Source organism: Bifidobacterium amazonense (assembly GCF_018555435.2).
GTDB classification, from domain to species: Bacteria; Actinomycetota; Actinomycetes; order Actinomycetales; family Bifidobacteriaceae; genus Bifidobacterium; species Bifidobacterium amazonense.
This window is the reverse complement of sequence record NZ_JAFEJT020000019.1, coordinates 1-50,056: the sequence shown is the minus strand read 5'-3', so window position 1 is coordinate 50,056 and position 50,056 is coordinate 1. Positions and strand designations below refer to the sequence as shown.

The following is a 50,056-nucleotide window of genomic DNA, read 5'->3' as shown; positions in this document are numbered from 1 at the left end:
TGTTCATCAGGCGCTTTTTGGTTGTTGTTTTTCTTGGTCGTTAAACATCCTACCCAGAAAGCGCTTTTCTCTTACTCCCTCAACGACTCAACAACGAACCCACACCCACGAAAACAGCAATAGCGCCTGATATAGTCGTTCGGTTTGCAAACGGCACAGCACGGCACAACACGGCACGCGAAGGACGCGGAAAGGAAAGGGCGCGAACACGATGGCGAACCCGGTCTTCGACGAATCCTCCGCCAACCGCGAGGCATCACGCGGCTACGCCTGGTGGTTCTCCGGCGACACGTTCGAAAAGGCCGCCGCCGAGGAACGCCGCGGCCACCGGCACACGTTCCGCCAGCACATGACCGCCCATCCGGGGCGCCTGACCATCATCTACTTCATGGCGCTCGTCGTCCTGTCCGCGGGCGCGCTCATGCTCCCCCAGTCCACGCCGCCCGGCGAGACGACCACGTTCTCCACCGCCATGTTCACCGCCGTCTCGGCACTGTCGACCTGCGGCATCTCCATCGTCAACTCGACGACCCACTGGACCACGTTCGGCCAGGCCGTGCTGCTGGTGTCCGTGCAGATGGGCGGCCTCGGCGTGATGACGTTCGCATCGATGATCGCGCTTGCGGTGAACCACCACATGAAGGCCACGCAGCGCCTGCTGACCGCGAGCGAACTGGGCACGACGAAACTGTCGGAGATCAAGGGCGTGCTCACCGTGGTCATCACCACCACGTTCGTCATCGAGATCATCACGTTCCTCGCGCTGTTCCCCGGCCTGTGGTCGGTCAACGAGGGCGACGCGGGCAAGACCGCGTGGGAGGCGCTGTTCTTCGCGGTCATGTCGTACAACAACGCGGGCTTCACGCCGGACGGCGCGGGCCTGCACGTCAACAACTGGGCCGTGGGCATGCCGATCATGGCGTCCGCGTTCTGCGGCACGCTCGGCTTCCCGGTCCTGCTCAACCTCATGCGCTGCGCACGCAAGCACGTGCCGCCGAAGCGTTGGAGCCTGCACACCAAGATCACGCTGACGATGACGTTCCTGATCGTCGCCGCCTCGCTCGCATGGTTCCTCGCGGTCGAATGGGACAACCCGTACCTGTTCAAGAACGCGGACGTGGAGACGCGCCTGAGGCATGCGGTGGTGGCCGCCGTGATGCCCCGCTCCTCCGGGTTCGACCTGTCGTGGATGCCGCAGGTGAGCGAGGCGACCAAGGTGTTCATGAGCTGCGTCATGTTCATCGGCGGCGGCAGCACGTCCACCGCCGGAGGCATCCGCGTGACCACGTTCGCGGTGATCCTGCTCGTATGCCGCGCCTCGTTCACCGGACACAAGGACATCAACGCGTTCCGCCGGCGCATCCACACGAACGTGGCCATGACCGCGGTGAGCATCACCACGACGTGCCTGATGCTCGTGCTGGCCGCCTCGATGGCGCTGATGCTCGTGGCCGACACGACGCTGACGAACGCGCTGTTCGATGCCTGCTCGGCGTTCGGACTGGGCGGCTATTCGGTGGGCGTGGCGCGCGAGGACAATCCGGCCGCGCTCACGATCCTCGCGATCACGATGATCGTGGGCCGGCTCGGCCCGATGACGATCGCGTATTCGATCAGCCGGCCGCGCGCGCTCGAGGCGGTGCGCTACCCGACCGAACCGCTGGTCGTCGGCTGACGGCGGAATCATACGAATCGCACGAATCACACGACAAGACAGGAGCACAGCATGGCAAACAACGGCAGAAGCATTCTGGTCGTCGGCTTGGGCCGCTTCGGCAGCGCGGTGGCGACCACGCTGGACGCGATGGGCCAGGACGTGCTCGCCGTCGACCGCGACGCCGAACTCGTCAACCGCTGGTCGTCGCAGATTCCGACCGTGCAGGCCGACATGACGGACGTGCTCGCGCTCGAACAGCTCAACGCGTCCGACTTCAACACGGCGATCGTGGCGATCGGCGACAGCGTCGAGGCGTCGGTCATCACCACCGGCAACCTGCTGGACGCCGGCATTTCGGACATCTGGGCGAAGTCGGTGTCGAAGGAGCACGCGCGCATCCTGCAGCGCATCGGCGCGCGGCACATCATCAACGCGGAGACGGACGCGGGCAAGCGCGTCGGTCATCTCGTGTCCGGCAACTATCTCGACTACATCGAGATCGAGGGCGCGCACACGGTCGTCAAGATCCACACTCCCCCGCACGTCGTCGGCTACAGCATCGAGGACGCGAAGGTGCACGAGCGCTACGGCATCACCGTGGTCGGCATCAAATCGCCGGGCAAGGAGTTCCAGTACGGCTCCAAGGAGCTCGTCATGCACCGCAACGACGAGCTCATCATCATGGGCAAAGAAGACCAGATCGACAAGTTCATCCAGGGCTGAGCAAGCCTATGCCGACCCGGCCGATAGTGCGGTGACCGGGACTGCCTGCCGTGCATGATGTCCGACACGCTCCGGGCCGCTCGGCCAAGTCATACGGTCGGACATCATGCACGGCAGGCAGTCCCTCGACGGTCCGTATCGTTACGAAACGTCGGGTCGATGGTATTGCACGGGCATCCGCGCGTACAGCAGGTACTCCGCGTTGCCGTGCGTGCCCTCGATCGGCGAGTCGGCTGTCGCGATGACGTGCAGGCCGTGCCGTTCCGCACATTCGACGATGTCATGCAGCGCACGTTCGCGCAATGCGGGATCCTCGACGATGCCGTTTTTGCCGAGTCCCGCGCGCCCGACCTCGAACTGCGGCTTGACGAGCAGCACGATGTGCGCGCCGGGCGCGGCCAGCGTCGCGATGACGGGGATCACGTACGTCAGCGAGATGAACGACACGTCGGAGACGATCATCTCTGGCCGGTACGGCAGGCCGTCGGCGGTCACGTCGCGGATGTTGACGCCATCCATGCGGATGACGCGCGAGTCGTCGGCGACGCGCGCGTCGAGCTGATCGTGGCCGACGTCGAGCGCGATGACCTGCGCGGCGCCGCGTCGCAGCAGTACCTGCGTGAAGCCGCCGGTCGAGGCTCCGATGTCGAGACAGCGCATGCCTTCGGGCGACGGCAGGCCGACGCGCGGATCGTCGCCGTCCACGCCGGGCGCCAGTTCGGCCAGTTCGCCGATGACGCCGGTGCGGAACAGGTCGAACGCGCCGACGAGCTTGTATGCGCCGCGCGAGACGTAGTCGTCGCCTTTGTCGACGCTGATCGCGGATGCGTCGGACACGTTCATGGCCGGTTTCGTCGCCGGTTTGCCGTCGACGACGACGCGGCCGGCCTTGATGAGCCGCTGGGCTTTGGAACGGCTGTCGACGAGGCCGAGATCGACGAGCAGTGAGTCGAGTCGCTGCATGTCAGCGGACCTCGTCGAGTTCGTGCGTGAGTTGGTCGAGCACGTCGCGGAATGCGGCGATGCGCCGATCGTCGTCCATGTGTTCGAAACCGGACAGCTGGGGGAAGCGCTGCGTGAACTGTGGCGACGGCTGCGCCGGCTCCGGCCGAGACGGCTCAGTTGATGCGATCGATTCGGTCATGGCAGAAAAACTCCTTGTAAGATGACGCGAGCCCCCTTGCGTTCAGGGGGCTCGTCGGTCAGTTGCGTTGCAGGCTCCGCGTTACAGCGCGAATTCCGGCAGTGCGATCGCCTCCGGGTCGCCGCCGTTGTCGGCGAAGTCCCACATGGCGTCACATGCCGCGCGCAGGGCGTCGAGGCTTGTCGCGTCGCTGACGGTCAGTGTGCCGGCCGTCTTGTCGAGCGTGGCCTTGGCGTTGCCGCAGGTCCACACGCCGTCGCCGTTGCGCGTCACCGCGGGCTGCACCTCGAGCAGTCCGCGCAGGTCCTTGACGATGTACGTCGGGCGCAGGTGCGCGGGCGCGAGCATGAGCTCGCGCGGGTTGGTGACGCCGGTCAGGACGGCCAGCGCATCGTAGCCTCCGCGCGTGCCCGCTTCGATGTCGGTGTCGAGCCGGTCGCCGATCGCCAGGCACAGCTCCTTGGCGACGGGCTCGTTGCCGTCTCCGGCGGCGAGCAGTCGCGCCTCGTCGTACATGGCGGATTCGGGCTTGCCGGCCGAGGCGACCGGTTCGACGCCGGTCGCGTTGATGACGGCCTGGATCATCGACCCGCAGCCGGGCGCGATGCCGAGCTCTCGCGGGATCGTCAGGTCGCGGTTGGTGACCAGGTACATCGCCCCGCGTTCCACCGCGAACGACACGTTGGCCATCTCCTGCCAGGTCATCTGCGGATACCAGCCCTGGATGACGGCGACCGGATCGTCCTCCGGCCCGTCGGCGAGCGTCAGTCCCTGCGAGACGACCTCTTCGCGCAGATGCTCGGCGCCCAGCACGAGCACTTTGGCGCCGGCCGGCACGTGGCGGGCGACCATGCGCGCGGCCACCACCGAAGAGGTGATGACCTGATGCGGTTCGACGTCGAGGTCGAAGCCGCGCAGCTGGTCGGCGACCACGCGCTGGAAGCGCGAGGAGTTGTTGGTCGTGTATTCGATCGTCATGCCGAGCCGTTCCGCCGCGCGGATCGATGCGGCGGCGTGTTCGACCGGGTTCTTGCCCCGGTAGACCACGCCGTCAAGGTCGAGCAGCGCGAGCCGGTAGGCTTCGGCGATCGGCTTGTCCGTGGACTTGAGCATGGCCCGTGTCACTCCGCGTCGGCGGACGCATCGTCCGCTTCGGCCGTATCGTCGATGCCCGTCTCGGGCTCGACGGTCGCGTCGGAGCCGGCCTCGGCCTCCTCGGCCGGCAGCACGGATTCGTCGTCCGCCGCCGCGGCGGCCGGATCGGACTTGCCGGATTCGTCGTCGGACTCGACGGCGGTCTCGTCCATGCCGGCGACCTCCTTCACGGCCTCCGCGTCGTCGGCATCCGCGGCCGCATCCGCGGACTCGTCGCCGTTCTCGTCGGATTCGGCGTCGTCGGCATCATCCTCGTCGGCATCGTCCTCGTCATCGTCGGCCGGCGCGTACTGCGCGTCGTCCTCGCTGATGCCGAGCATGTCGAGCTCGTCGTCGCTGAAGCGTTCGAGATCATGGTCGATCACGATGTCGTCCGGATCGACGTCCTCGTCGGCGTACTGGAGTTCCAGCTTGTCGAGCAGCGGATCGAGATCGGCCGCCTCCTCGCCGCGGCCGGCCTCCTCGAGGAAGTACTGTTCGGCCTGGATGGCGCGCATGCGGTACTCGCCCGGCAGGCCCTTGGAACGGCCGATCGTGTGCACGATCTCAATGGCCTTGTCCATCTGGTTCAGATCCGCGAGTGCGCCCGCGTACACGAGGAACATCTCGACCTTCGCCTCGCCGCGCAGCTGGCGGCCCTCGTCGGACGTGGCCAGTTCGACGGCCTTCTTCGGGTTGCCGGTGCCGCGCTCGCAGTCGGCGATGAACGGCAGGTAGTCGAGGAAGCCGTTCATGCGGTAGGCGGTGCGGAACTCCTTGAGGGCGAGCTTGTAGTCGCCCTGACGGTAGGCCACGAACGCGAGGGTCTCGCGCGCGAAGTCGATGCGGGAGGCCTGACGGGCCACCCACTTGGCGTGCTCGAGCGCGTTCTTCGGATCGGACTCCTCGAGCGCGTAGGCGGCGAGGATGTGCAGGCCGATGTTCTCGGCGTGCTCCTTGGACAGGCCGCGCAGACGTTCGCGCTCGTCGGTCGAGAGCATCGACCACTCCATGCCCTTCGGCATCTTCGGCTCGTCGGGGCGGCGCGCGGTGTACGGGTTCTGCGACGGGAAGCTCATCGTGCCGTCGGAGTTGCGGCGGGGGCCGCGCTCCATGTACTCGCGGCGCTTGGTCTCGCGGTACTCGCGCTTCTCCTCGGTGGTGAACTCGCGCTGCTGCTCGCCCTCGCCCTGCGGACGGGACTGCTCGCCGCGGAAGTCGCGGCGATCGTTGCGATCGCCGTCACGATGGAAATCGCGGCGATCGTCACGACGGAAGTCCCTGCGATCGTTGCGATCGCCGTCACGACGATCATCACGACGGAAACCGCCACGCTCGCCATCGTTGCGCTTGAAATCACGACGATCACCGTCGCGACGGAAACCGCCGCGGCGATCGCCTTCCTTATGGAAGTCCTTGTGGAAGTCGCGGCGGTCCTCGCCGTCACGGCGGAACGGACGACGCTCGCCGTCACGCTGGTAGCGCGGATTGTCGCCGTCCTGACGCCGGTCGTCACGACGGAAGCCACGACGGTCGCCGTTGCGGCGGAAGTCGCGACGGTCGCCGTCACGACGATCATCACGACGGAAACCGCCACGCTCGCCATCGTTGCGCTTGAAATCACGACGATCACCGTCGCGGCGCTCCCCGTCACGACGGAAGTCCTTGCGGTCGTCATCGCGACGGAAGCCGCCGTTGCCGCGGTAGCCGCCGCGCTCGCCGTCCTTGCGGAAACCGCCCTTGTGGAAGCCGCCCGACTTGCCGCCGCGGAACCCGCCGCGCTCGCCGTCGTTGCGCTTGAAATCGCGGCGTTCGCCGTCGCGGTGGAAGTCGCGCTGCTCGCCGTCGCCCTCGCGGTCGCGACGGAAGCCGCCGTCCTTGCGGTAGCCGTCCTTATGGAAGCCGCCCGACTTGCCGCCCTTGTTGAAGCCGCCACGCGAGCCGCCGAAGGAACGGCCGCCGCCGTTGCCGCCGCGGCCGCCGGGACGTCCGGAGCCGTAGGACTTGCGATTGCCGTAGGATTTGCCGCCCGAGCGGCCCTGTTCTTCTGCCATTGATGTCCTTAATATCCAAACCTTCTCGGCTCCCCTCGCCGGATGGGCCGTCAAGGGGAGCCGAGAAAGGCACTACAGGGGGTTGCCCCCACTACAAAACTGTGATTCAGTGCCGTTCGGCGGCGCCGAGGGCCTTCTTGCCGCGGCGGATCAGCGCGAAACGGCCGTGCAGGAAGTCGGCCTCGCCAAGCGTCTGCTCCTCGTCCTCCACACGGTTGTTGTTGAGGTACACGCCGCCGGACTTGACCGCGCGACGGGCTTCGGAGATCGACTTGAACAGTCCGGCCTTCACGCCGGCCTCGACCACGCGGTCGCCCGCGGCCACGGCCGCGAACGCCTTCTCGCCGTTCTCGCCTTCGACCTTGAGCCCGTCGATCGCGGCCTCGAGCGTGTCCTCGTCGATCGTGCCCAGGTCGCCACCGCGGCCGAACAGCGCGGCCGACGCGTCGATCGCGGCCTGCGTGGCGGCCTCGCCGTGCACGAAGCTCGTGACCTCCCATGCGAGCGTGCGCTGCGCCTCGCGGGCGCCCGGATTGGTCTTCGACTCCTCCACCAGACGTTCGATCTCGGCCTTCGGCAGGAAGGTGAACGCCTTGAGCAGGCTTTCCATCTCCACGTCGGGGCGGTTGAACCAGAACTGGTAGAACTTGTAGGGGCTGAGCATGGTGCCGTCGAGCCAGACGGCGTTGCCTTCGGACTTGCCAAACTTCTTGCCGCTCGCGTCGGTGATGATCGGGCTGGTGAACACGTTCACGCTCGTGCCGCGAACCTTGCGGATCAGGTCCATGCCGCTGGTGAGGTTGCCCCACTGGTCGGAGCCGCCGATCTCCAGCGTGCAGCCGTACTCGTCGTACAGGTGCAGGAAGTCGTTGCCCTGCAGCACCTGGTAGCTGAACTCGGTGAAGGAGATGCCGTCCTCCGAATTGAGGCGGCGGGCGACCGTGTCCTTGGCGAGCATGGTGCCGAGGCGGAAGTTCTTGCCGACGTCGCGCAGGAAGTCGATGACGGACATCTGCGCGGTCCAGTCGTAGTTGGAGACGAAGCGCACCGGGTTGTCGCCCTCGGTTTCGAGGATGCCGCCGATCTGGTTCTTGAGACGCTCGGCCCAGCCGGCCACGACGTCCTTCGGGTTGAGCGTGCGCTCGCCCGACTGGCGCGGGTCGCCGATCAGGCCGGTGGCGCCGCCGACCAGCGCGATCGGGTGATGCCCGGCCATCTGCAGGTGGCGCATGTTGATGAGCTGGACGAGGTTGCCGATGTGCAGGGACGCGGCGGTCGGATCGAACCCGCAATAATAGGTGATCGGCTCCCCGTTCAGCGCTTCGGCGAGCTGATCGCGGTCGGTGGACTGCGAGATCAACCCGCGCCATTCCAGTTCATCGAGGACGGAGTCGAATCCGGCCTCCTTGAAATCGATGACGTGAGCCATAACTGTGGTGTCTCCCTATCAAATTGTGGGTTTTATGCGCCTATCAGTCTCGCAGAACAGGCCGACAGCGGCCGACGGCCGGCGTGCTACGCCCCCTCGGACGGAACGTCAGCCCTTGCGGCCGCGGTACATCCTGTCGAAGGCGTCGCGCAGCTGCTGGAGCGCCTCGTTGTTGCGTTCGGTGCGCAGACGCGGGAACGAGGCGATCATGCGCCGCTGCTGGCGGTTGAACACGGAATCCGCGGTCTCCCGGATCTTGAGCATGAACTCGGCCGACATCTCGCGGCCGGACTGCAACGGCCCGTTCATCGCGCCGCCGACCATGTCGTTCACCTTGTCTCCGACCAGGCCGCCGACCCTGCCGGACGCGCCGCCGACCGCGTCGACCGCGTCGCCGACTCTCTCGCGCATCGCGTCGCCGTACTTGGCGACGATCGCGGACAGCTGGTCGAGGCTCTGCTCGAAGTTGACGATGCCGGCCACGGTCACGATCGTATCGACGACGATCAGCACCAGGCACACGAAGCTCACCCAGTGGATCACCGGCAGCGGGATCATGCCGGTGACGTGCGCGACCCACGGCTGCACGCCGTCGACGATCGCCACGCCGCCGATGCCGAACACGATCGCGCCCAGCAGGCAGATGCGGCCGTTGAGATTGAACCGGAAATGCGAGTAGTCCCACCATCGCGCGTGGAACAGCTTCTCCATGGCCCACGACGTGACGTATTCGAGCGCGCACGCGCCCAGCGAGGAGACGGCGAACAGCACCGCCGGATTGCGGATGCCGCCCAGCAGTTCGACGCCGAGCACCGCGCCGGTGCCGTAGATCGGGCACAGCGGGCCGTTGAGGAACCCGCGGTTGACGGGGCGGCGTTCCTTGACGGAGACGAGGATCGACTCATACACCCAGCCGCAGAAGCTGTAGAACAGGAACCAGAGGAAGACGTATTCGAGGTGCAGCAGCGTCATGGCTCACTTCCCCGCATGTTCGGCGCCGTGCGCCAACGCCGGCCGGTTGAACCGTTTGAGGCTGATCGTCTCGCGTGTGGCGCTCACCTTGTCGGCCACGGTGACCAGATAGCCTTCGATGTAGCTGGGCGGCGTGGGCGTCATCGGGAACATGTGGTGGGCGATCGAGTCGCGTTCGATCGCGTTGAGCCGGAAGTCGCGCAGCGCGTTGCGCAGGGCGGTGCGTCCGTGCGTGAAGCCGTGCAGGCGGTGGTCGCCGTCGTCCCAGTCATGCCAGTCGTACAGGAAGTAGTCGTGCAGCAGCGCGGCGCGGATCAGCGAGCGCAGGTCGACGCGGTCCCACAGGCGCAGCCGGTCGGCGAACCATACGGCAAGGCAGGCGACGCGGATGGAGTGCGCGAACGTGGTGATGCAGCCGTGCTGGTAGCAGCCGCGTTCGATGTGCATGTGCTCGTGTTCGATGATGTCGTGCCCGTGCTCGTTGACCAATGCGCGTATCTGGTTGCGTGTCAGCACCGCTTGTCTCCTGCCGTCCGATGTTCGCTCGTGTTCCGGGCTGCGTGTCCCGCCGGCCCGTCTCATCGGGCACGATTGTATGACACCCGGCTAACCGTCGGCGTCGTTCGGCGGGATGATCGACGGCCGGACGAGTTCAGGCCGGACGAGTTCAGACGAACAGGCTCATGTCGCTGGTTTCGCCTGCGCCGAGGAACGTGCTCACGCCGCCGAGTTCGATGCCGTCGATGAGCTCCTCCTTGCGGATGCCCATGATGTCCATCGACATCTGGCAGGCGACGAGCCGCACGCCGTGGTCGGTGGCCTGCCTCATGAGCTCCTCGAGCGAGGCGACGTTCTTCGACTTCATGATCCAGCGGATCATCTTCGCGCCGATGCCGCCCATGTTCATGCGGCTCAGACCCAGTTGTTTGGTGCCGCGCGGCATCATGAAGCCGAACATGCGCTCGACGAGGTTCTTGGTCACGCGCACGCGCTTGGGCTTGCGCAGGATGTTGAGTCCCCAGAACGTGAAGAAGACGGTGACCTTGCGGCCCATCGCGGCCGCGCCGTTGGCCATGATGAACACGGCGATGGTCTTGTCGAGGTCGCCGCTGAAGACGACGAACGTCTTGTCGTGCAGCGTGTCGCCGCCGGGTTGCATCGCGACGGCCGTTGCGGCGGGCGTGGCGGACGAGGACGATGCGGCGGCGGCCGCGCCCTTCTCGAGTTCGGCGTGGATGATGCCGTCCCCGTTGTCGCGCGTCAGGCTGAGCAGCGTGTTGCCGGTGCGTTCGGCCCATACGGCGATGTCGGAGCAGAACGCATCCTCGGTGGCCTCGACGGTGAGCCTGGTGCCGGCCGGTTCGGGGCGCAGCGCGTCAGCGACGGCCACGATCGGCCCGGGGCATTTAAGGCCTTTCGCATCGACGTGCAGCGTCTTGGGAGCTGCAGCGGGGCGCGACGATGGCGCAGCGGCGTCATCCGTTGCGGTGGCTACGGTCGTCGTGTCCGTCTCGACTGACGCAGCGGTTAAGGTCGACGCCGCGGCCGCATCGTCGGCATTATCGGCGGCCTCATCGTCCGCGTATCCAGCGTCACGCAACGCGGCGAATCCGCCGTCCAGATTGATCGCATCGTAGCCGCGGTCGGCGAGGATCTCGCATACCTGCTCGCTCCAGTCGCCCACGCGGCAGAACACGACGACCGGCTTGCCGGCCGGCACCGATCCGAGCCTCTGGCCGATGGTCTCGAACGGAATGTTGATCGCGTCCCGCACCGGATGCACGAGCACCTCGTCCGGCTCTCGCAGGTCCAGCAACGTGACCGTATCGTGGTCGAGCGCGGCGAATTCAGCCGGCGTGATGTGCCGGTAGTCGTCCGTATCGTCGCCGCCGAGTCCCCCATGCAGTGCGATGGCCATATCGGTTCCCCCTTCAACTGTCTCAAGACTGATGCATCCCTTTTCGACTCCCCCTGTCAGAGGCGCTGCCGGAAAGCCGAGAAGGATGTCACACCCATCACATTACGTCAGCCGACGCACATGACGGGCGAACGGCCGCGTTTCAGATCGCGCACGCCGGCTGGACGTACCGTGCCGGATCGAGCGACGTGATGGTCGGATGGTCGCCGCACACCGCGCAGTCGGGCACGCGCTCCGGCAACGGCACGCGGCGCACGTTCATGGTGAGCGCGTCGACGGTGAGCATGCGGCCGATGAGCGGCTCCCCCACGCCGACGATGAGCTTGACCGCCTCGGTGGCCTCGAGGCTGCCGATCACGCCGACGACCGCGCCGAGCACGCCCGCCTCCTTGCAGGTCGGCACCTCGCCGGCCGGTGGCATCTCCTCGAAGATGCAGCGGTAGCACGGGCCTTCGCCCGGCACCACGTCCATGAGCTGTCCGGCGAATCCGACGACGCCGGCGTGGATGAACGGCTTGCCGGCAAGCACGCACGCGTCGTTGATGAGGAACTTCGTGGCGAAGTTGTCGGTGGCGTCGATGACGAGATCGTACGGTTCGATGAGCGCGGCGATGTTGCCGGCATCGACGAGCCCGTCGTGCTCATCGACGGTGACGTCGGGGTTGAGCGCGCGGATGGCCGCGGCGGCCGACGCTACCTTGGGGGTGCCGACGCGGACGGTGGCGTGGATGATCTGACGCTGCAGGTTGCTCAGATCGACCACGTCGCCGTCCGCGAGTCCGATGCGGCCGACGCCGGCGGCGGCGAGGTACAGCGCGACCGGCGAGCCGAGGCCGCCCGCGCCGATGATGAGCACGCTGGCGGCCAGCAGCCGCTTCTGGCCTTTCGCGCCGACTCCGTTGAGGATCAGGTGCCGGGCGTAGCGTTCCAGCTGTTCGTCGTTCATCGTCATACGATCATCCCCATCGTTCGTCGCGGATACTTTTTCTCGGCTCCCCTTGCCAGGACGGTGCCGTGAAGCAAACAGCAGAGCTGTTTGTAGGCACCGTGCGAGACGACAGTCGAGCCAACACAACGCGTGCGCAGCACGTCCATAATTGCAGAATGAGCTGTCACGAAGTGGCTGAGGGGTAGTCACACCCTTCTCGCCGTCAATCCCGACAACGGACCAGTGTCTACCCCTCGATCCTACTTCTGCAGCAGCGCCTCCGGCGACTTGTACGCCGGACCGTCCGACACGGAGTTCGCGAACGCGCGCAGCGTTTCGATCGACGTCTTCGCGGCGACGATCTGCTCGCGCACACGCAGCGGCGACGTGCCGCCCTTGCCGTTGCGGGCGGAAACGGAGCCTTCGGTGGAGAGCACCTCGCGCACCTTCGGCGCGAGCTCGGCCGGCAGGAAGTCCTTGAACACGTCGACGAAGTCCTCGTCGGTCAGATCCCACAGCTCCTGGCCGCGGCCTTCGGCGAGCTTGACGCACGCGCCGGACAGTTCGTGCGCGTGACGGAACGGCACGCCGTTCTTGACGAGCCATTCGGCGATGTCGGTGGCGAGTGCGAAGCCGGTCGGAGCCTCCGCTTCGAGACGGTCGTGGTCGAACCGCATGGTGGCGACCATGCCGGTGAACGCGGGCAGGAGCACCTCAAGCGTGTCGACCTGGTCGAACACGGCCTCCTTGTCCTCCTGCAGATCGCGGGCGTATGCGGTGGGCAGGCCCTTGAGCGTGGCGAGCAGGCCGGTCAGGTCGCCGATGAGGCGGCCGGACTTGCCGCGCGCGAGCTCGGCGATGTCCGGGTTCTTCTTCTGCGGCATGATCGACGAGCCGGTCGAATACGCGTCGTCGAGCTTGACGAACGCGAATTCCTGCGTGTTCCAGATGATGATCTCTTCGGAAAGTCGGGAGATGTCGACGCCGGTCATGGCGGCGATGAACGCGAATTCGGCGACGAGGTCGCGCGAGGCGGTGCCGTCGATCGAGTTGGCGGTCACGTTCGAGAAGCCGAGTTCGCGGGCGACCGCGACCGGTTCGAGGCCGAGCGTGTTGCCGGCGAGCGCGCCGGAGCCGTACGGGCTGGCGTCGATGCGCTTGTCCCAGTCGGCGAGGCGCTGCACGTCGCGCAGGATCGGCCAGACGTGGGCCATGAGCTGGTGCGCGAGCAGGACGGGCTGGGCGTGCTGCATATGCGTGCGGCCGGGCATGACGGTGCGGCCGGCGGCGACGGACTGTTCGATGAGCGCGGAGGCGAGCTGCAGCAGCAGCTTGGCGATGACGCGGCTGTGGCGGCGCAGCCACATGCGGATCAGGCAGGCGATCTGGTCGTTGCGGGAGCGGCCGGCGCGGAGCTTGCCGCCGAGTTCGTCGCCGGCGATGGCGAGCAGGCCGCGTTCGAGCGCGGTGGCCTCGTCCTCGTCGTCCTCGATCGGGGCGAACGCGCCGGAGTCGACGCGGCGCTGCAGTTCGTCGAGCGCGTTCTCCATGCGGTTGAGCTCGTCGGCGGTGAGCAGGCCGGCGCGGCCGAGGGCGCGTGCGTGGGCGCGCGAGCCGGCGATGTCGTCGTCGGCGAGCCTCCAGTCGAACTGGGTGGACTTGCTCAGACGGGCGAGTTCCGGCGACGGGCCGGAGGTGAAACGGCCGCCCCACAGGGCGAGATGCTCGGTGTTCTGCTCGGCGCTGTCAGCCATGCGTATACTCCTTGTGCTTGTTGGCTTCTCATGCTCGTAAACCATAGAAAGCCTATCAGTGTCCGTAACCATTCATGCGGGCGTCTCTGCCTGCCATAAGACGCGCAAAGGCTCCCCTTCGCGAAGGGGAGCCTTTGGCAGGCGTTATCGTCCCGATGGGATCGACGTCACTCGACGGCGTTCTCCGGCACTTCGATGCCGTTGCCGAAGCGCACGTCGCGGGCGGCGGCCACGCGGCTCGGCAGGCCGTAGATGTCGATGAAGCCGTTGGAGGACTTCTGGTCGAACGTGTCGCCGGAATCGTAGGTGGCGAGCTTGTAGTCGTACAGCGAGGAGTCGGAGCGACGTCCGGTGACGACGGCGCGGCCGCCGTGCAGGGTCATGCGGATCTCGCCGGAGACGTACTTCTGGGTCTCCTCGATGAACGCGTTGAGCGAGCGGACGGCCGGGGAGAACCACTGCGCGTCGTAGACCAGCTCGGCCCAGCGCTTGTCGATGTCGCGCTTGATGCGGTGCTGCTCACGTTCGAGGCAGCAGTTCTCGAGCTCCTGATGCGCGGTGATGAGCGCGATGGCGCCCGGGGCCTCGTACAGCTCGCGGGACTTGATGCCGACCAGACGGTCCTCGATCAGGTCGATGCGGCCGATGCCCTGTGCGCCGGCGCGGCGGTTCATCTCCTCGATGGCCTGCAGCGGGGTGACGTCGCGGCCGTCGATCTTGACCGGGATGCCCTGCTTGAACTCGATGGTCACCTCGTCCTCGACCGGCGGGAACGCCGGGTCGTCGGTGTAGGAGTAGCAGTCCTTGGTCGGCGCGTTCCACGGGTCCTCGAGGAAGCCGGTCTCGATGGCGCGGCCCCACACGTTCTGGTCGATGGAGTACGGGCTCTTCTCGGTCTGGGTGATCGGCAGCTTGTGCTCCTTGGCGAACGCGATCTCAACGTCGCGGGTCAGGGACAGGTCGCGGATCGGGCTGATGGCCTTGAGCGTCGGGTCGATGGAGGCGATGGACACCTCGAAGCGCACCTGGTCATTGCCCTTGCCGGTGCAGCCGTGCGAGATCGTGTCGGCGCCGAACTGGTGGGCGGCGCGCACGAGGTGCTTGGAGATGAGCGGACGGGAGATGGCGGAGACCAGCGGGTAAACGCCTTCGTACAGCGCGTTGGCCTTGAGGGCCATCATGCAGTACTCGTCGGCGAACTCGTCGCGCGCGTCGACCACGTAGGATTCGACGGCGCCGCAGGCGAGGGCGCGCTGCTTGATGGTCTCGAGGCTTTCGCCGCCCTGGCCGACGTCGAGGGAGACGGCCACGACGTCCTTGCCGGTGCGTTCCTTGAGGTAGGAGATGGCGACGGACGTGTCCAGACCGCCGGAGTACGCGAGTACGATGCGCTTGTTATCGCTCATGATTGCCTTTCTGTAAAGTCAGCTGACGCAAGTATATGCACAAGTCTGTATATTTATGCAATACCGGCGCGTCGGGGTCTCAGTTCTTGGACGCGATCGACAGCAGCCACTTCGCGCGCGCGGACGCGGTGTCGTCGTCGCTGCAGATCGCCATCACCGTGTCGTCGCCGGCGATCGTGCCGAGCACGCCGTCGATCGGCTGCTTGTCGATCACGCTGGCCACGTACTGCGCGGCGCCGGATGGCGTGTGCACGACGATGATGTTCCGCGCGGACGCGACCGACGTGACCAGTCCGCCGAGCACTTTGGCCATCTGCTGCTCGGCCTTTTCGCCGACGCCGGCGGCCTGGTGCACGCTATGGTCGCCCACCGTGTAGGCGATGGTGCCGTCCGCGAGCCGCGTCTTCATCGCGTTGATCTCGTCGAGATCGCGGCTGAGCGTGGCCTGCGTCACGTCGATCCCCTCGTCGGAGAGAATGCCGGAGAGCTGCGACTGCGACGTGATGATGTGGTTGAGCAGGATCTCCTCGATCACGCTCAACCGCGCGGCCCTCGTCGTGGGCCGCTGCAACGGCGTATTGGAATCAGTCATAGCGTCAGGCGAGCAGGCTCTCGTCGCCGCGCTGCTGGCCGACGAGCCAGGTCAGGAGCGCCTTCTGCGCGTGCAGGCGGTTCTCGGCCTCGTCCCACACCACGGACTGCGGTCCGTCGATCACCGATTCGGTGACCTCCTTGCCGCGGTAGGCGGGCAGGCAGTGCTGGAACAACGCGTCCGGCTTGGCGAGCGCCATGAGCTCGTCGTTGACCTGATAGTCCCAGAACGGCTTGGAACGGATCGCGTACTCGGCCTCCTCTCCCATCGAGACCCACGTGTCGGTGAAGATGCAGTCGGCGTCGGCCACGGCCTCGCGCGGGTCGGTGGTCACGAGGATCGAACCGCCGTTCTCGGCGGCGATGCGCTCGGCGTCGGCGACGATGTCCTTGCGCGGCAGGTAGCCGTACGGGCCGGCCACGCGCACGTGCATGCCGGCGACGGCACCGGCCAGCAGGTACGAGTTGGCCATGTTGTTGGCCGCGTCGCCCACGTAGGCGATGGTCTTGCCGGCGAGCGCGTCCACGCCGCCGCGGAACTGGGCGATGGTCAGGAAGTCGGCGAGCACCTGGCAGGGGTGGAAGTCGTCGGTCAGGGCGTTGACGACCGGGCAGGTGGCGTACTTGGCCATCTCCTCGACGCGGTCCTGGCCGAAGGTGCGCCAGACGATGCCGTACGCCATGCGGGTGAGCACGCGGGCGGTGTCGGCGACCGGCTCGCCGCGGCCGAGCTGGGAGCCGGACTTGTCGATGACGAGCGGATAGCCGCCGAGTTCGGCGACGCCGATGGAGAAGCTGGAGCGGGTGCGGGTGCTGGGCTTGTCGAACAGCACGGCGACGGCCTGCGGGCCGGCGAACGGCTGCTTGTAGAAGCGGTTCTCGCGGAACTTCATGCCGAGTTCGAGGACCTGCTTCTGCTCCTCGTGGTTGAGATCGTCGTCGCGCAGCATGTGACGAAGCTGACCGGTCATTGGTACTCCTTGTTACGTGGGTTACGTGTTCGATTGTTGCGGTTGATGCGATTGCCGACGCGTGTACCGTCAGTCGTTGGGCAGATCGTCGGGGATGCGCGCGAGGATCGCGAGCGCCTGGTCGATGTCCTGTTCGGTGACGTTGAGCGGCGGGGCGAAGCGCAGCGCGTCCGGCGCGACCGCGTTGACGATCAGGCCGTGTTCGAGCGCCCAGTTCATCGCGGCGTGGGCGCACGGGTGGCTCAGCTGGGCCGCGTCGAGCAGGCCACGGCCGCGCGTGGAGGCGAACAGCGGGTTGCCGGTGGCCATGATGCCCTCGCGCAGCTGCCTGCCACGCTCCTCGGCGTTGGCGACGAGGTGCTCGTCCTCGATCACGCCGATGGTGGCCAGGCCCGCGGCCGCGCCGAGCGGGTTGCCGGCGAAGGTGGAGCCGTGAGAGCCGGGGGTGAACAGCGCGGAGAGCTTGGAGCCGAAGGCGATCATGCCGCCCATCGGGAAGCCGCCGGCCACGCCCTTGGCGAAGGTGACCATGTCGGGGGTGACGCCGCCGGAGAGGTCCTCGCGCTGGAATGCGAACCACTTGCCGGTGCGGCCCATGCCGGTCTGCACCTCGTCGATGATGAGCAGCGCGTGGTTGATGTCGCACATCTGGCGGATCTTCTTGACGTAGTCCGCGCCGAGCGGGCGCACGCCGGCCTCGCCCTGGATGAGCTCCATGATGACCGCGGCGACCGGGCCTTTGCCGTAATGGCCCTTGCCGGTCTGCGAGAACGCCTCGTACAGGGCCATCGGGTTGCCGGCCTCGACGAATTCGATGCCGGGCACGAGCGGCTCGAACGGGGTGCGGATGGCGGGCTTCCAGGTGGCGGACAGCGCGCCGAGCGTGCGGCCGTGGAAGCCGTGGGTGAGCGCGATGATGCGCGCCGGCTTGCCGCCCATGTCGGGCAGGGCGCCGGGCAGGGTGCGCCCGTACAGCTTGGCGAGCTTGATGGCCGCCTCGTTGCCTTCCGCGCCCGAGTTGCCGAAGTAGACGTGCGAGCCTTCCGGCGCGCCGGCGAGTTCGACGAGCTTGGCGGCGAGCTTGATCTGCGGCTCGGTGGCGAAGTAGTTGCTGGTGTGCGCGACCTTCGCGGCCTGCTCGGAGACGGCCTTGACCCACTTGGGGTGCGCGTAGCCGATCGAGTTGACGGCGATGCCGGCGAGGAAGTCGAGGTATTCGTTGCCGTCGACGTCCCAGATGTGCGTGCCCTGGCCGTGGTCGAGCACGCGCAACGGCGTGCCGAACACGTTCATGTGCACCTGGGAGTACTCCCCCAGCCATTTGGAGTCTTTGGACCCCAGCGTTTCCGTGTGCTCAGTAACCATACGAACTCCTCATTTCGACGCCGTCCTCGGGCACGACCATGGTGCCGATGCCGGCGCTGGTGAAAATCTCGTTCAGGATCGAATGCGGCTTGCGGCCATCGATGATGTGGGCCTTCGGCACCCCGCCGTCGATGGCGCGCACGCACGCCTCCATCTTCGGTCGCATGCCGGACTCGAGGTCGGGCAGCATGTCGCGCAGGTTCTCCACGCCGATGCGGCCGATCAGCGAGTTGCGGTCGGGCCAGTCGGCGTACAGGCCGTCCACGTCGGTCAGAATGACGAGCTTGCTGGCGCCCAGCGCGGCGGCGAGTGCGGCGGCTGCCGAGTCGGCGTTCACGTTGAGCACTTCGGTCGCGTCGTCCTCGTTCGGCGCGACGGACGAGACGACCGGGATGCGTCCGGCGGCGATCAGGTCCTCGACGGCGGACGCGTCGACGCTCACGACGTCGCCGACGAGGCCGATGTCGGTGGGCTTGCCGTCGATGACGGGCTTGCGCTGCATGGCGGAGAACAGGCCGCCGTCCTCGCCGGACAGGCCGACGGCGAGCGGGCCGTGCGCGTTGATCAGGCCGACCAGTTCACGCGACACCTTGCCGGTGAGGACCATGCGCACCACGTCCATCGCCTCGGGCGTGGTGACGCGCAGGCCGCCCTTGAACTCGGACTTGATGCCGAGCGCCTTGAGCATCTGCGAGATCTGCGGGCCGCCGCCGTGCACCACGACCGGGTGCAGGCCGACCTGCCGCAGGAAGACCATATCCTCGGCGAAGCATTGCTTCAGATGGTCGTCGATCATCGCGTTGCCGCCGTATTTGATGACGATGCGCTTGCCGGCGAACTCCTCGAGCCACGGGAGCGCCTCGATGAGCACTTCCGCCTTCTGGTCGGCGCGCAGGTCGGTGTGCACGTCGAAGTGGAACCCCGGTCCCTTCAGTTCTGTTGCCATTGTCTTCTTTCTTACTGATGTATCTATGGCCTAGCCCCACACGAGGTCCGGTGGCCGGCATCCGTCGCCCGACCGTATGACTTGGCCGAGCGGCCCGGAGCGTGTCGGGCGATGGAGGCCGGCTGCCGGACCGTCACACCCGTCGGCCTGGTCAGCTTTCGTAGTCGGCGTTGATGTGGACGTATTCGTGGGTCAGGTCGTCGGTCCAGACGGTGGCGGCCGCCTCTCCCGCATTCAGGTCGATGTCGATGTGGACTTCGCGCGGGGTCATGTCGACCTCGCTGCGGTCGCGTCCGGCGCCGCCGTTCTCGCAGATGCGCACGCCGTTGACGTCGACGGTCACCTTGTTCGAGTCGTAGGGGGCGACGTCGACCGGCACGGTGCCGAGCGAGGAGACGATGCGCCCCCAGTTCGGGTCGTTGCCGCTGATCGCGCACTTGAGCAGGTTGGATGCGGCGACCGCACGGCCGCAGGCCAACGCGGCCTCTTCGCTGGTCGCGCCGGTGACGGTGATGCGGATGTCGTGGCTGGCGCCCTCGCCGTCGCCGATGATCTGGCGGGCAAGCGACGCGCACGCGTCGGCGACGAGTGCATTGAACTCGTCCGGATCGGGTTCGACGCCCGAGGCCCCGGAGGCGAGCAACAGCACGGTGTCGTTGGTGGACATGCAGCCGTCCACGTCGATGCGGTTGAACGACGTGTCGACGCCGGCGGAGAGCGCGGCCTGCAGCTGTCCGGCCGTGACGACGGCGTCGGTGGTGATGACGCACAGCATGGTGGCCAGCTGCGGGGCGATCATGCCCGAGCCCTTGACCATGCCGCCGATGCGCCAGCCGGCCTTGCTTTCGAACGTGACGGTCTTCGGCTTGGTGTCGGTGGTCATGATCGCATGCGAGGCGTCCGCGCCGGCTTCGGCGGTGTCGGCCAGCGCAGCGTAGGCGCTGCGGGCGCCGGCGAGCACGTTGTCGAGCGGCAGCAGCTCGCCGATCAGGCCGGTGGAGCATACGGCGATGTCGTTCGCGTCCGCGCCGACGAGCGACGCGACGGTTTCGGCGGTGGCCTGGGACTGCGCGTAGCCGGCCTCGCCGGTGCACGCATTGGCGCCGCCCGAGTTGAGGATCACGGCCTTGATATGCCCGTCGGCCACGGCCTTGCGGCTCCACTGCACGGGGGCCGCGCAGAAACGGTTGAAGGTGAACACGCCGGCGGCCGCGTCCAGCGGGCCGTTGTTGACGACGAGCGCCAGATCCTTCTTGCCTTCGACGGCGGAAATGCCCGCGACCACGCCGGCCGCGGAGAAGCCTTGTGCGAATGTGACGCTCACGGTGCTACTCCGATCTTGGTAAGGCCCGCGTCCTCCGGCAGGCCGAGTGCGATGTTCAGGGATTGGACGGCCTGTCCCGCGGTGCCGCGGTTGAGGTTGTCGATGGCGGCGAAGGCGAGCAGGCGACCGGCCTTGCGGTCGGCGGCGACCTGGATGTGGGCCGCGTTGGAGCCGACGATGTTGGCCGTGGCAGGCAGCGTGCCGGCCGGCAGCACGTTCATGAAGTCCTGTCCGGCGTAGGCGTCGAGCCATACCTTGCGGATCTCGTCGTCGCTCATCGCGGCGGCCTTCTCGCTCATCTTCGCGGAGACGACGGCGAGGATGCCGCGCGACATCGGCACGAGGATCGGCGTGAAGCCGAGCGTGAACCGGGCCGCGTCGGCCGCACCGAGACCTGCGGCGTGCGCGAGGTTCTGCAGGATCTCGGGGATGTGCCGGTGGGTGCCGCCCACGCCGTAGGGCACGGCGGAGCCGAGCGCCTCGGCGGCCAGTAGATTGGTGCGCTTGAGGTTCTTGCCGGCGCCCGAATAGCCGACGGCGAGGTCGGCGACGATGCTGTCCGGTTCGATGAGTCCTTCGGCGACTCCCGGCTGCATGGCGAGCGTGACGGCGGTCACGTTGCAGCCCGGGCCCGCGATGCGCTTGGCGCCCGGCAGGGTCTCGCGCTGGCGTCGGTACGTGCCGTCGGCCTCCTTGCCGACGATGAGTTCGGGCATGCCGTACGTCCAGTGTTCGTAGAAGTCGCCGCCGTAGTATTCGTCCCACGCGGTCTTTTCCTCGAGCCTGTGGTCGGCGCCGAGGTCGACGACCACGGCGTGGGGGTCGAGTTGGGCGGCCAGTGCGCCGGACGCGCCGTGCGGCAGCGCGAGGATGATGACGTCGTGGCCGTTGAGCGCCTCGGGCGTGGTGTCCTCGACGGTCAGGTCGGCCAGCTGCGGGATGTGCGGCATGTGCTTGCCCAGCTTGTCCCCCACCGACGAATGGCCGGCCACGCAGGTGACCTCGAAGTCGGGATGCGCGGCCAGAATGCGCAGCGCCTCGCCTCCCGCGTATCCGGTCGCACCTGCCACGGCTACCGTATGCTTCGCCATGTCATGTCTCTTTTCCTTGATGTACGTGAACATCACGACACTATACACTTTATGCAGAACATTGCATAACTATGCAGTGTCGTTTTCGAGACATGCCGCATTCCGCCACGTCGGCGCACGCCATGCCGTGGCGCCGGCCGGCGTCACGCGCTGATCGGACCGTCCCCCGTGCCGCCGGTGCCGGCCGTACCGCCTTCGATCATGTTGAGCATCTCCTGGTAGTAGTCGAGCACGCTCATGCCGTTCATCACCAGCCATACGCTCATGATCGTGAAGAACACGTTGACGAACACGGCGATGAACGCCAGCCAGAAGCCCTTCATGTTCAGCGTGCGCGTACGCCACATCGAGATCGCGCCCATCACGGCCGGCAGCACCGGCACCGGGAAGAACAGCGCGCATACGAGCGCGATGATCGCATACGCGTCCCAGTGGCCGTACAGCGGGTTCTGCCGCGGATCGTTGACGTCGATGCCGTGGAAGTAGCGCGGCGTGTGCCCGTCGGCCGTCTGCTGGGGCTGCTGCGGCTGCGGGAACTGCTGCATATACGGCGGCCGCCCGTATCCCGCGTTGCCCTGCGCCGGCTGCCGGCCGGACGCCGCGTACGGATCGGACTGCGCGTAGCCGGCGTTCGACGGTGCCGCCGGGCCCATGCTCGGTTGGGCGTTCGCGGCCGGCGTGGCCGGCGTCGGATCCGGGGCGCCGTACACGTACGGGTTGTACCCTGCCGGATACTGGCTGACCATGGCGCCGTATTCCGGCTGCTGGTACTGCCCGTACTGCGGAGCGCCGTTCGGCGTCGCCCCGGCGGTCTGGCCTTCGCCCGGCTGATCGCCGTTCGTGTTCTGGGAATCGGTCATGGTCACCATCCTTGCATGGTCGTCATATCAATGATGGGGCTTTCCCCTTGCGGCGGAAAGCCCCATCTCATATCGTGCGGCTGCGCTCCGCGCGATCAGCGATCAGGCGCGCAGCTGGGCGCCGAGTTCGGCGGCGCTGTCGACGATCGTCTTGCGGATCGTCTCGCTGTCCTCGGCCGTCAGCGTGCGGTCGGGCGCGCGGAAGACGACTGCGAACGCAAGCGACTTCAGTCCCTCGCCGATCTGGTCGCCGGTGAACACGTCGAACAGTTCGATCGACTCGAGCGCGTCGCCCGCGGCCTTGCGGATCACGTCCGCCAGCTGGGCCGCACTCACCGAGGAAGGCACGGTGAACGCGAGATCCTGCTTGACCGGCGGGAACGTGGAGATCGGCTTGGCCTGGACCGGCTTGCCGTCGAGCGTGGCGAACAGCGCGTCCAGGTCGAGCTCGAACGCGGCCGAATGGGCCGGGAAGCCGAGCGCCTCGTTGACGTGCGGGTGCAGCTCGCCGACCATGCCGACGAACGTGTCGCCGGCCATGACGCGCGCGGCGCGGCCCGGATGCCACTGGGCGGGCACGTCGGCCGCGGCCGGCTGGTCGAACGTCAGTCCGGCGCCCAGCAGCTTGGAGATGCGCTGCACCGCTTCGGCGGCGTCGCTCCAGTCGACCGCGCGCTTGTCGCCGAGCCAGCCGCTGTGTTCGGCCAGCCCGGTGAAGATGCCGGCGACGTGCATCGGCTGCTTGGGCAGGCCGGCGTCGAGCGCGGCGAGCTGCTCGTCGGTCGGCTTGATGCCGCCCGGCAGGGCCGGGATGGCCGGCGCGTTCGGATCCCACAGGTAGACGTGGCCGATCTCGTACAGGCTGATGTTCTCGAGGCCGCGACGCAGGTTGAGCTGCACGGTGCCGGCCAGCGTCGGCAGGATGTCGCGGCGCAGGAACGGACGGTTGCCGGCCAAGGGGTTCGCGACCTCGACGCTCACGCGCTTGATCGCCTCCGCGTCGTAGCCGAACTCCTTGTACTCCTCGTCGCCGATGAACGGGTAGCTGAGCGCCTCGACCATGCCGTATTCGGCCAGTTCGTTGGCGATCTGGCGGCGGTGGCGCTGCTCGGAGGTCAGTCCGACCGCGTCCTTGACCGGCGCCGGCGGCACGGTGACGGGGATCTCGTCGTAGCCGACGAGTCGGGCCACCTCCTCGACCAGGTCGCACGGTTCGTTCAGGTCCGGACGCCAGCTCGGCGCGGTCACGGAGAACTCGCCGTTGCCGCCGCCGGCCACGCGGCAGCCGATGTCGGTGAGGATGTCGCTGATGCGGTTCACGTCAAGGTTCAGGCCGGCCACGCGGGCGACCTCGCTGGCCTTGAAGTGGATCGGGCGGCGGAAGACGACGTTGTTCACGTCGGCCGGATGCTCGCTCGGCTCGCCGTCGCCGTAGCGCGAGAGCAGGTCGGCGGCCATCTGCGCGGCGGCCGGCTGCAGCTGCGTGTCGACGCCGCGCTCGAAGCGGCGGGACGCCTCGGACGGGATCTTGTGGCGGCGTGCGGAACGCGCGACGGTCACTTGGTCGAAGTGCGCGGCCTCGAGCAGGATGTTCTTGGTCTCCGCGGTGACCTCGCCGTACAGTCCGCCCATCACGCCGGCGATGCCGAGGATGCGCGAGCCGCGTTCGCCGTTCGGCGAATCGGTGATGAGCAGGTCCTCGACGCTCAGGTCGTGCTTTTTGCCGTCGAGCGTGGTCAGCTGCTCGCCTTCGTGGGCGCGGCGCACGACGATCGGGCCTTCGATCTTGTCCATGTCGTACGCGTGCATCGGCTGGCCGAGGTCGAGCATCACGTAGTTGGTCACGTCCACGGCGAGCGAGATGGAGCGCATGCCGGCGCGGGTCAGGCGGCGGCGCATCCAGTTCGGCGTGTGGGCGGCCGGGTTGAAGCCGCGCACGGCGCGCGCGTAGTAGCGGTCGCAGCCGGTCACGCCGTGGATCGGGTTCTGGTCGTCGATGACGACCTCGATGTCGGGCTTGACGTTCGGGTCGCCGGTCGCGGCCGGGGCCTTCTCGCCGTACTCGATCGCCGGGTCGACGTACGCCGCGCCGGTCGAATGATGGTATTCGCGCGCGACGCCGCGGTAGGAGAACGCGTAACCGCGGTCCGGCGTGATGTTGATCTCGAGCAGCGGCTGGTCGAGGTGCAGCAGGTGCATCGCGTCGTCGCCGGGCTTGAGCGCGTCGTATTCGGCGGGGGTGAAGCCGTAGTTGCGCAGCAGGATGATGCCGTCGTGGTTGTCGCCGAGGCCGAGCTCGCGCTCGGAGGCGCACATGCCGTTGGAGATGTGGCCGTAGGTCTTGCGCGGCTCGATCTTGAAGTCGCCCGGCAGCACGGCGCCCGGCAGCGTGACGACGACCTTCTCGCCGGCCTTCATGTTGGGCGCGCCGCAGATGATGCCGCGCGGCACCTTGTTGCCGTTCTCGTCGGTCTCATTCCATTCGGGGCCGCAGTCGACGTGGCACCAGTTGATGACCTTGCCGTTCTTCTGCGGTTCCGGGGTGGCGTCCACCACGTAGCCGACGACGATCGGACCGGTCACCTGCGAGGCGTGGATCTCCTCCTCCTCGAGGCCGACGCGCACGAGGTCCTTGGCGAGCTGCTCATAGGTGAGGTCCGCGGGAACCTCGACGTGGTCCTTGAGCCAATCGATATCGATCATGGGCATGGGCTATCTCACTCCCCCATCACAAACTGTTCGCTGAATCGCACGTCGCCTTCCACGAGGTCGTGCATGTCGTTGATGTCGTGGCGCAGCAGCAGCGTGCGCTCGATGCCGACGCCGAACGCGAAGCCGGTGTACACGTCCGGGTCGATGCCGGCGGACTTGAGCACGTTCGGGTTGACCATGCCGCAGCCGCCCCATTCGAGCCAGCCTGCGCCGCCCTTCTTGTCGGGGAACCACAGGTCGAGCTCGGCGCTCGGCTCGGTGAACGGGAAGTAGCTCGGGCGCAGACGGGTCTTCGCCTCGGGGCCGAACATGGCGACGGCGAGCTTGTCGAGCACGCCCTTCAAGTCGGCCATGGTCAGGTGCTTGTCGACGGCGAGCGCCTCGCACTGGTGGAAGACCGGCGTGTGGGTGGCGTCGAGCTCGTCGGTGCGGAACACGCGGCCCGGGGAGGCGATGTACAGCGGCACGCCGCGGGTGATGAGCGCGCGGACCTGGTCGGACGAGGTCTGAGTGCGCACGATCATGTTGGAGCCGACGAAGCCGGCGGCGTCCTTGGCCTGGTTGCCCTTGACGTAGAACGTGTCCTGCATCTGGCGGGCCGGATGGTCGGGACCGAAGTTGAGCGCGTCGAAGTTGTACCATTCGGTCTCCACTTCGGGGCCGGCGGAGATCTGCCAGCCCATCGAGGTGAAGAAGTCCTCGACGTCCTCGATGACCTTGGAGATCGGGTGGCGCGCGCCGAGCGGCTTGCGCTCGACGGGCAGCGTCATGTCGACGGTTTCGGCGGCGAGCGCCTTGGCCTCTTCGTCGGCCTTGACCTGCGTCTCCTTGGCGCCGAACGCGCGGCCGAAGTCGGCGCGCAGCTTGCTCATGAGCTTGCCGGCGTCCTTCTTCTGGTCGACGGGCAAGGCTCCGATGCCCTTGCTGGCGAGGGTCAGCGCCGAGATGACCTCGCTTTTGATGGATTTCAGTTCCTCCGAGCTGGAGGCGTTCTCGATTCTGGCAATGCCGTCGGTCACCGCATCGGTCACCGACTGGGCATCGAATTGCGCTTCTGCCACGAGCACCCTTTCCTTGACTTGCACGCGTCACATGCGTGAAAACATGCGTTTTTCAAGCGTTTTACCAACTGTCCATTGTTCCCAGACGACTCGACATAGAACGGCCGTGAGGGTTCGCATCAGCCGATGCGCGGAACCGTTCCCGTCACCGCGTCATGGCGAGGCTCATGAGCATCACCGCGGCGGACGTGCCGAGGTTGAGCGATTCGGCCTTGCCGTAGATCGGGATGGACACGATGCGGTCCGACTGCGTGAGGATCGCCTCGGGCAGGCCGCGCGCCTCGTTGCCGAACAGGATCGCCTCGCCGGCCGGGCTTGCGCCGGCGGCCTTCGCGTCGCGTCGTTCGGCGAGCACATCCGGCAGGGATTCGGGGGTGCGGCCGTCCATGCCGTACACGTCGGCTGCGGTCACGGCCATGTTCTGTTTGCGCGACCAGTCAAGGAACTCGTCGGTCGCCATCGCGACGACGGGCAGATGGAACAGCGATCCGGCGGTGGAACGGATGACCTTCGGGTTGAACGGGTCGACGCATTCGTCGACGAGCACGACCGCGTCGCATCCGGCCGCGTCGGCCGCGCGGATCACCGTGCCCGCGTTGCCGGGGTCGCGCACCTGCCAGAACGCGGCGACGAACGGCTCGCCGTCGCCGTCGTGCCTCGTCTCGTCGTAGCGCAGCACCTCGCGCATGGCGTCCATGTCGCCGACCGCGGCGATGCCCTGCGCGTCGGAGCTGATCTTGTTCATGACGTCACGGGTCGCCTTGTGCACGTAGACGCCGGACTGCAGCGCCTTGCCGGCGATCTTCGCGATGGTCGGGTTGGCGAACGGCGAGTCCGGATCGCTGCCGGCGGCCTCGACGTACAGGTCGCGCACGACCTCGGGCTGCCACAGGACGGCCTCACGCACGGACTGCGGTCCTTCGATCAGGAACTTCCCGTACCGTTCGCGGCTGCGACGGTTGGCGAGATCGGATACACGACGGATGCGTTCGGCCTTCACATTGGCCAGTACTTCAGCGGAAATCGGCATACCCGCCACCCTACCCCATCCCCGCGCCCGCGAAACCGTCCATGTTGCCGCGCTGCCACGCCATGCCCGGCAACGCAACAGGCCCCTCCGGCCGCGGTGGATCCGTGACCGGAGGGGCTTGAACCCGACGGCGCTACCTGCGCCGCAGCGGGGCCAGTTCGAACACCTCGTCGCTGGCGGCCGCCACTTCGGGCGAATGCGTGACGATGATCACGCACACGTTCTGCTCGTGGGCGAGCGTGCGGAAGATCGACATGATGTCCTCCTGCGTGCCGAGGTCGAGGTTGCCGGTCGGCTCGTCGGCCACGATCACGGACGGTCCGTAGCTCAGGGCCCGGGCGATCGCCACGCGCTGCTGTTCGCCGCCGGACAGGTGCAGGATGCGCTCGTTGGCGTATTCGGCCGGCAGATGCACCTGCTCGAGCAGCTTGACGGCGAGCTCCTTCTTGGGCTGGTCGAACTTCTTGCCGGAGGCGTCCATGGAGAGCATGATGTTCTCCGCGACGGTCAGCTGCGGCAGCAGGTTGAAGCTTTGGAAGATCACGCCGATGTCGTGGCTGCGGTAGTCGTAGCGGTCCTGCTTGGCGAGGTCCTTGCCGTTGTACAGCACCTTGCCTTCGGTGGGGTTGGCGAGGCCGGAGATGAGCGAGAGCATCGTGGTCTTGCCCGCGCCGGACGGTCCGGTGATGGAGTGCACTTCGCCGGTACGGAAGGAGTGCGTGATGTCGCGCAGCACCTTCTTGCCGCCCTTGGTGTAGGAGTAGCTGACGTGGTCGAGTTCGAGGATGGGCTTGGTTTCGTTGGTTTCGGTGGTCATGATGACGGTTCCTTTACTGAATGCAGAACGCAGGTGCGGGATGGGATCACGAACGATCGGCGAGGATCTGCAGCGGCTCGTAGCGCATGACGAACACGACGGCGACGAGCGCGGCGACGAGCGTCAGTCCAAGGCCGATGGCGAGCAACTGGCCGACGATCTTGAGGTTGACGGTCGCGTTGACGTTGGAGACGTAGCTGACGGCCTGTCCCATCATGCCGCCGGGGCCGTTCTGCCGGCCGGCGTTCGTGTTGGTCGTGTTGGACGAGGACGACGAGTCGCTGGACGACGAGGACGAATCGGACGAGCTGGACGAATCGGACGACGACGAGTCAGAAGCAGAGTCGGAGGACGACGATCCCGGCGCGCCCGGCCCCTGCATGTCGCGGCCGAACTGCGCGTTCTGGCTGGACGCCTGCGACTCCTGCTGCGCGACCTGTGCGGCGAGCAGCTGGTTGGAGACCGGCACGGAGGCGATCGCGCCGCCCGCCGCGCCCAGCGCGAGGCCGATCATCGTGACGACGAGCAGCTCGAACGTGAACTGCGCGGCCACCTTGACCTTCTTGACGCCGATGGCCGTGAGCACGCCCACCTCGTACTTGCGTTCGCGCACGTTGAACAGGGTGATGACCACGAGTACCACCGCGCCGACGCCGAGCACGATGAGCAGCAGGGTGAGCGCGAACTGGGCAAGGTTGTTGAGCGGCACGAGGCTGGACTCGTACTGTTCGACGTCCGCGGAGGAGACGGTGTAGTCGTCGCTCAGACCGGCGTCCGCCACGTCGGAGACGAAGGTCTCGTAGTCGTCCTTGCTGGAGAAGACGTACGTGTAGTTGAGCTGCGCGGCCGCGGTTTCGGTGGTGTTGCCGCTCGAGTCGGTCGTTTCGATCGTCGAGTCGGAGTCGAGGCCGAGGGACTTGAGCGTGGAGACGGACGTGTAGATCGCGTTGGCCGGGTCGGACGCGGTGGAATTCATCGGGCCGCCCATCTGATTGGACGATTCGGTGCTGTTCTCGTAGATGCCGACGATGGTGAGCTTGTACGTGGTGTCGCTGTCGGACGCGTTCTCGACGGTGATCGTGTCGCCGACGGACAGGTTGTTGAAATCGGCGAGTTCCTTGGAGATGATCACATCGCCGTCGGAGTCGGAGTCGTAGCCGAACACCTCGCCGTCGCTCATCGTGAACGTGCCGTTCTCGGCGTTGGCGACTGCCTCGTCGGAGGAGAAGCCGACGAGCGAGAAGTCGCCGGTGGTCATGGTCATGCCGCCCATGCCGCCGCCCTGGCCGCCGCCGGGCTGCTGCTGGCCGTCGCCGGAGCCGTTCGCGTCGGACTTGGACGAGTCGGACGAGCTGGAGCCGGAGCTGGACGACGACGAATCAGAGGAAGAAGAGGACGAGGACGAGCTGGACGTCGAGTCCTCGACCGGCTGGAAGTCGTCGGTCGCGGCCAGCGACGCGGTTTCCGTGTAATACGTGGACTTGACCGCGCTGGACGCCTTGGCGTACTTCTGGTAGTCGGCGAGCGTGAGCTGCTTGTCGCTCATCGCCTCGCGCATGGCGTCGAAGTCCGGCGCGGAGTCGGACGACGAGCTGGACGAATCGGAGGAGTCCGAAGAAGAATCAGAAGAATCGGACGAGGACGACGAGTTGCGCAGTTCGCTGATCGCCTTGCTGCGGTCGAAGCTGATCTGCGCGGTGATGGTCGTGTTCTCGAGTCCGGTCTCGCGCGCGGTCACGGCCGCCTGCCGTATCGCGAGGCCGATGGTGGCCGCCGCCGCGATGATCGCGACGATGATGGCGATGAGGATGTTGCGCCCCTTGTTGCGTATGACGTTTCGCCATGCGTTCTTGACTACGAACATGATGGTCCTTTGGTCGGTATGCCTGTGGTTTCAACCGGACCGAACTTGGGCGGTCCGTCTACTGTGCCATGAAACCGCCGTAGCGTGGCAAACCGCTGGAACGGGCCTGTGCCGACTCTGGCCGTCCCGTTCCAGTTCCTTGACCGTTTCCTGAACGTTGTCTGAGCGCGTCTCCTCACAAGTTGGTGCGCATAAGTTGTCCGCCCAGTTCCGGAATCGTGCTTCGCGCGATGCTGTGCTGTCAGCTGTCTTCGGCCGCGCGGCAGCTTTGCATAGTGAAACCAACAAGCAACCGAAGTAGCCGACGACAGCAAGAAGCTGGCGGAGCCTCGGCCCCCCTCACTGAGGGGGCTGTCGAGCGCAGCTCGACTGGGGGAGCTCCGCGGCCAACGGCCGCCAACAAACAGCATCGCGCGCAGCGCGATTCCGATATCAGTTGCCGCCGAGGAACGCGAAGGTGCCGGCGAACCCGGCGCATACGAGCGCCACGACCGGGATGGCGAGGCACACGGCCATGAACACCCAGTCGCGCACATGCGTCTCGCTCACGCGCGCGTGGCTGCGCGGTCCGTCGCCGCCGAAGCCGCGCGCCTCCATCGCGGTGGCCAGCGTGGTGGACCGGCGGATGGACAGCACGAGCAGCGCGAACGCCTGCGGGAAGAACGCCTTGAACTTGTTGTCGTCGCCGAGGCCGCGCGAGCGGCGGGAGGCGGTCAGGGCTGACCAGTCGTCCTGCAGCACGGAGAAGAGGCGCATGCCGGCAAGGCCGCCGTAGACGAACCGGTCGGGCAGGCGCAGTTTCTGGCTGAACGCGTCGGCCAGGTCGGTCGCGTCGATGCCGAGCACGGTGATGATGGCCGGGATGCCGATGGCGAGGATGCGGATGGCCGTGGCGATGGCCAGCTGCGAGGAGCGGTCGGTGATGTGGATCATGCCCCACTGCCACCAGGTCGCGCCGCCGGCCTTGCCGTACAGGAGCACGGCGAGCGCCGATCCGGGCGCGCCGATCCACACGGGCCAGGTGGAGCGCACCACGCGCCACGGCGTGAACCCGATGGCCATGAGCGCCACGAATTCCAGTGCGAGCGCCACCGACGCGGACACCCAGTCGAGGCTGAGCAGCATGGGCAGGGCCGTCAGGAACGCGCCGCCCAGACGCACGGCGGGGTTCATGGAGGCGAGCACGCGCGAGCGGCTGGACGGTTTCGGCGGTTCGACGCGTTCGTTGACGGCGCTGACCGGTACCACCTGCGGCGCTCCGTCTTCCGGCGCCTCGGAAGCGATATCAGCAGCCGTCTGCCGCACGCGCCACTCCCCCGCCGTGTCGGCCGGCACGAGTTCGACAAGCCGCGCGCCGAGCGCGGTGACGAGCTCGCGGTCGTGCGTGACGACGATGATGCTCACGCCGTCGCCGCGCAGGCTGTGGATGAGCGTGACGATCTGCATCCACGTGCGCCGGTCCTGTCCGAACGTGGGTTCGTCGAGGATGAGCACGCGAGGAGCCGCGGCCAGCGACGCGGCCACGGTGAGCCGTCGCTTTTCGCCGCCGGAAAGCGTGTACGGGTTCGCCTTCGCGTATTGGATGAGGTTGAACCGGGTGAGCAGCTCGCGCGCGCGTCGTTCCGCCTCGGCCTCGTCGCAGCCGGTGCGCAGCGGTCCGAGCATGACCTCTTCGAGCACGCTGCCGCGCGCGAACTGGTGTTCGGGGTTCTGGAACACGTAGGAGATGCGCGAGGCGAGTTCGGTGGACTTCCAAGCCAGCGGGTCGTCGCCGCTCGCGCCGGCGGCGAGCGCGGCGGACGCCTTCACGCGCCCTCCCACCGGTTCGAGCAGTCCGGCGAGCGTGAGCGACAGCGTGGATTTGCCGGCGCCGTTCATGCCGACGAGCGCGGTGATCTGCCCGGGCCGGAACGCGAGGCCGATGTGTTCGGCGATCGGCCTGCCGTTGCGTCCGATCGCGAGGTCTTCGGTGGACAGCAGCACGTCGCCGCTGCCGGTGCGCGCCGAATACGCGGGTTCGTCGGCGGTGTGGATGCGCGTGATCTCGTCGCCCGGGCGACGGTATTTCGCCGGCACCCAGATGCCGAGTTCGGCGAAGTCGAGGTCGGGGTTGCGGAACACGTCGTCGGGCGTGCCGTCGGCGACGATCACGGTACGGCGGAAGCCGCTGCGGTCGACCTCGTCCTCGTCGCCGGTCTGGGCGACGCGGGCGCGCTGCATGTCGTCGGTTTCGAGTCCGAGCACGACGACGCGGTCGATCATGTCGATCCACGGGCCGGCGCGGTGTTCGACGAGCACCATGGTCGAACGGTAGCGGTCGAGCACGTCGCGCACGGCGCCGACGATCTGCGTGACGCCGTCCGGGTCGAGGTTCGCGGTCGGCTCGTCGAGCAGCAGCACGCCGGGGCGCATGGCGAGCGCGCCGGCGAGCGCGAGCCGTTGCATCTGCCCGCCGCTTAAATGCATGGTGGAGCGGTGCAGTTCGACGCCGCCCATGCCGACCGCGGCGAGGCTGTCGTCGACGCGCTTCCAGATCTCGTCGCGCGGCACGTCGAGGTTTTCGGGACCGAACGCGACGTTGTCGCCGAGCCGCTGGAAGATCGCCTGCGCGTCCGGGTCCTGCAGTACGAGGCCGACGCGTCCGCGCGCCTGGTTGACGGGCACGCCGTCGATGAGCACACGTCCTTCGGTCACGCCGCCGTCGGAGTCGAGCTGGCTGGTCGTGCCGTCTTCGGCGGTGACGGTCTGGCTGTCGGCGCCGAGCAGTCCGGCCGCGCCTTCGAGGATCGTGGATTTGCCGATGCCGGACGCGCCGAGCAGCAGCACGCGCTGGCCGGCTTCGACGGTCAGGGTCAGCCCGCGCACCGCGAAGTGCTTGCGCGAGGCGTGACGGTAGCCCCAGCCGTCGAAGGTGAGCGTGGCGTTGTCCGCGACGACGTCGCGCGGGCGCGCGTCCGCGGGTTCCGTGGTGGTGTGCGTGTTCGGTGCGGTGATGTTCGGCACGATGGTCCTCGGTTGGATTGGTGTGCGCCGGCCGCGTACGGCCGGATGCTTGATGGTTCGCCGGTTGCGACGAGCGGTTGTGATGATCGATTGTGATGATATGAAAACGGCCGTCCGCGCGCCCGGATGCCGATCGAACGGTTCCGGTCGCGCGGGCGGCGCGTCAGTGTCGGGTCATGATGCGGTGATGTCCGGCCGTGTTCAGCCGCGCACTTCGCGGCCCGAGGCGAACTTGTCGAGCGCGCCGGTCTTGGCGATGGCGATGTACAGGTACCACATGAGCACGCCGGCGATCACGAGGCCGGACAGCGCGGTGGAGACGAGGTACATGATGCCGTAGGGGCCGGTCAGGTCGATGGCCTGCAGGTTGCTGAAGAAGCTGTAGCCCCAGCAGCCGACGCCGGCGAGCGCGCCGGAGAGGATGGTGATGCCCAGGTTCCACACCTTGTAGGCCACGAACACGAAGGCGAGTTCGGCGAACAGGCCCTGCACGAGGGCGATGGCGAACGTGGACAGGCCGCCCCACTGGTTGCCCATGAGCGCCTCGAGCACGCCGGCGACGACCTCCGCGTAGATGGCGGCGCCGGGCTTGCGCACGATGATCGCGGCAAGCGGCGCGGCGAACAGCCACAGGCCGTTGAGCAGGCCGGCCAGGCCCGGGATGATGGCGTCGAGCGCGGCCCACGGCGCGTTGATGACGAGCGCGACGATCCAGTAGATGAACGCGCTGGCCACGCCGATCACGGACGCGACGGCGATGTCGACGACACGCCACTTGAAGTTTACGGTTGCAGCAGTCATGATGTGCCTTTCTCTCTTTCGCGCGCCGCTGTTCGGCACGTCTTCAAGGCACGGGAGGAAGAGCGACGTCCGTGCGCCGGCATTATCCGGATTCACGTTCAATCGGTCGGGGAAGCACCCCTCTCAGCCCCGGCTTGCGCAAAGCGACAGCCGCGGCCCCCGTGTCAACGCTCCCGAGCATAGACCATGCGCCGGGCTTTGTCCATCATTCCGGCCGAAACGCGTCCGTTCGGCGAGAACGGCCGGGACACGGCAACAATCGCATGCCGTCGCGGACCGTCCGTCACCGGTGCTTGAAGAAGCGGAACAGCTGCGATTCGCGGATCGTCAGCCCCGACAGCATGGCCGCGACCATCACGCCGGCGAACAGCGCGGCCGGCGTGCGCAGCGCGGCGACGAGCACGGCCATCGGATCGGACTGCGACATGCGCACGCAGTACGCGACGAGCAGGCCGGCACCGGCCGCGCTCGCCGATCCGCCCCATATCAGCGTTTCGATCGCGATGCCGAGCAATTGCGCGCCTTTGGTCTGGCCGGAGTGCAGCGCGCCCGCGTATTCGAGCCGTCGCCGGCGCACGGAGACGATGCCGAGCAGGAGTCCGACGGCGAGCGCTGCGAGCGGCGTCCATCGGGTCATGCGGTTCAGGTAGCCGGCCTGCGCGTCGTAATGCGAGTCGAAGCCTTTGTTGACGGCCATCACGCCGGCCGGGTTCTGTCCGTCCGCGGCGACGACGGTGGAGTACAGGAGCGTTTCGGTCTGGTCGCTGGCGGGCCATTGCCGGGCCCAGCATTCGGTGAACGTGCCGTCGGTGGCGGAGACGGGCACGAGGATCGCGTATACGAAGCGCGTGTCGCGTCCGTCGTTGGGCCAGTCGAATACGCCGGCGACGGTGGCGGTGCCGTGGTCGGTGGCGAACGGGCCGCCTACGGCGAGGCCGAAGTCGTGCGCCACGTCGCTGGACACCCAGATGCCGGACGCGTCGGGCCGCGTGCGTCCGGTGGCGTCGGCGGCGGCGAGCAGGTCGATCATGCCGGGTGTGATCTGGTAGGAGGTGATGTCCTTGCCGGGCGTGGAGACGGGCGTGAGCGGGTCGCCGATGCGCATGGCCCCGGCCATGCTTGGTCCGTCGTCGATGCCGGCGAGCCGGTCGCACACGCTGCCGTCGATCGCGGTGCCCATGATGGTGGTCGTGTCGGCGAGCGCGGTGATGCGCGTGGTCGCCTCGCGTTCGAGGCCGATCACGGAGGCCGCCTCGTAGCCGCCGAGCAGCGTGCCGGCGAGCAGTACGGCGAGGAACATGACGACGGCGTGCGCGGTGCCGGAGCCGATGTTGCGCAGCGCTTCGGAGATGACCGATCCGAGTCTCATGGCCGTTCCCCCGTCGTCGCGGCGTCCTCACCTTCGCGCGGCGCGTAGTCGGCGAGGTCGAGCACGCGGCCGCAGGTGTCGCGCGTGTCCGGGTCGTGCGTGGCGATGAGCACGATCATGCCTTGCCCGGCGAGGTTGCCGAGTACATGGCTGACGGAGTGGGCGGTGCGTGTGTCGAGCTGTGCGGTTGGCTCGTCGACGAGCAGCAGGTCGGGCCGGGAGCAGACGGCGCGGGCGAGCATGAGGCGTTGCGCCTCGCCGCCGGACAGGTCGGAGAACCGGCGATCGGCCGCGTAGCCGAGGTCGAACAGGTTCATTGCGTCGAGCGCCTGCGTTTCGGCGTCGCGCCGGCGCATGCCTTTGGCGAGCAGCGGGAAGACGACGTGGTCGAGCGCGGTGCGGTTGGCCACCCCGTACGGGTTTTGGAACACCCAGCCGATGCGGCGTATGCCGATGCGTTCGACGCTGCCGTGATACGGTTTCTCCCAGCCGGCGAGGATGGACAGCAGCGTGGATTTGCCGCAGCCGCTCGGCCCGCATACGGCGATGGTCTGTCCGGGTTCGGCGGCGAAGTCGAGATGCTCGAACAATACGTCAGTGCCGGGGAACCGGTGGGCCAGATCGTGCGTGACGACGCATGCGGGGGCCGTCATCGGCATTGCCTTCCGGAAAGGCCCTTGCCGAGCATGACGCCGGTGATGGCGGAGACGTCCGACCCGTCGGCCGGCTGCACCAGGCTGGCGCCGAGTTCGGAGCCGACGATGGAGACCTTCACATCGGTGCCGTCCGTGGTGGCGATGCAGCCTTGCGTGCCGTCGGCGCCGAATACCGCTGCGGCGGGCACGCGCAGGACCTGTATGGGTTCGCCGAGCGTGACGGTTGCGCCGATGCCGGCGGCGAGCGTGCCGGCGTCCATGCTGCGGTAGTCGTCGGTCGCGGCGACCTGGTCGCAGAATGCGGCGTCGGTGATGCTGGTCTGTCCGGCCGGCAGCGTGGTGCTTTGGCCGAGGATGGTGATGGTGCGGTCCTGTTCGGAAGGTTGCCCGTTTTTGATGGCGAGCTGTGTGAGCGTGCCGGGGATCTGGCCGACGGACGCGCCGGCCTGCACACTGGTGCCTTCGATGGCGGTCCATGAGCCGACGCGTACGGATGCGGCGGGGATCCAGAGGATGTCGGAGAGGCTGAGCGTGCCGTCGGAGTTGTTGCCGTTGTCGTTCATGAGCTGGCGCAGGCCGTCGGAGGTGGCCCACCAGAAGATGTTCGAGCCGGGCACGGAGTTGTAGCCGAGCCGGTTGAGTTCGTCGTTGAGGGCGAGCACGTCGTCGCCCCGGTCGCCGGTGGCGAGGTTGCGGTAGAGCGGGGTGGAGGTGTTGAGCGCGACGATGTAGCGGTCGTTGACTTTCATGGCGGTGCGCCCGGAGGTCAGGCCGTCGCCCGACCAGTCGCCGGTGACGGTGCCGGTGGCGTTGCCGATCAGGTCGCGCGTGGCGGAGATGGTGGGGACGACGGTGACCTGTTGGGAGCCGGCGTACTGCTGCACGTTGACCGGCGCGCTGGTCACCTCCTTGGCCGCGCCGAGCAGTTCGGGGGGCCGGTCGGGCATCCATAGCGCGCATGCGCCCACCGCTCCGGACGCCGCCACGATGACGGCGAGCAGCAGCCACGCGAGTGCCGCGCTCCCCCTGCGCCGGACGCCCTGGTCTTTCCCTGACTTGCCCTTCATACGGAACCACCTTCGGTCTTCCCCGCAACTTGCTACTGACAACGGTTGCATAATATGGTCGTAATGTCAAATCACCATATAAGCGTGTTGCGCATACGACAATACCGATGCATCGCTGGTTTATTTCACATCCATATCATGCCGCTTCCCCATCGACTGCCATGAAAATATCCGAATCATATTGCGGAACATGCGTATCATATATTATCCAAAGGGATGTTCGATCATGCTTTCCGGATCGTCGTCAAATACGGTCAAAGCGTTGTTCGCGGCCTCGCAGCCTCATAATCCGATATCGGGATACTGCCAGCATCATCAGAAGCACATCCAGGTACACAACAAAACACCACGCATGGGAATGCAACTTCCACAATCCGACAAAACCTGCCCATTATCCCGATCCTTTCTCACACCGGCACCGAGCGAACCTTGCTCAACGATTCCCGCAACATCAGCCGAATGGGTGCATGACCGTATCCGATCCGTACATGCCATCCACGCTGGAATGGTTAGAGGCAAGACATCCCGCCGCCTCCGGATCGGAAACGTCGAAACCGTAGTCGCCTTTGTCCTCATCCTCCTGGAACCTGGCCGCGGTGTAATCCTTGGACACCACTTCGGCACGCCGAAGACAGTCCGCAACGGCCTCGTACCGGTTGCCGTACAGCGACGGGTTCGCCGTCTGAAGCCGATAGATGCCGTCCACGTCGACGACGTTCTCAAACATGCAGTCGGCTTTATCCTCACGCCATTTATCCAACATCTGCGAAGTCACCTTGACATCGCTCGGCCCAACATTCGCCATACGATACACGCCATTGGGATACTTGATCAGCAGAACCTCCTTGTACCCCAAGTCATACAGGCACTGCTTCACGTTCGACCACGCCTTCTCATAATCCACATCGGACACCCTGCCGGTCTCCTTCGCACGCTCCAGCGCCTCACGCTGAAAAGCGTCATACGATGAATCATTCCGGCTCAGCTTCAGCAGCCGATCGATCTGGGCTTCAAGCGACGACGCGATCCTCTCGCTCTGAACCCCTTCCTCATCATCGGCCTCGGTTTCAACCTGTTTCACGCCGGACGTACATCCGGCAAGCGACATCGCGAGACAGACCGATGCAACGCAGCAGAAAACACGTTTCAACCACAGCGGACCTCTGGCCGGCCACTTACCTGAATACACGTCCGACATGTCGATCATCTCCTGCTGATATAAGCAAAATCACCGGCAAGAATGTAAGCATTCCCACTCTTACGAGCCGAACATCCTTCACAGGCCTGAGCAAAATCTTCGTCAAAGTTGGACTCGCTATCTTGCCGGACGTAACAATACGTTCCTGTAGAAACTATTCACCAATGAATGCACCTTCTGACCATATGGGTCTCCAGTTATTTAATTATAAACCAACCCAAAAAAACATACAATCGCAACACACTACCCATTTTGTGAACTTTTTCAGCAATACTCAGCACCGCTTGCGGGATTTATCCATCTCCAGACACCTTGTTTTACATCCTTGAACGTTCATAGAAGGTTCGAGACCAAATCAATGGTCATATCAACCAAGGGGACGCCATGTCGCATCACTGCCATTATCACCCACTGAACTTCGACCATTGGCCGCGAGGCATCCACGCACGCCGGCATCAGAGAAATCAAGCTCGGTTTTTTCTCCTTGCCATTGTCTCTCAAAATCGTCTCGATATTGTGCGAGATCATACGCGGAATCGACAAGATGCTCACGGTGCAGACAGTCCACTACAGCCGCATCGCCATCCTGCAGCAAGGAAACATTGCCTATCTGCCACCCGTACACCGTTGCGACATCCCTTGTATACAAGTTGGTGCATTCCATAAGGTCACCATCCAGCCGCTTTACCTGAGCTTCGGAAAGATCCGTCGCATCATATCCCGTATGATCGATGATGCCGTTGCGGAAACGCAACAGCGGAGGTTCGGACCAGCCTCTGTCCACAAGGCAGTTCTTATAATCTGCCCACGATTGTTCATAATCGGATCTTGATATTTCACCCGAATCACGAGCTCGTTCAAGTATCCGACGCTGTGAATCGGATATTTTCATCGAAGCGGAAGCGGAGTCATCACTATCCAATAGTATATCGATATATTCGCTCATGGATGAAGCGATCTTCTCGCCGCCCGACGCCTCCGAAGACGACGCATCCTGATTTACGTGCGTGGTCCCATGCGAACAGGCCGCCAATCCGGCAAATATAATAACAGTCAATATCACAGTGTTCAAAACCCTTGAACACGCCACCGATGCGTTCTTCCACATGAGACCACCCCTCACTACAAGGTGTAATACTCTACAAAATCGTAATGAGTACCGGTACCCGTGCCATATGCCTGAGAAAGACAATCAGCTTTTTCGGATGCCTGATGCCATTCGACATGTGTCCCATCCTGCACTTATGGTTGCGGCGATACATGGCTTGATCATAGAGCGAACGGTCACGTTCATGATTTTCTCGATTCTCTGTTGAATATCGGAAATTCGAATAGAAAATTATTCATCGATGAATTTATCTTTGACTTTGTGAGTCTCCAATAATTAATTATAAACCAACCCAAAAAACATACAATCGCAACACACTACCCATTTTGTGAACTTTTTTCGAAATCTTCCCATTTTGTGAAGTTTTTCAATGATCCGGAACATGTCCACATGAACGTTACGATGGTAGTCAACGGTTTTCCGCACAATAGAGGAGCTGGGATGAAGATCATAGCCTCACTGCTAACGGTTGCACTATGGTGCGCTCCGATCCCTGACGCACTCCGCTCCGGAACGACGGCCGCGACGGAGCCGCAGTACGCCTCGGCCGCGGTCATCCACTGTCCGCCGATCCTGAAATGGCTGTGCCGATGAGAGACCCGAGCGATGACGACGCCGTCGCATCCGCGTCCACGCCCGCGGCGACTCACGTGCGGCCGACACTGCGCCAACTGTCGGCCGGTCTGCGCACGCCGCGCTACTCCCGTGTCTGTGCGGCGGTCAGCCTTATCATCGCCGCGTTCACGGTGTGGGACTTCTTCATCGAAGTCCCCGAAAGCGCGTTCGCAGCCTGCGTCGCCGTCGTGCTCGTCGCATGCATCCTACTCGCCGCCGCGTTCCCCGTGCCGTGCGGCATCCTGCTGATCGTCATGGACCCGATCATCGTGGCCACGTTCAGCACCCCCACGTCATGGGACTTCTACGGCATGATGATGGCCATCGCCCTGCTCGCCTACCATTCCACCGACCGCGCCACCATCGGCATCGTCGCCGCATGTTCCGCGCTGCTGCTGTGCGAGGTGACGTTCGCGCACACGTCGGCGATCGTCGCACGGGAGATAGCCGCCATCATCGCCATGTACGCGCTCATGGCGCTGCTCGGCCGCTCGCTGCGCTGGCGCGAGGACCGGTTCGAGACGAAACGCCTCGCCGAAGCCGCGCAGGCGAAGGCCGCACGTCTGGAGCATGACGCCCGCATCGCACGCAGCATCCACGACGCCGTCTCCGGCGACGTCTCGTTCATCGCGCGCGTCGCGCAGCGGCATCTCGACGGCGACGCGTCCGCCACGCCGCAGGAATGGGCGCAGATCAACGACGCCGCCGTCAGCGCGCTCAACGCGACGCACCGCATCATCAACGCGCTCGACGACGCGCACGAGACGCACGCGGCGGGCCAAGCAGACACCTCGTACTTCCAGCGTCTCGCGCAGATCGTCACGCAGGGCGAACAAAGCCTGCGCACGCTCGGCTTCCACGGAACAAGCACGCTGCACGTCGACGCCGACGCCGCCACACCGTCACGGCGCGACCGCGAGCTCGCCTGCGAACTGGTGCACGAACTGCACAGCAACGTCATCCGCCACGGGCTCGAGAACGGCGACTACCAGCTGTCCGTAAGCGTCGGCGCGGACGGCATGCAGATCATCGCCGTCAACGACATGCGCCCGAACGCCGCGCAGGTCACGCTTCCCGGCGGGCACGGGCTCGACTTCTACCGAGGGCAGGTCCTGCGCCGCGGCGGCAAGTTCAGCGCCGGCATCGACGACGGACAGTGGGAATGCTACGCGTTCCTGCCCGCACGCCCGAACGTGGCGGCGGACACGGGCGACGGCGGACGATAATAGTGGACATGACCAGCATCACTGACGACCGGCGGCCGCTCGTCGCGATTCTTGACAACGACTTCCTCACCATCGACGCCATGCGGCGGATCGTCGCCGAACGTCTGCCGTCCGCACAGGTCACGTGGACCGGCGCGGACGGACGCGACGCGATCGAATACTGCACCGACGCGAGGCCCGCGCCAGCGCTGCTCATCGCCGACATGTCGCTGCAGGGGTTGCAGGGGCCGGAAGTGTGCCGGCGCATCCGCTTGAAAAGCAAAAAGCTCGCCATGCTGGGCATGACGAGCTTCCCGCTCGAACGTTACACGGATGCCATGCACCACGCCGGCGCGCAGGGGCTTGTGTCCAAGGCGCAGCTCAACCAGATCGGCGACGCGATCGAACTGGTGGCCTCCGGCGGCGTGATGCCCGGCTTCGACGCGCCCCGAGCGGCGTACATCCGCGTGCGGCACGAGGCGGACAACCGTATTCCGCTTACGCCGCGCGAGCAGGAGGTCGCCGACCTGTGCGCCGAGGGCATGCTCAACGACGAGATCGCCGAACGGCTCGGCATGACCGAGGGCACCGTGCGCAAGCACCTGCAGCACGTGATGGACAAGCTCGGCTACAAGAGCGCCCGCCAGATCGCCGCCATGTACGGGCGCTACGTCGATTAGCGTCCCGTCGACCATCCGACGGCCGACGGGACGCAGGGCGCTACCGGCCGAGCTTGGCGAGCAGCAGCGCCTCGGTGATCACGTTGTCGCGCAGGCCGGGCAGCGAGATGGACTCGTTCGGGCTGTGCGCGTTGGCCTTCGGATCCTCCGGGCCGGTCACCAGCACCTGCGCGTCGGGGAAGATGCGCTGCAGTTCGGGGATGAATGGGATGGAGCCGCCCTGGCCCTGGTTGATCGGGGCGACGCCGAACGCCTCCTCCATCGCCTCGAGCGCGTCCTTGGTGGCCTCCGCGTTCGGATCCATCGCCCAGCCCATGCCGTTGTCGCCGGGCTCGACCGTCACCTCGGCGCCGAACGGGGCGTGCGCGCGCAGGAAGTCGGCGAGCGCGGCCTGCGCCTCCTCCGGACGCTGGCTCGGTGCGGTGCGCAGGGACAGGCGGAAGCGCGCGGCCGGGCTGATCACGTTGAACGAGCCGTCGACCGGGTGCGCGTCGAAGCCGATCACGGTCAGGCTCGGCTTGGTCCACAGTCGTGCGGCGAGCGAGCCGGTGCCGGCGAGACGGTAGCCGTCGACGATGCCCGCGTCGGCGCGCACGCCGGCCTCGTCGACGTCTCGCTGGAGTCCGCCGACCGGCTCGTCCGCGGCGATGCCGGGCACGGCGATGTCGCCGTTGCCGTCGTAGAGCGAGGCGATGAGCATCGCGGCGAGCGTGTTCGCGTCGAGGATCGGGCCGCCGTACTGGCCGGAGTGCACCGGATGCGTGAGCGCGCGCACGGTCACGTCGACGGTCGTGTTGCCGCGCAGCGACGTGGTCAGGGACGGGATGTCGGCCGCCCAGTTGCCCGAGTCGGCGACGACGATCACGTCGGACTCGAATTCGGCAGCATGCTCCTCGATGAACGGGATGAAGCTGGGCGAGCCCATCTCCTCCTCGCCTTCGATGAACACCTTGATATTGACCTTGAGGTCGTCGCCCAGCGCCTTGAGCGCGCCGGAGTGGATGGCGATGCCGCCGCCGTCGTCGGCCGAGCCGCGGCCGTACAGACGGTCGCCCACGGTGGTGGCGACGAACGGGTCGGTGTCCCATTCGGCCGGGTCCGGCACGGGTTGGACGTCGTGGTGCGCGTACAGCAGCACGGTGGGCGCGTTCGGGTCGACGATGCGCGAGCCGATGACCTCCCACGCTCCCGGCGTGCCGTCCGGGTTGTGCGACTGGACGACCTTCGCGTCCACGCCGACCTTGCTGAGCTCCTCGGCCACGAATTCGGCCGAGCGCCTCATATGCTCGCCGGTGATGCCCTCGGCCGAGACGGATCTGAGCGCGACCTTGCGGCTGAGCAGTTCGACGATGCGGTTCCAATCGCCCTCGACGCGGGCGCGGATCTCGCTGGCGGTAAGTGCTGCCATGATGCTCCTTCGTATGTTTCGTACGGTTTCCGCAAGCCATTCTAACGGCTTGCTGCGGCGGGTTGCGCGGCCGCGCGCGCGTCTATGCGTGCCCGTAGTGTGGGCAGACATGACATGGAATCCGTTCAAGAAGGAAGAGGCCCAGCAGCCGGTCAAGGAAGCCACGGCGTCCAAGCCGGCGAGGGGCGAGAAGAAGGGCCGTCCCACCCCGAAGATGAAGCAGGCGCAGAACCAGAACCTGCGTCCGCTGGTGCCGGCCGACCGCAAGGCCAGCGCCAAGGAGGCGAAGGCCCGTCTGCGCGCCAAGGAGGACGCCGAATACGAGGCGATGCAGACCGGCGACATCAACCACATGCCGAAGGCGGAGCGTCTGCCGTGGCGCGTGTACATCCGCGATTATGTGGACGCCCGCTTCAATCTCGGCGAGTTCTTCATTCCGGTCGCGATCGTGATTCTGTTCGGTTCGATGATCGTCACCACCGTCTACCCGCAGCTGTCGCTGCCGCTCATGATCCTCATGTACGTGTACCTGTTCGCGGTGATCATCGACGTGTGGCTCATGTGGCGCAAGCTCAAGGCCAAGCTCATCGAAAAGTACGGCGAGAAGTCCGTGGCCAAGGGCATGCGCTCCGGCACGTACGCGTGGAGCCGCGCGATCCAGGTGCGCCGCTGGAGGCTCCCGAAGCCGCGCTATCCCAAGCGTGGTCATTTCCCCGAGTGATCGTCCATGGCTCCCCGCACGGGGAGCCGTTTTCATATGCGCATCCCGTCGGCCCCGGCACAGGGTGCGGGAACAACGGCAAGGAGGCAACCATGGAACAGCATGAGGAACAATACGACATCGCCATCGTCGGCGCGGGCCCCGGCGGCTATTCGACGGCGCTGCGCGCGGCCCAGCTCGGCCGTCGCGTCGCCCTGATCGAACGGGACGCGACGCTCGGCGGCACCTGCCTGAACCGCGGATGCATCCCGTCCAAGGCGCTCATCACCGCCACGCATGCGATCGACACCGTGCATCGCGTCTCCGAGCTCGGCGTGAACGCCAGCGTCGACGGCATCGACTTCGGACGTCTGCACGACTATCGCCTGCACATCATCGACACGATGACCAAAGGGCTGGCCGGACTGCTCGCGCACCGCGGCGTGACCGTGTATCGCGGCGAGGTCGTCGGCCTGTCCTCCGTCTCCGGCAACGGCTCCCGCGACGACTCCGGCGACGGCCCGCGCCACGCGCTCACCGTGAACGCCTCCCCCGCCGCGGCCGGCGGCCAGGTCGAACGCTACGTCAACGCCGGCGTCGGCGAACCGGTCGGCGCAACCGTTTCGGTCACGGCGCGCGATGTCGTCCTCGCCACCGGCTCGCGACCGCGCCCGCTGCCCGGCGTCCCGTTCCACGCGGCCGTCATCGACTCCACGCATGCGCTCGAAATCAACGAATTCCCGGCCAGCGCCGTCATCATCGGATCCGGCGCGGTCGCGCTCGAATTCGCATCCATGTGGAGTTCCGCCGGCTCGGACGTCACGCTGCTCATCCGCAAGGACCGGGTCCTCTCCGGCTGGGACCGTCGCGCCGGCGTGACGCTGACGCGCGAACTCAAGCGCCACGGCGTCACGATCATCACGCACAGCCACGTCACCGGCATCGACACCGGCGCGAACCTCGGCGCGACCGTGCGCTACACGCGCGACGGCGAGGACGGCGAGAAGACCGTGTGGGGGCAGATCGCGCTCGCCGCGATCGGCCGCGATCCGATCACCGACACCGCATGGATGCGCGACTCCGGCGTCACGCTCGACCGGGCCGGCATGGTCGTCACCGACGAACTATGCCGCACCAACCTGCCCGGCGTGTGGGCCGTGGGCGACATCACCGAAGGCCCGGCGCTCGCGCACCGCGCGTTCGAACAGGGCATCGTCGTGGCCGAGGCGATCGCCGGACTGGATCCGACGCCCGTCGACGACGCGACCGTGCCGCAGGTCGTCTTCTGCGCGCCCGAGGCGGCCAGCGTCGGGTTTACGCTCGACCAGGCGCAGTCGCGCGACGATCTGGAGTCGGTCGGCGAGACCGTGTACCCGATGCTCGGCAACGCGCGCATGCTCATGTCCGGTTCGGCCGGCTCGATGTCGATCGTCTCCGGCGCGTACGCGTCCGATCCGGACGTGCCGGTCGTGCTCGGCGTGCACATCGTCTCGCCGCTCGCCTCCGATCTGATCGCCGAGGCCGAGCAGCTGGTCGGCAACCGCGTGCCGCTGCACGACGCGGCCCGGCTCATCCACCCGCATCCCACGTTCGCCGAAACGCTCGGCGAGGCATTGCTCAAGGCGGACGGGCGCCCGCTGCACACGCGCTGAGCCGCATGGCGGGGCGGCGGTGCTGGTAAGGTGGTGGAATAGTGTGTCCACCCATGAGCAAGTGAGGAATTACATGGCTGAGAAGGCCGAGAAGCCGAAGAAGAAGGGTCTGTTCTCGAACATGGCCACCACCATCGAGCAGATCAGGAAGATCTACAAGTACACGGTCGCCGAGGACAAGAACCTGCCGTGGATGCTTGCCGGCGCCGGCTTCGGCCCGCTGGTCGTGTTCGTGATCCTGGGCATCGCGTTCCGTTGGACGGTCCTGTCGTGGATCCTGCTGGTCATCACCGCGATCATGCTCGGCATGCTGTTCGCCACGATGGTGCTCACCAACCGCGCCGACCGCGTCGGCTACCGGAAGATCGAAGGCCGTCCGGGCGCCGCCGTCAGCGTGCTCGGCAACATCAGCAAGGCCGGCTTCAGCTTCCCCGAACAGCCCGTGTGGATCGACCCGCGCACCAAGGACGCGATCTGGCGCGGCACCGGCTACAACGGCATCTACCTGCTCGGCGAAGGCGACTACAACCGTCTGCAGCGCCCGATGGAACGCCAGGAGCAGAGCATCAAGGGCGTCACCGCCGGCTCGCGCATCCCCGTCTACCGCATCTACGTGGGCACCGGCGAGAAGCAGGTCCGCCTGCAGAACCTGCGCAAGACCATCCTCAAGCAGAAGTCGTACCAGCCCAAGGCCCAGCCGACCGGCTGGTGGGACACCCTGTGGTACAAGATCAAGCCGACCACGCGCTTCATGCTCACCAAGGACGAGCTTGAGACGCTCAACGCACGTCTCAAGACGCTGCAGACCAAGTCCGGCTACGGCGTGCCGAAGGGCATCGATCCGAACCGTCCGCAGCGCGTGAGCCGTCGCGCCATGCGCGGCCGCTGATCGCCGATCGGACACGCATCGGCCGCGACCGGTCCCGCGCAATCGTCGCGGGCAGGTCATCACGGAACCCCGGCAGTCGTACGACGCCGGGGTTCCGTCATATCCAGGCATGTTCCACGCCAAATCTCACCAATCGAACGCTGCCGAACAGCGCCGCTTACCACGGCGTAATCGAAAAATCAAGATATTCCGCCGAATCAAGTCAGGCGGCACCCCGGCGTCGCCGTCACGAAACATACTCGTAACCGAAATGACGAGCGGGCGAAACGCTCGTTTCTAGACTGTAAGCCTGTAAGTTACTTCACGAAAGGAGCGGTCCCGTGACCGAACTCAAGTCCAAGGAAGACGCCGAGGCCCTTATCAACAAGGAAGGCATCGAGTATGTCTCCGTTCGTTTCACCGATCTGATCGGCGTTCAGCAGCACTTCACCGTGCCGGCGAGCGAGTTCCTCAAGGACGCGTTCACCGACGGCATGCCGTTCGACGGTTCCTCCGTCGAGGGCTTCCAGGCCATCAACGAGTCCGATATGAAGCTCGTGCCGGACGTCACGACCGCCTTCGTCGATCCGTTCCGCAAGCACAAGACCCTCGACGTGGCCTTCTCCATCGTCGACCCGCTGACCGACGAGCCGTACTCCCGCGACCCGCGTCAGGTCGCCGGCAAGGCCGAGGCCTACCTGAAGTCCACCGGCATCGCCGACACCGCGTCCTTCGCCCCGGAGGCCGAGTTCTTCATCTTCGACAAGGTCCGCTACGAGAACTCCATGCAGCGCTCCTTCTACGAGGTCGACTCCATCGAGGCCCCGTGGAACACCGGCCTCGACACCGAAGAGGACGGCACCCCGAACATCGCGTTCAAGAACCGCGTCAAGCGCGGCTACTTCCCGGTCCCGCCGATCGACCACACCCAGGATCTGCGCGACGACATGGTCGCCAACCTGCAGAAGGTCGGCCTGATCCTCGAGCGTTCCCACCACGAGGTCGCCGGCGCCGGCCAGCAGGAGATCAACTACCGCTTCAACTCCCTGCAGCACGCGGGCGACGACCTGATGAAGTACAAGTACGTGGTCCACGAGACCGCCGCCCTCGCCGGCAAGGCCGCGACCTTCATGCCGAAGCCGCTCGCTGGCGACAACGGCACCGGCATGCACTGCCACCAGTCCCTGTGGAAGGACGGCAAGCCGCTGTTCTACGATGAGAAGAACTACGGCGGCCTGTCCGACATCGCCCGCTGGTACATCGGCGGCCTGATCAAGCACTCCTCCTCCGTGCTGGCCTTCACCAACCCGTCGCTGAACTCCTACCACCGTCTGGTCCCGGGCTTCGAGGCCCCGGTCAACCTGGTCTACTCGGCCCGCAACCGTTCCGCCGCCATCCGTATCCCGCTGGCCGGCACCTCCCCGGCTGCGAAGCGCATCGAGTTCCGCGCCCCGGATCCGTCCTGCAACCCGTTCCTGGCCTTCTCCGCCCAGCTCATGGCTGGTCTGGACGGCATCCTCAACCACATCGAGCCGCCGGAGCCGGTCGACAAGGACCTCTACGAGCTGCCGCCGGAAGAGCACGCGGGCATCAAGCAGGTCCCGAGCTCCCTGGCCGAGGCCATGGACGCCCTTGAGGCCGACCACGACTTCCTGACCGCCGGCGACGTGTTCACCGACGACCTGATCGAGACGTGGATCGACATCAAGCGCGGCGAGATCGACCAGGCCCGCCTGGCCCCGACCCCGCTCGAGTACGAGCTCTACTTCCACATCTGATCTACAGATGTTAAAAATGGCTTAATTCCGCCCGTTCTTAATGAGCTGGGATACAAATGGGATACTAAGCCGGTAGACGAAATACCCCTTGGCGTGTAACACGCCAAGGGGTATTTCATTCAGCCGATCATGCCCAGTCGGTCGGCAACGCGTTCGTCCAATCCAGCACGTCCTGCCTCCTGAACCGGGCGGTCTGGCTGCCACAATATCGAGGTTGCAGATTTCCGGCTTTTACCTCTGCATAGACTCGCTGGAGCGGAATGCCGGTCATTGCCACGACTTCACGCGCAGTCCACATCAGTTTGTCAGCCACCGGAACGTTCGGAATCGTCTTATCGCTCAAATGGCATCACCGGCCTTGACCGTTGTGACAGCCTTCGCATCGAAGAATTCAGCGATTTCCTCGACCGGCATGCAGCGATTATCCGCCGATCCGACCAGCTCACGCATCCGGCCCGTGGAAGCATCCAACGGGATCACAACGCACCGTGACACCATATCTGCTAGCTCATCAATAGGAGGATCCGGCGTAACGATCACAACAGTATCCCAAGCCGCCCAGCATCCTCTTCCGTACCCTTGCGGAACTTTCATCGGCGACCCTGACATGAGTCGGTATGCAATCCCGTGTTTCGACGAGTCCCATGCCGGTACCACCAGCAACACTGCTTTGGTATCCAATGTGATATGCGGCTGAGCCAGTAGCGTCGTATCCCATTCACCCCAGACCAAGCCGGATGCGTCCATCCAATCGCGCACCACAGATTCCATGACCTCGACGGGAACCTTGTGCGCAGAATGAGAGTACTCGGACGATACCCAGATCACCGTAACGTCTCTCTTATGTGGGCGTTTTGCAGCTCGCGCCGACATGAGCCGCTGCAATGGCAGAACGAAATCCTTGGCGTACAGCGAGAGCGTCGGATCCGCCCATATATCCTCTTCTGACATACCGTCATCAACGGCATGTACCAGTTCCAGCCAGCGCATATCACGCTTGGATAGCTCGGAGGGATCCGCATCCGCCTTCTCGCCCTTACGGGGGTTTGCCATCAGTGGTTCACCGTCATAGACCGGGGCAACAATGGTTTCACCTTTCCCGCTGAAACGACCCTGCTTGTGCAGATAGTCGTGGATGTCGTCAAGGGTTCCTTTGGCCACCTCGATATCGCCCTTGGGCCACAGACGATACACAGTTTCAGCTTTGCCCCCGTTACGTCCGGTGAAGGTGAGCGCGATATGGATATGATCGGTGTGCTCCGCATCCCCTCGCTCGTAGCATACTCCCACTCCGCGGGATTTCCTCAGTTCACCTGAAAGATTACGCGTGCAATGCGCCGCCGCCCATTGCACCACCTGCTCGGGCGTCATGCCTGAACATTCGGGAATCTGTTCAATGGGGTTGTTCTGCGTGATAAACCACGTATGTACCCCTTGTTGATGGCGGAGCCCATTACGGGACTCAATCGCCTGCACGGCCTGCTGCACTTTATCGGCATTGACCATATCAATACTTTCTGCGTGACGCATACCCAGCGCCCCTCGCGCCGGAGACCTATGCGGTCATCGCAGTGTGTGGATATGCGTCACGAGGTAAAGTCCCGTGCAAAAAAGACGAGAATCATTGGAATTCCGCCTTTTCTAGGCCATATACCTAAAAACGAGGTATTCGAACGAACATGAATGCGAATGAGCTCAGTAAAATGTGTTCACAAAAAAGACAGCTACAGCAACGGAAACATTTTCCAGAGGCAAGAAATGCTTGGAATTTCAACGTTCTGAGAACGAAAAATGAAAAATGCAGGAAATGCGGGGTAATATCCGGCTCCTTCGGAGCCGCCCGCATTTCCCAAACGACACGCCAATCCCACATATGCTGAACCCAGCTTCCAGCACTGCAAGAGGGAGGGAGTGGCGCAGCCACGATTGTACGGCTCCAGCCGCGCCAGTAAAATCAGCCACGCCTACGGTCGTGGCTACGCCGCGAGTCCGCTACGCGGACCGTGTCCGATTTGACAGACGCGGCTTCCGCCTAGCCGTTTTCAACGGCCATCCCTCCCAAACAAAAACGGCTCTTCGGGTGTTTGTGTGGGTGTGAATCTTCTGTCTGGCTTACTGCTTATTGGTGTCCGGGGAGTTTGAGGTTGAGTCCGCCGCATTTGAGCATGACCAGGCCGATGAGGTTGTCGAGGTTCCT

General features: G+C 65.8%; 40 protein-coding genes, 1 pseudogene and 1 riboswitch. Of the genes and pseudogenes, 8 read left to right on the top strand and 33 right to left on the bottom strand.

Features of this window, described 5'->3' with window-relative positions; translation table 11 throughout:
* Positions 1–211 precede the first annotated feature (211 nt).
* Positions 212–1,675: a TrkH family potassium uptake protein gene (locus JS533_RS06160; RefSeq protein WP_241513570.1), complete on the top strand. Its 1,464-nt coding sequence runs from the start codon at positions 212–214 to the stop codon at positions 1,673–1,675.
* Positions 1,676–1,711: 36 nt separating this feature from the next.
* Positions 1,712–2,380, top strand: a pseudogene (locus tag JS533_RS06155) (potassium channel family protein); the annotation flags it as partial.
* Between the two features lie 141 nt (positions 2,381–2,521).
* On the opposite strand, the gene JS533_RS06150 reads toward JS533_RS06155, so the two are convergent.
* The 30 genes from JS533_RS06150 to JS533_RS06005 all read right to left on the bottom strand — a co-directional run bounded on the left by JS533_RS06150 (position 2,522) and on the right by JS533_RS06005 (position 38,953).
* Positions 2,522–3,343 carry a TlyA family RNA methyltransferase gene (locus JS533_RS06150; protein WP_241513569.1) on the bottom strand — a complete coding sequence of 274 codons (822 nt, stop codon included), beginning with the start codon at positions 3,341–3,343 and terminating at the stop codon, positions 2,522–2,524.
* A 1-nt stretch (position 3,344) separates the two neighbouring features.
* On the bottom strand, positions 3,345–3,524 hold the full coding sequence (locus JS533_RS06145) for a hypothetical protein (RefSeq protein ID WP_241513568.1): 180 nt from the start codon (positions 3,522–3,524) through the stop codon (positions 3,345–3,347).
* Between the two features lie 81 nt (positions 3,525–3,605).
* Complete coding sequence (locus tag JS533_RS06140; protein ID WP_241513567.1) at positions 3,606–4,637, bottom strand: HAD-IIA family hydrolase; 1,032 nt, start codon at positions 4,635–4,637, stop codon at positions 3,606–3,608.
* An 8-nt stretch (positions 4,638–4,645) separates the two neighbouring features.
* Complete coding sequence (locus tag JS533_RS06135) at positions 4,646–6,712, bottom strand: helicase (RefSeq protein ID WP_241513566.1); 2,067 nt, start codon at positions 6,710–6,712, stop codon at positions 4,646–4,648.
* Positions 6,713–6,818: 106 nt separating this feature from the next.
* Entirely contained in the window at positions 6,819–8,141 is a 1,323-nt protein-coding gene (gene tyrS, locus JS533_RS06130; RefSeq protein WP_241513565.1) for a tyrosine--tRNA ligase, read from the bottom strand.
* Between the two features lie 108 nt (positions 8,142–8,249).
* Positions 8,250–9,113, bottom strand: coding sequence for a putative ABC transporter permease (locus JS533_RS06125; protein WP_241513564.1), 864 nt, complete (start codon positions 9,111–9,113; stop codon positions 8,250–8,252).
* Positions 9,114–9,116: 3 nt separating this feature from the next.
* Complete coding sequence (locus JS533_RS06120; RefSeq protein ID WP_241513563.1) at positions 9,117–9,629, bottom strand: HD domain-containing protein; 513 nt, start codon at positions 9,627–9,629, stop codon at positions 9,117–9,119.
* 151 nt (positions 9,630–9,780) lie between these two features.
* Positions 9,781–11,031: a DsrE/DsrF/DrsH-like family protein gene (locus tag JS533_RS06115; RefSeq protein ID WP_241513562.1), complete on the bottom strand. Its 1,251-nt coding sequence runs from the start codon at positions 11,029–11,031 to the stop codon at positions 9,781–9,783.
* Between the two features lie 142 nt (positions 11,032–11,173).
* Positions 11,174–11,983, bottom strand: a complete 810-nt coding sequence (locus JS533_RS06110; protein WP_241513561.1) for a HesA/MoeB/ThiF family protein — start codon at positions 11,981–11,983, stop codon at positions 11,174–11,176.
* Between the two features lie 236 nt (positions 11,984–12,219).
* Positions 12,220–13,713 (bottom strand): argininosuccinate lyase, encoded by a 1,494-nt coding sequence (gene argH / locus JS533_RS06105; protein WP_241513560.1) that lies wholly within the window; start codon positions 13,711–13,713, stop codon positions 12,220–12,222.
* Positions 13,714–13,880: 167 nt separating this feature from the next.
* Positions 13,881–15,119, bottom strand: a complete 1,239-nt coding sequence (locus tag JS533_RS06100) for an argininosuccinate synthase (RefSeq protein ID WP_033493202.1) — start codon at positions 15,117–15,119, stop codon at positions 13,881–13,883.
* Between the two features lie 79 nt (positions 15,120–15,198).
* Positions 15,199–15,711, bottom strand: a complete 513-nt coding sequence (locus JS533_RS06095; protein ID WP_241513559.1) for an arginine repressor — start codon at positions 15,709–15,711, stop codon at positions 15,199–15,201.
* Between the two features lie 4 nt (positions 15,712–15,715).
* A complete protein-coding gene (gene argF, locus JS533_RS06090; RefSeq protein ID WP_241513558.1) occupies positions 15,716–16,681 on the bottom strand; it encodes an ornithine carbamoyltransferase in 966 nt (321 codons plus the stop codon).
* Positions 16,682–16,750: 69 nt separating this feature from the next.
* Positions 16,751–18,046: an acetylornithine transaminase gene (locus JS533_RS06085; protein WP_241513557.1), complete on the bottom strand. Its 1,296-nt coding sequence runs from the start codon at positions 18,044–18,046 to the stop codon at positions 16,751–16,753.
* On the bottom strand, positions 18,036–18,992 hold the full coding sequence (argB, locus tag JS533_RS06080; RefSeq protein ID WP_241513556.1) for an acetylglutamate kinase: 957 nt from the start codon (positions 18,990–18,992) through the stop codon (positions 18,036–18,038). The genes JS533_RS06085 and argB overlap by 11 nt, the downstream gene beginning before the upstream one ends.
* Positions 18,993–19,143: 151 nt before the next feature.
* A complete protein-coding gene (gene argJ, locus JS533_RS06075) occupies positions 19,144–20,316 on the bottom strand; it encodes a bifunctional glutamate N-acetyltransferase/amino-acid acetyltransferase ArgJ (RefSeq protein WP_241513555.1) in 1,173 nt (390 codons plus the stop codon).
* Positions 20,313–21,407 carry an N-acetyl-gamma-glutamyl-phosphate reductase gene (argC, locus tag JS533_RS06070; protein WP_241513554.1) on the bottom strand — a complete coding sequence of 365 codons (1,095 nt, stop codon included), beginning with the start codon at positions 21,405–21,407 and terminating at the stop codon, positions 20,313–20,315. Before argC ends, argJ begins: the two co-directional genes overlap by 4 nt.
* A 143-nt stretch (positions 21,408–21,550) precedes the next feature.
* Positions 21,551–22,267, bottom strand: a complete 717-nt coding sequence (locus JS533_RS06065) for a hypothetical protein (protein WP_241513553.1) — start codon at positions 22,265–22,267, stop codon at positions 21,551–21,553.
* 102 nt (positions 22,268–22,369) lie between these two features.
* Complete coding sequence (pheT, locus tag JS533_RS06060; RefSeq protein ID WP_241513552.1) at positions 22,370–24,976, bottom strand: phenylalanine--tRNA ligase subunit beta; 2,607 nt, start codon at positions 24,974–24,976, stop codon at positions 22,370–22,372.
* A gap of 8 nt (positions 24,977–24,984) precedes the next feature.
* Positions 24,985–26,040, bottom strand: a complete 1,056-nt coding sequence (pheS, locus tag JS533_RS06055; protein ID WP_420838627.1) for a phenylalanine--tRNA ligase subunit alpha — start codon at positions 26,038–26,040, stop codon at positions 24,985–24,987.
* Positions 26,041–26,185: 145 nt separating this feature from the next.
* On the bottom strand, positions 26,186–27,070 hold the full coding sequence (locus JS533_RS06050; RefSeq protein WP_241513550.1) for a TrmH family RNA methyltransferase: 885 nt from the start codon (positions 27,068–27,070) through the stop codon (positions 26,186–26,188).
* 133 nt (positions 27,071–27,203) lie between these two features.
* On the bottom strand, positions 27,204–27,887 hold the full coding sequence (locus JS533_RS06045; protein ID WP_241513549.1) for an ABC transporter ATP-binding protein: 684 nt from the start codon (positions 27,885–27,887) through the stop codon (positions 27,204–27,206).
* A 46-nt stretch (positions 27,888–27,933) separates the two neighbouring features.
* Positions 27,934–29,751, bottom strand: coding sequence for an FtsX-like permease family protein (locus JS533_RS06040; RefSeq protein ID WP_241513548.1), 1,818 nt, complete (start codon positions 29,749–29,751; stop codon positions 27,934–27,936).
* 432 nt (positions 29,752–30,183) lie between these two features.
* On the bottom strand, positions 30,184–32,745 hold the full coding sequence (locus JS533_RS06035) for an ATP-binding cassette domain-containing protein (RefSeq protein WP_420838628.1): 2,562 nt from the start codon (positions 32,743–32,745) through the stop codon (positions 30,184–30,186).
* Positions 32,746–32,955: 210 nt separating this feature from the next.
* The gene (locus JS533_RS06030) at positions 32,956–33,555 is read right to left on the bottom strand and encodes an ECF transporter S component (protein WP_241513546.1); all 600 of its coding nucleotides are present in this window, start codon (positions 33,553–33,555) and stop codon (positions 32,956–32,958) included.
* 50 nt (positions 33,556–33,605) lie between these two features.
* Positions 33,606–33,728: riboswitch (TPP riboswitch) on the bottom strand.
* Between the two features lie 110 nt (positions 33,729–33,838).
* A complete protein-coding gene (locus JS533_RS06025) occupies positions 33,839–34,924 on the bottom strand; it encodes a hypothetical protein (RefSeq protein WP_241513545.1) in 1,086 nt (361 codons plus the stop codon).
* On the bottom strand, positions 34,921–35,577 hold the full coding sequence (locus JS533_RS06020; protein WP_241513544.1) for an ABC transporter ATP-binding protein: 657 nt from the start codon (positions 35,575–35,577) through the stop codon (positions 34,921–34,923). The genes JS533_RS06025 and JS533_RS06020 overlap by 4 nt, the downstream gene beginning before the upstream one ends.
* Positions 35,574–36,647, bottom strand: coding sequence for a hypothetical protein (locus JS533_RS06015; protein ID WP_241513543.1), 1,074 nt, complete (start codon positions 36,645–36,647; stop codon positions 35,574–35,576). Before JS533_RS06015 ends, JS533_RS06020 begins: the two co-directional genes overlap by 4 nt.
* A gap of 451 nt (positions 36,648–37,098) precedes the next feature.
* Entirely contained in the window at positions 37,099–37,854 is a 756-nt protein-coding gene (locus JS533_RS06010) for a hypothetical protein (protein WP_241513542.1), read from the bottom strand.
* A 358-nt stretch (positions 37,855–38,212) separates the two neighbouring features.
* Entirely contained in the window at positions 38,213–38,953 is a 741-nt protein-coding gene (locus tag JS533_RS06005; protein WP_241513541.1) for a hypothetical protein, read from the bottom strand.
* A gap of 590 nt (positions 38,954–39,543) precedes the next feature.
* Here JS533_RS06005 and JS533_RS06000 point away from each other — a divergent pair.
* The gene (locus tag JS533_RS06000; protein ID WP_241513540.1) at positions 39,544–40,794 is read left to right on the top strand and encodes a sensor histidine kinase; all 1,251 of its coding nucleotides are present in this window, start codon (positions 39,544–39,546) and stop codon (positions 40,792–40,794) included.
* An 8-nt stretch (positions 40,795–40,802) separates the two neighbouring features.
* Positions 40,803–41,453 (top strand): response regulator transcription factor, encoded by a 651-nt coding sequence (locus JS533_RS05995; RefSeq protein ID WP_241513539.1) that lies wholly within the window; start codon positions 40,803–40,805, stop codon positions 41,451–41,453.
* A gap of 40 nt (positions 41,454–41,493) precedes the next feature.
* Here JS533_RS05995 and JS533_RS05990 read toward each other — a convergent pair whose 3' ends face one another.
* The gene (locus JS533_RS05990; protein WP_241513538.1) at positions 41,494–42,861 is read right to left on the bottom strand and encodes a dipeptidase; all 1,368 of its coding nucleotides are present in this window, start codon (positions 42,859–42,861) and stop codon (positions 41,494–41,496) included.
* A gap of 109 nt (positions 42,862–42,970) precedes the next feature.
* Here JS533_RS05990 and JS533_RS05985 point away from each other — a divergent pair, with 109 nt between their 5' ends.
* The 4 genes from JS533_RS05985 to glnA all read left to right on the top strand — a co-directional run bounded on the left by JS533_RS05985 (position 42,971) and on the right by glnA (position 47,859).
* Positions 42,971–43,582 (top strand): DUF3043 domain-containing protein, encoded by a 612-nt coding sequence (locus JS533_RS05985; RefSeq protein ID WP_241513537.1) that lies wholly within the window; start codon positions 42,971–42,973, stop codon positions 43,580–43,582.
* Between the two features lie 92 nt (positions 43,583–43,674).
* Complete coding sequence (locus tag JS533_RS05980; protein ID WP_241513536.1) at positions 43,675–45,213, top strand: FAD-dependent oxidoreductase; 1,539 nt, start codon at positions 43,675–43,677, stop codon at positions 45,211–45,213.
* 73 nt (positions 45,214–45,286) lie between these two features.
* Positions 45,287–46,102: a DUF4191 domain-containing protein gene (locus JS533_RS05975; RefSeq protein WP_241513535.1), complete on the top strand. Its 816-nt coding sequence runs from the start codon at positions 45,287–45,289 to the stop codon at positions 46,100–46,102.
* A gap of 320 nt (positions 46,103–46,422) precedes the next feature.
* Positions 46,423–47,859: a type I glutamate--ammonia ligase gene (gene glnA, locus JS533_RS05970; RefSeq protein WP_163229209.1), complete on the top strand. Its 1,437-nt coding sequence runs from the start codon at positions 46,423–46,425 to the stop codon at positions 47,857–47,859.
* Between the two features lie 127 nt (positions 47,860–47,986).
* On the opposite strand, the gene JS533_RS05965 is transcribed toward glnA, so the two are convergent.
* Entirely contained in the window at positions 47,987–48,202 is a 216-nt protein-coding gene (locus JS533_RS05965) for a helix-turn-helix transcriptional regulator (RefSeq protein WP_241513534.1), read from the bottom strand.
* Positions 48,199–49,389, bottom strand: a complete 1,191-nt coding sequence (locus tag JS533_RS05960) for a hypothetical protein (RefSeq protein ID WP_241513533.1) — start codon at positions 49,387–49,389, stop codon at positions 48,199–48,201. The genes JS533_RS05965 and JS533_RS05960 overlap by 4 nt, the downstream gene beginning before the upstream one ends.
* Between the last annotated feature and the right edge of the window lie 667 nt (positions 49,390–50,056).

Excerpts from the sequence above, each read along its gene's own strand:
- JS533_RS06160 (WP_241513570.1), top strand. The coding sequence starts at position 212 with ATGGCGAACCCGGTCTTCGACGAATCCTCCGCCAACCGCGAGGCATCA.
- JS533_RS06150 (WP_241513569.1), bottom strand. The coding sequence starts at position 3,343 with ATGCAGCGACTCGACTCACTGCTCGTCGATCTCGGCCTCGTCGACAGC.
- JS533_RS06145 (WP_241513568.1), bottom strand. The coding sequence starts at position 3,524 with ATGACCGAATCGATCGCATCAACTGAGCCGTCTCGGCCGGAGCCGGCG.
- JS533_RS06140 (WP_241513567.1), bottom strand. The coding sequence starts at position 4,637 with ATGCTCAAGTCCACGGACAAGCCGATCGCCGAAGCCTACCGGCTCGCG.
- JS533_RS06135 (WP_241513566.1), bottom strand. The coding sequence starts at position 6,712 with ATGGCAGAAGAACAGGGCCGCTCGGGCGGCAAATCCTACGGCAATCGC.
- tyrS (WP_241513565.1), bottom strand. The coding sequence starts at position 8,141 with ATGGCTCACGTCATCGATTTCAAGGAGGCCGGATTCGACTCCGTCCTC.
- JS533_RS06125 (WP_241513564.1), bottom strand. The coding sequence starts at position 9,113 with ATGACGCTGCTGCACCTCGAATACGTCTTCCTCTGGTTCCTGTTCTAC.
- JS533_RS06115 (WP_241513562.1), bottom strand. The coding sequence starts at position 11,031 with ATGGCCATCGCACTGCATGGGGGACTCGGCGGCGACGATACGGACGAC.
- JS533_RS06110 (WP_241513561.1), bottom strand. The coding sequence starts at position 11,983 with ATGACGATGAACGACGAACAGCTGGAACGCTACGCCCGGCACCTGATC.
- argH (WP_241513560.1), bottom strand. The coding sequence starts at position 13,713 with ATGGCTGACAGCGCCGAGCAGAACACCGAGCATCTCGCCCTGTGGGGC.
- JS533_RS06100 (WP_033493202.1), bottom strand. The coding sequence starts at position 15,119 with ATGAGCGATAACAAGCGCATCGTACTCGCGTACTCCGGCGGTCTGGAC.
- JS533_RS06095 (WP_241513559.1), bottom strand. The coding sequence starts at position 15,711 with ATGACTGATTCCAATACGCCGTTGCAGCGGCCCACGACGAGGGCCGCG.
- argF (WP_241513558.1), bottom strand. The coding sequence starts at position 16,681 with ATGACCGGTCAGCTTCGTCACATGCTGCGCGACGACGATCTCAACCAC.
- JS533_RS06085 (WP_241513557.1), bottom strand. The coding sequence starts at position 18,046 with ATGGTTACTGAGCACACGGAAACGCTGGGGTCCAAAGACTCCAAATGG.
- argB (WP_241513556.1), bottom strand. The coding sequence starts at position 18,992 with ATGGCAACAGAACTGAAGGGACCGGGGTTCCACTTCGACGTGCACACC.
- argC (WP_241513554.1), bottom strand. The coding sequence starts at position 21,407 with ATGGCGAAGCATACGGTAGCCGTGGCAGGTGCGACCGGATACGCGGGA.
- JS533_RS06065 (WP_241513553.1), bottom strand. The coding sequence starts at position 22,267 with ATGACCGATTCCCAGAACACGAACGGCGATCAGCCGGGCGAAGGCCAG.
- pheT (WP_241513552.1), bottom strand. The coding sequence starts at position 24,976 with ATGCCCATGATCGATATCGATTGGCTCAAGGACCACGTCGAGGTTCCC.
- JS533_RS06050 (WP_241513550.1), bottom strand. The coding sequence starts at position 27,070 with ATGCCGATTTCCGCTGAAGTACTGGCCAATGTGAAGGCCGAACGCATC.
- JS533_RS06045 (WP_241513549.1), bottom strand. The coding sequence starts at position 27,887 with ATGACCACCGAAACCAACGAAACCAAGCCCATCCTCGAACTCGACCAC.
- JS533_RS06040 (WP_241513548.1), bottom strand. The coding sequence starts at position 29,751 with ATGTTCGTAGTCAAGAACGCATGGCGAAACGTCATACGCAACAAGGGG.
- JS533_RS06030 (WP_241513546.1), bottom strand. The coding sequence starts at position 33,555 with ATGACTGCTGCAACCGTAAACTTCAAGTGGCGTGTCGTCGACATCGCC.
- JS533_RS06025 (WP_241513545.1), bottom strand. The coding sequence starts at position 34,924 with ATGAGACTCGGATCGGTCATCTCCGAAGCGCTGCGCAACATCGGCTCC.
- JS533_RS06020 (WP_241513544.1), bottom strand. The coding sequence starts at position 35,577 with ATGACGGCCCCCGCATGCGTCGTCACGCACGATCTGGCCCACCGGTTC.
- JS533_RS06015 (WP_241513543.1), bottom strand. The coding sequence starts at position 36,647 with ATGAAGGGCAAGTCAGGGAAAGACCAGGGCGTCCGGCGCAGGGGGAGC.
- JS533_RS06010 (WP_241513542.1), bottom strand. The coding sequence starts at position 37,854 with ATGATCGACATGTCGGACGTGTATTCAGGTAAGTGGCCGGCCAGAGGT.
- JS533_RS06005 (WP_241513541.1), bottom strand. The coding sequence starts at position 38,953 with ATGTGGAAGAACGCATCGGTGGCGTGTTCAAGGGTTTTGAACACTGTG.
- JS533_RS06000 (WP_241513540.1), top strand. The coding sequence starts at position 39,544 with ATGAGAGACCCGAGCGATGACGACGCCGTCGCATCCGCGTCCACGCCC.
- JS533_RS05995 (WP_241513539.1), top strand. The coding sequence starts at position 40,803 with ATGACCAGCATCACTGACGACCGGCGGCCGCTCGTCGCGATTCTTGAC.
- JS533_RS05990 (WP_241513538.1), bottom strand. The coding sequence starts at position 42,861 with ATGGCAGCACTTACCGCCAGCGAGATCCGCGCCCGCGTCGAGGGCGAT.
- JS533_RS05985 (WP_241513537.1), top strand. The coding sequence starts at position 42,971 with ATGACATGGAATCCGTTCAAGAAGGAAGAGGCCCAGCAGCCGGTCAAG.
- JS533_RS05980 (WP_241513536.1), top strand. The coding sequence starts at position 43,675 with ATGGAACAGCATGAGGAACAATACGACATCGCCATCGTCGGCGCGGGC.
- JS533_RS05975 (WP_241513535.1), top strand. The coding sequence starts at position 45,287 with ATGGCTGAGAAGGCCGAGAAGCCGAAGAAGAAGGGTCTGTTCTCGAAC.
- JS533_RS05960 (WP_241513533.1), bottom strand. The coding sequence starts at position 49,389 with ATGCGTCACGCAGAAAGTATTGATATGGTCAATGCCGATAAAGTGCAG.